A 56,917-nucleotide genomic window follows, 5' to 3' on the forward strand; every position below is an offset into this window, starting at 1 on the left:
GTCGCCGCGTTCACGCACGGCGGGGTGATCGGCGAGGTGTTCCGCCAGGCCGCCAAGTCCGAGCCGTTCGCGTTCCTCGGCGCGGACAACGGGTCGATCTCACATCTGGTGGTGCTCGGGGACCTCTGGACCATCCGGCGGTTCAACGACACCGGGCATCTGCTGGCACCCCTGGGCTAGCCGGGATAAAGCCCGCTTTATCCCGGCTCCGCAGTGGTCAGCGCGCGCAGGTCACCGGCTGATCGCCGATGCTCTCACTCTCGCTGACGACCTGGTTGTCGACGAGGATGCGGCACCGCAGTTTGCCATTTTTCTTACCCTGCGCGGAAACGCTGTAGAACTCGGAGCCACCTTCGACCCCGGTGCGCTGGAACTTCTTCGACCACGGCGTCGCCGCTTCGCGCTCCTGCGCGATGGCGGCGCCCTGCGCGACGTAGGTGATGTTGCGCGCGCCGTGCTCACCGAAGAGCTCGTAGCTGACCGAGTGCGTGACGCTGCGCGCGACCGCGACCATCGGCTCGACCGCGGGCGGCTGCGGAGCCGGCCCGGCGTTGTGCCTGCCGTCCGGCATGAACTGCGCGGCCACCGCGATGGTCGCGGCGACGACGCCCAGCACCACCAGTGCGCTGCCGAGCGGCTTCAGGGAACCACGTTGTTCCGGCGCCAGTGCCGGAGGTGACGCGGCAGGACCACCCATCCTGTGCTCTTCTCCCGCTAGAGCGTGCTTCCGCTGAGCACGTCGCCTACTTTCTCGCGAAGACGTCACTCGGCGTTAGCCGCAATCGATAGAAATTTCAACATTCACCCTTTCGGGCAGCCGTGAGGGTCACCCATAGTAGTGAACCGGTAACCTTCTCTCTCTACTGCCCCGGATACCGGCCAGTGAAACATTCACCCTGCCGAGTTTTGCCGCTCAGCGAGAAAGTGCGCCACACCCACCGTGGATGAATACAGCGCGCGGTAGTGCGGATAGAAGTCGTCGTACACCGCACGGCGTTCCGCGTCGGGCTCGACCGTGGACCGCACCGGGTTCCACGCGGCGATGTCCGGCTCCAGCCCGACCGCCACCGCGGCGAGCAGCGCGTCGCCGAGCGCGGCGCCGATCGTCTCGACCGGCACCTGCTGGTCCATGCCCGTCACGTCGCTGACGATCTGTGTCCACAACCCGCCCTGCGTGCCGCCGCCGACCGCGACGAGCCGCCCGGCCCGCCCGCCGGAGGCGTCCATCGCCTCGAGGTTGTGCCGCACGCCGTACGCGATCCCTTCCAGCGCCGCGCGATACAGCTCCGCCCGCCCGTGCCCGAGGGTGAGCCCGGCGATGATGCCGCGCGCGTCTGGATCGAACAAGGGCGTCCGCTCCCCCGCGAAGTACGGCAGCGTCAGCAATCCGCGGCTGCCCGCGGGCACCCCGGCGGCCTCGCCGACGAGCGCGGCGTAGTCGGAGCCGACCAGCTTGCGCAGCCAGTCGGTGATCGATCCGGACGTCGCCATCCCCGCTGCCAGCGAGTACGTGCCGGGGAACGCGCCCTGCGTGGTCCAGAGCCCGGTGTGCGGCCGGGGATCGGCCAGCACCTGGATCAGGAACATCGTGGTGCCGTACATGACCATCGTGTCGCCGGGGTCGCGCACGCCGACCGAAGCCGCCTCGGCCCAGGCGTCGACGGTTCCCGCGGTGACCGGAAGCCCCTGGGGCAAACCGGTTTCCGAAGCGGCGGCCGCGCTGACCGTGCCGACCACCTCGGTCGGCCAGGCGAGCCGGGGCAGCTCGATGCCGGGCGCGACGCGCTCGGCCCAGTCATGGGCCCAGTCACCGGCACGCAGGTCGTACATCGGATCGCATTGGCTGGCGGAGTGATGATCGAGCACGTATTCCCCGGTCAGCCGGTGCACCAAGTACGAACTCGCCATCAGAAACAGTGATGTGCGGTCGAAAACGCCGGGTTCGTGCCGTGCGAGCCACCGCCACTTCGGCCCGACCGCCTGCGAGGACAGCGCCGTGCCCGCTCGGTCCACAATGGACTCCGCGCCGAATTCCGCGGTGAGCTCCGCGATTTCCCGGCCTGCCCGCGTGTCGACGCCGTAGAGGATCGCGGGCCGCAACGGCCTGCCGTCCGCGTCGGCGGGCAGCAGCACCGGCCCGATCCCGCTCACCGCGACACCGGCGAGCTTCCTGCCGTCGGCCGCGGCGACGAGTTCCCTGCTCAGCGCCAGGAAATCCGCCCACCACACGCGTTCGGCGTCGTGTTCGAACCACCCGGGACGTGGTGAGGAAGTCTCATGCGGCACGCTCGCGCGCGCCAGGATTTTGCCGCCGGCGTCGGCAAGAACGCCCTTGGAGCTGGAAGTCCCGATGTCGATGCCCAGCACCAGGCCCGGTTCAGCCACTCGACTTCTCCCCCGCCGGTCGTCTTGATCACATCGTAGTCACAGGGACACGAATCGGTGAATAAGCCGCATGGGTGGCCGGGTTATTCTCTCGCCGACGGCCCCGCGCGGGGCGAGGATGGGAGGTCGCGGTGGCGACCATCAGTGACGTGGCGGCGAGGGCGGGTGTGTCCACGGCCACCGTGTCCAGAGCGCTGAACGGGAAGTCCACTGTGGATCCCGAGCTCGCGGCCAGGGTCCAGGCCGCCGCGACGGAACTCGGCTACCACCCGAACAGCCTGGCCCGCAATCTGCGCCGCCAGGAGACGGCCGTGCTCGCGCTCATCATCGCGGACGTGGAGAACCCGTTCTTCACCGCGATCGCGCGCGGCTTCGAGGACATCGCGCAGACCGCGGGCTACTCGGTGGTGCTGTGCAACACCGACGAGAACGAAGAGAAGGAACGCCGCTATATCAACGTCGCGCTGCAGGAACGCGTCGCCGGTGTCGTGCTTTCGCCGAGCGGCCCGTCGACCGACGTCAAGTCACTGCGCGAACGCGGCACCCCGATCGTCGCGGTGGACCGGCCGCTGCCGGACGGCACCGGTGACCAGGTGCTCGTCGACAGCCGCCGCGCCGCGCACACCGCGGCCAAGCACCTGCTGGACAACGGCTACCGCCGCATCGCCTGCGTGACCGGCCCGCCCGGGATCCGCACGGCCGACGAGCGGCTCGCGGGCTACCAGGACGCGCTGCGCGAGGCCGGGCTGAGCAACGATCTGTTCCGCCGCGCCGAATACCGCGCGGGCGGCGCGCGCCAGCCCGCGCTCGAGCTGCTCGACGACCCGCGGCCGCCGGACGCGCTCATCGCGGCCAACAGCATGATCGCGCTCGACGTGCTGCAGGCGCTCGCCGAGCGGAAGCTGCGGCCGGGGCGCGACATCGGCGTGGTGACGTTCGATGATCCGACGTGGGCCAAGCTCATCGACCCGCCGCTGACCGTGATGGCCCAGCCCGCCTACGACATCGGCGCGATCGCCGCGCGGATGCTGCTGGACCGCATCGCCGACACCAGCCTGGCGCCCGCGTCGAGGATGCTGGAGGCCTCGCTGGTGCAGCGCGCGAGCTCCCGGCGGACGTGATCACTCGTCCGGGTGTCGTGGGAAAGCAACGCACTCCCAGCCCTGGACAACGTCTCGCGATGAGGTCAAACTGACTCATCTTCCCTACCCCGCGTGTTTGATTATGTGCTCTCTGTGTCGATCTCTGGTGAATTCACCCACAGATGGGGCACGAAACCGCACGAACCCGCACAACGGGGTTAGAGTGGATGGATGTCAGTCGCGCTCGAGAACGTACTCGCCAAGGCCGGTCTCAAAGTGGACGCAACCGAGTTCCTCACGCTCGTAGAGGACGCCGCCCGGAAACTGTCCCCGCCGAATCCCGACCCTTCGCGCTACTTCTCCGCCGACCAGCGTGCCGCACTGACCGACGTCGGCCTCGACCTCTCCCCCGCCGGCGAGAACGAGCCGGACGCCCGCGCCAAGACCGTCGCCGCGCACGCCGTGCTCGCCGAGTCCGCGCTCACCGTCCTCGAAGCCGCCCGCGCGCTGGGCGTCGACGACAGCCGGATCCGCCACCGCCTCAAGGAAGGCAGGCTCACCGGCTGGAAGGACCAGGGCTGGCGCCTGCCGTCCTGGCAGTTCACCGGCTCCGGCGTGCTGCCGGGCCTCGAAGTCGTGCTCGCGGCGCTACCCGAGGACCAGCCCGCCCTGGTCGTGGCCGCTTTCATGAGCACACCCCAGTCCGACCTGGTGATCAACTCCCAGCCGGCTACTCCGCGTCAATGGCTCCTTTCCGGTGGTGACCCTGAAGCGGTCGCGCGCCTGATCGCTACGCTCGGCACGCCCTTCTAGGCTGTAGCCCGAGCAAGATCACCGAGACAAGGACGGACGAACCCAAGCGAATGGCCCGGCTTCCCCTGCCGCCTGCGCGCGCTGTCCTGGTCAACGAGCTGCACCGCACCCAGGACGTGGTGCAGGTGCACCCGCAGACCAGGATGGTCAGGATCTTCACCGCGAACGGGCGTCACCCCCAGCAGTGGAACACGTTCCGCTACACCGGCCCGCTCCCCCACGGCCGGTTCGACCAGCAGCGCCCCGGCCGTGACGGCGGTCCCGTCACCGACCCCGGCAACGGCGTGCTGTACTTCGGGCTCTCCGTGCGCACCGCGATCGCCGAGGTCTTCCAGACCACGTCCACGGTCGACCGCAAGAGCCGGGGCCCCCGCCTGGTCATCGTCCGCCCGACCCGCACCCTCAACCTGCTCGACCTCTCCGGCCTCTGGCCGACCCGAGTCGGCGCCTCCCAGGAGATCTCCAGCGGCCCGAAGAAGATCACCCAAGCCTGGGCCCGCGCGATCCGCACGGCCTTCGGCGACCTCGACGGCCTCTGGTACCGCTCGTCCATGGACTCCGGCGACCCGGCCATGTGCCTCTGGGACCCGCCGGGCGGCGCGGCCCTGCCCGCGGCGCCGGACATCCTGCTCCCGCTGGACCACCCCGGGCTCGACGTCCCGCTCGGCCGCGTCTGCCAAGAGCTGAACTACACCCTGCTGAACTAAAGGGCGTCCGTTCGGGCGCATTCACGTCACCCCGGTAACGCAACCAAGACCACCCACGCTCTAGCTGAGGGACTGGCGGGCGGAGGGGCGGCAGTGGATCCGATCACGATCTTGACGGGGTTGGTCGCGGCGGGCGCCGCCGTCTCCAGGGAAATCCGGGAATGGATGGGCGGCACGCGCGACCGCATCGAAGTCGCGGCCAACAAGCAGGGCACCGTGCAACCGCTGAGGCACGACGGCACCGCGCTGAGGGCGCCCCAGATCACCACTTACGCGACCTACGCCATGCTCGTCGGCACCTTCCAGCCCGCCGACATCGTCGCGGCACGCAGGCTGAGCGACTTCGACCAGGCGCTGGTGCTGATTTGGCCGTCCGGCACCGACCCGGCGTACACCAGCATCGTGTTCACCTGCGACCTCAACGGCGTCTTCCAGGTGGAACTCGAAGGCGGCACCTACGAGGTGGCCGCCTACGTACTCGACCAAGACCGCGACGAGTTCCGCGGTACCGCGGCGATCAGCTACCTGAACCTGCCCTGGTCCTCACAGGTGGACCTGACCCTCGCCGTCGCGGCGAGCGAGACCGAGCACATTTCCCTGCTGTTGACGGACCAATTCGGTGAAACGGCGGCCGAACTCGTCCTGCCGGACGGCGTGTGTTTCCCGCTGGGGGACTACACGTTGATCGGCGCCGGCGAGAACTGCACCCTGGTCCTGCCCGATCCGTACATCGACGTGGGCCATGCCCAGATCCGGTTCGTCAACGGGTACTACTACGTCGAGGATTTGGGCTCGGTCAACGGAACGGCGGTCAACGGCCAGTTCGTGCACTCGCAGGCGCTCTACCACGGCGACTGGATCAAGCTGGTCGACTGGTACCTCCAGTTCCGCCTGCGCTGAACCTGTGGGGTCGTGAGTGACGCGGCCGGTTCTAACCGGCCTAAACACTCACGACCCCCAATCCTCACCCGAGATGCCGAGCCCACCACTCGAGCACGGCGTGGAACCGCTCCACCCGATGCCGAGGGTTCCCCGACCGCGTCAGCTCATGCCCCTCACCCGGGAACAGCAGCATCTCCGTCTCCACGCCCCGCGACTTCAGCGCGACGAACATCCGCTGCCCCTGCTCGAGCGGGCAGCGCCAGTCGTGCTCCGAGTGCACCACGCAGAACGGGATGTCGATCTGGTCCGCGTACGTCAGCGGACTGCGGGCGCGCTGGACCTCGGGGTCGGAGCCGACGTAGGCCTCGGCGAAGAACCAGCCGATGTCCGAGCTGCCGACGAAGGAGTCCCAGGCGTTGACCGCGCGCTCACTCCAGGCGGCGCGGAAGCGGGAGCCGTGGTGGGCGGCGAGCCAGCCGGTCATGTAGCCGCCGTAGGAACCGCCCATCACGCCGACGCGGGAGGCGTCGAGGTCCGGTGAGGCCAAGGCCGCGTCCAGGAAGGCCAGTAGATCGTCGGCGTCGACCGTGCCCATGGCGTGGACGATGGATTGGCCGTGGCTCTGGCCGTAGCTGGCCGAACCGCGCGGGTTCGCCAGCAGGACGGCGTAACCCGCGGCGGCGCAGACCTGGGCCTCGTCGAACAGGGACCATTCGTACGGGGCGAACGGTCCACCGTGGATCATCAGGATCACCGGGTGCGGGCCGTCGCCCTCCGGCTTGACGACCCAGCCGTGGACCGGGTAGCCGTCCGGTGCCACCGCGGTCAGCTCCTCCAGCGGACGTATGCCCTTGTCCCGCAGCGGTTTCGCGTAGTCGGTGAGCACACGGGGCGCTCCACCATCGAGTAGTACGACCTCACCGTAAGTGGAGGGTGTCGAGATCACGGCGGCCACTGTGGACCCGTCGACGGCGAAACCGCGGACGGCCGCGCGCTCGCCCGCGAGCACGCGGAGTTTCTCCGGCGGGGCCTCGGACGCGTCGCGCGGGACCGCCACGAGCTGGGCTTCGCCCCTGGTGCGGATGACGAAGTAGACCTCGTCGCCGACGATGACGGGCGGGCCTGCCGCCACGTCGCAGTCGACCGTCTCGATCTCGGTCACCAGGCGGGGTTCGGCGCCTTCGGCCTGCTGCACCCAGAGCGCGTCGTTGCGGGCGACGTCGTGGTTGCCGGGGAATTCGGCGCCGTAGAACCAGATCGCGCCGTCCGGGGCGACGGTGGGTTTCATCGCCGTCCCGGCGCTGCGCACCACCAAGCGCGGCTCGCCGCCGGAAGCGGGGATCGCGTACAGGTCGAGGCGTGCGGTGTCGACCTGACCCCAGTCGCGGGGCGCCGAGACGATCAGCGAAGTGCCGTCGGGGGTCCAGGCGGGGTCGTCGACGTCGACGGCTCCGTCGGTCAGTGTCGCCAGGTCACCGGAGACGGTGTCCACAACGAACAGTCTTTGTGGACGGTCGCGCAGGAAGCCGGTGTCGTCGAGCCGGTAGTGCAGGCTGGTGATCCGGCGGGGTGACTCGGCCTCGGCCTTCTCACCGTCGGCACGGGGAACCCCGTAGCGGCCCAGCTCGGGGACCCTTGCGGTGAAAGCGATCCGGCGGGAATCCGGGGCCCACACCGGCGCGCCCGCGCCGAGTGCGAGTGCGGTGACGCGCCGGGATTCGCCTCCGGCCGAAGGCATGACGTGGACCTGGGGCCGAGCGTCCGATCCGGACTCGGTGCGCAGGAACGCGACCCAGCGCCCATCCGGCGAAATGGCCGGGGCGGAGTCGCGTTCGCCCTGTGTCCACGCGCTTTCCGAGCCGTCGAGCCCGATGCGGCGGATACCGCCGCGATAACCGTCACTCTTCAGGTCCGGCCGGGAAACCGCGGTCAGCAGCAGGTCACCGCGCAGCGCGGGGGCGCCGGGGACCGTCAGGTATTGGATGTCTTCAGGACGCACAACGCCGACGGTACCCGATAGTTAGCGCTTCTAACTACCGAACGCCCACGCCGTTCTCTTCGGACCGCTCGTCACGCTTGGCCTTCGCCAGGCTGGCCACCGTGGTCACGGTCAACACGACGACGATCACGCCGAGGGAGACCCAGTTGTTGATGTCCAGCCAGTCCGGGACCACGTGGTACTCGTGCAGCGCGTGCAGGAACAGCTTCGCGCCGATGAAACCGAGGATGACCGCGAGCCCGTAGGACAGGTAGACCAGCTTGGTGACCAGACCGCCGAGCAGGAAGTACAGCTGGCGCAAGCCCATCAGCGCGAACGCGTTGGCGGTGAACACCAGGAAGGCCTCCTGGGTGATGCCGAAGATCGCCGGGATCGAGTCGACCGCGAAGAGCAGGTCCGCGCTGCCGATGGCGACGATGACCACGAACATCGGGGTGATGTAGCGCTTGCCTTCCTTCTTCACGAAGGACTTGTGGCCGTGGTAGTCGTCGGTCACCGGGAAGAGCTTGCGCACCCAGCGGGTGAGCGCGTTCTCGTGGTACTCCTCTTCCTCGTCCTTGCTGCGGACCATGCTGACGGCCGTCCACACGAGCACCGCGCCGAAGAGGAAGAACACCCAGACGAACTGCGCGATCAGCGCGGCGCCGATGGCGATGAAGGCGCTGCGCATGACGAGCGCGAGCAGTATCCCGATCAGCAGCACGCGGTGCTGGTGGATGACGGGCACCTTGAACGACGCCATGATGATCATGAAGATGAACAGGTTGTCCACGCTCAGCGAGTACTCCGTGATGTACCCGGTGATGAACTCGATCGCGGGCTGATGCCCGGCGAAGAACCAGAGCCCGGCGAAGAAGAGCAGCGCGCAGGAGATGTAGAAGACGACCCACTTGGCCGCTTCCTTGGTCGTCACCTCGTGTGGTTTGCGATCGACGATCACCAGGTCGACCGCGATGAGAGCCAGCAGCCCGACGACGGTGACGATCCATAGCCACAGGGGAACGAACATGAAACCCAACCTCCGGATAGCGCGCAGCAGCAACTAACCGGAGGTCTCTTCCGCCGGTGGAACACCGGCCGACGGTGCCGGGGGCCCGCGGGCGCACCGTGCTGACGACACCGCCGCGAAGGAATACTCCCCTCACAGCAGATCTATCTTGACTGATCGGTCGTATTAACGCCAGTCAAGGTAGCCCGCGTCACCGTTACGGGCGCGTAATGACCGTCACCGTGCACAGCGGGCCATCGAATATGTCGGATTCGTGTGAGTTCGGGAAGACACTCTCAGGAAACTTCACCTACCGTCACTGTCGTGCCCCGCATCCCGATCCCACGCACGCGAGCAGGCCGCTGGACCTCGCTCGCGCTGGCCGTCGCCGTGCTCGCCGCGGCCGGTCTGCTCTGGGCCACCAGTGGCCCGCCGCCGTCCAAGGTCGTCACGACCGACGCCATGATCCCGGTACCCGCCGCCCCGAACTCGCCGGACCGGATCTCGATCGACACCACTCTTTACCAGCCGGAGAACACCCCGGCGCCCGCTGTGCTCCTCGCGCACGGGTTCGGCGGGGACAAGAACAGCGTCGCCGCCGACGCGCGGGAACTGGCCGACCGCGGGTTCGTCGTGCTGACCTGGTCGGCGCGCGGGTTCGGCCGCTCCGGCGGCAAGATCACCCTCAACGACCCCGGCTACGAGGTCGCCGACGCGAGCAGGCTGATCGACTTCCTCGCGACGCGGCCCGAGGTGCAGAACGTCAACGGGGACCCGAAGGTCGCCGCGACCGGCGCGTCCTACGGCGGCGCGCTCTCGCTGCTGCTCGCGGGCACCGACAAGCGCGTCGACGCGATCGCCCCGGTGATCACCTACAACGACCTCGCGCAGGGCCTCGTCCCGAACGCGGCGACCACCGGCGCCGCCGCGGGCACCCCGGCCGCAGGCGCGTTCGCCGCGGGCGGCGTCTTCAAGAAGACGTGGGCCGGCATCTTCTTCTCGGCCGGTTCCGGGGCCGCGGCCTCGGGCAACCCCGGCGCCGACGCGCCCGAATCCGGCCAGCGGACCATGGAATCGGGCCAGGCCATCGGCGCCGCTCCCCCGTCCGTGCCCCAGCCGGGCGGCGGCCCCCGGCCGTCCGCCGATCCCTGCGGCCTGTTCACCTCGCAGGTCTGCCAGGCGTACACCGAACTCGCGACCACCGGCAAAGCCAGCCAGCAGACGCTCGACCTGCTGCGCCGCGTCTCGCCAGCCTCGGTGACGAACAAGATCACCGTGCCGACGCTGCTCGTCCAGGGTGAGAGCGACACGTTGTTCGGGCTCGACCAGTCCGACGCCACCGCGCGGCAGATCACCGCGGCGGGCGGCAAGGTCAAGACCATCTGGTACACCGGCGGGCACGACGGCGGCAAGCCCGGCCCGCAGCTGCGCGGCAAGATCGCCGACTTCCTCAAGTTCCATCTGACCGGCGAGGGCGCCGACCCCGGCACCAATTTCAGCTACGACGTCCAAGGCACCTTGCGCGCCAACGGAACCCCGTCGGTCCGCACGGTGGTCGCGCCGGCCTACCCGGCGACGGCCGAGCGCAGGCAGATCGCGCTCACCGGCCCGGAGCAGCCGATCGTGCACCCGGCTGGCGGCAACCCCGCGTCGGTCAGCGGGCTACCGGGGTTGAACAGCCTGTCGAGCAGTTCTTCCCGCGTGGCCGGGATGTTCGGCATCGACCCGCCGGGGCAGGCGGCGCAGTTCACGTCGGCGCCGATGGAGTCGCAGCTGCTCATCACGGGCGGTTCGACCGTCAAGCTCCGCGTCAACGGCCCGCCCGGCGAGGCCGTGCTGTTCGCCAAGCTGTACGACGTCACGGCGGACGGCCAGCGGACCTTGCCAGCCAACGCGATCTCCGCGTTCCGCGTGCCGTCACTGCCCGGCGAGGTGACCGTGACGCTGCCCGGCATCGTCCGGCCGATCGAGCCGGGGCACACCCTGCGGCTGGTCGTCAGCACCACCGACCAGGCGTATCTGTCCCCCGACGCGCCGTCCGTGTACCAGGTTTCGCTGGCGCCGGGCTCGACGCTGGGCGTGCCGGTCGTGCCGGGCACGCAGCTCGGCACCGGCTGGCCGACCGGGCAGCTGATCGGCATCGGCTCGACGGTGCTCGCGGCCATCGTCATCGCGGTCATCGCGGCGATCCGGCGCAAGCGCTCGCACGACATCGACCCCGAGCTGGCCACGACACCGCTGGTCATCGAGGGACTGACGAAGTCCTACCCCGGCGGGCTGACCGCGGTGAAGGATCTCTCGTTCCGCGTCGAGCCCGGCATGGTGCTCGGCCTGCTGGGGCCGAACGGCGCTGGCAAGACCACCACGCTGCGGATGCTGATGGGCCTGATCACCCCGACCGAGGGCTCGATCAGGGTGTTCGGTCACAAGATCGCGCCCGGCGCGCCGGTGCTGTCCCGCATCGGGTCCTTTGTGGAGGGTTCCGGCTTCCTGCCACACCTGTCCGGGCACTCGAACCTGGAGCTGTACTGGGCGGCCACCGGCCGTCCGCCGGAGAAGGCGCACTTCACCGAGGCGCTGGAGATCGCCGGGCTGGGCAGCGCCGTGCACCGCAAGGTCCGCACGTACAGCCAGGGCATGCGGCAGCGGCTCGCCATCGCGCAGGCGATGCTCGGCCTGCCGGAGCTCATGGTGCTCGACGAACCGACCAACGGGCTCGACCCGCCACAGATCCACCAGATGCGCGAGGTGCTGCAGCGCTACGCCGCGACCGGGCGCACCGTGGTGGTCTCGAGCCACCTGCTGGCCGAGGTCGAGCAGACCTGTTCGCACGTGGTCGTCATGCACCGCGGGCAGCTGGTCGCCTCCGGCGAGGTCGGCGACATCACCGCGGCGGGCGGCGAGGCCAGTTTCCGCGTCGACAAGCCGGAAACCGCGATGGAGGTACTGCGCGCCGCCGAAGGTGTCACCGACGTCGACGCCGAGGGTCAGGTCGTGCACGCCAACCTCGACGGCATGCCGCGCGCCGACGCGGTCGCCGCGCTGGTGCGTGCCGGGGTCGCGGTCGAGCAGGCCGGGCCGCGGCGCCGACTCGAAGACGCGTTCCTTCAGCTGGTGGGAGACAGCCAGTGAGCAACAACAACGGTGTCCACACCGACCCCGCCGCGCTGACCGAGCTGAGCGATGTCGCTTCGCACGAGCACGCGGAGGTCGGCCCGGACGGCGCCGTCGCGGGCTACCGCGCGGACCGGACGCTTCGCCTGGGTGTCGAGCTCAAGCGGCAGCTGAAACGGCGGCGCACCCAGCTGCTGCTGGGTTTCGTCGCGCTGCTGCCGTTCATACTGGTGATCGCGTTCGAGATCGGCTCGGCCAACCCGAACCGGCGCAGCGGCGGGTTCGTCGACCTGGCCACGGCCAGCGCGCCGAACTTCGTGGTGCTCGCGTTGTTCGTGGCGGGCGGGTTCCTGCTGCCGATGATCGTGGCGTTGTTCTTCGGCGACACGATCGCTTCGGAGTCCTCGTGGTCTTCGCTGAAGTACCTGCTGGCGATGCCGGTGCCCCGGCATCGGCTGCTGCGGCAGAAGGCGATCGTCTCGGGGCTGCTGTCGATCGCGGCGCTGGTGCTGCTGCCGCTGGTTTCGCTGGCCGTCGGCGTGATCTGGTACGGCGCAGGCGACGCGATCAGCCCGACCGGTGACTCGGTGACGTTCTCGCAGAGCCTGCTGGCGATGGTGTTCGCGACGCTGTACATCATCATCCAGCTGGCCTGGGTGGCCGGGCTGGCGCTGTTCCTGAGCGTTTCCACGGACGCGCCGCTGGGCGCGGTCGGTGGCGCGGTGATCGTCGCGATCGTTTCGCAGATCCTCGACCAGATCACCGCGCTGGAAGGATTGCGCGATTATTTGCCGACGCATTTCGGGTACGCGTGGATCGATTTGATCTCGACCGATATCGACTGGACGCAAATGGTCAACGGGATATTGTCGGCGGTCATCTACGGGACCGTGTTCTTCCTGCTGGCCGCGCGCCGCTTCGCCACCAAGGACGTGACGAGCTGAACCCCGGTGCGGCCGCGGGGTTTTCTCGCGGCCGCACCGGGAAATCACTTAGCCGGCATCGCAGAGCTGCCCGATGTACCAGGCGTTGATGGCGAGCGGCTTGAGCTTGTGGTCACCTGGCCGGACACACATCCGGTAGTCGCCCACGAGGTACTGGTGGACATTGATGACCACATCGGTGCGCGGCGGCGCATCGCAGTGGCCGTACCACGGGCCGTCGGCTTCCATGTGGAAACCGCAAATGAGCTGATTCGTGCTCGCCGACGCGGCAGAACCGGCTCCGACCATCGCCGTGGCCGCGATCGCGCCCACCATCAATCCACGGAACAATTTCATTGCTACTACCCCCAGTAGTAAGCACGCCGTTCCTGGCGTGACATATCCAGGTTAGAACCGTCCGCGAACTGATCGCCATGGTCCGATCGGGTCACGCTTGTCAAATCGGCGTCAAGCCGATCCCGGCCGCACGGCGTAATCTGAGCCGGTGATCCATACCGAAATCACCGGCGAGGTGGCGGTACTGCGCCTGCGGCACGGCAAGGCGAACACCATCGACACCGAGCTCTGCCGCGAGCTGGCCGACACGCTGGCCGAGGTCGAGCGGGGTGGTCAGCGCGCGGTCGTGCTGACCGGCGCCGGCGAGATGTTCTCGGCGGGCGTCGACCTGCTGCGCCTGCACGACGGCGGGCCGCGCTACATCACGGAGTTTCTCCCCGCGTTGTCGGACGCGTTCCTCGCGCTGTACGGGTTCCCACGCCCGGTGATCGCGGCCGTCAACGGGCACGCCATCGCGGGCGGCGCGGTGCTGGCCGCGGCCTGCGACCGGCGCGTGCTCAACGCCGCGCACGGCCGGATCGGGGTCACCGAGCTGCTCGTCGGCGTGCCGTTCCCGTTGTCGGCCATGGAGATCCTGCGCAGCGCGTTCGGCACGAGCGCGCTGTCCGAGCTGACATTGCTCGGCGAGACCTACGGGGGCGAGCACGCGCTGGCACGCGGGCTGGCCGACGAACTCGCCGAACCCGAGGAAGTCCTGCCGCGCGCGCTCGAACTGGCACATCAGCTCGCCACCATCCCGCCGAAGACGTTCGCGCACACCAAAGCGCAGATCCACCGGCCGTTCCACGAACGCATCGCCGAACACCGCACCGGCGACGACGCGCATGTCGAACAGCTGTGGTCGTCGCCGGAGTCACTGACGGCGATCAAGTCCTATGTAGACAAAGTGCTACGGCATTAGCTCCAACGCGCGGCCCAGTGTGGTGATGCGGTCTTCGAGCGTTTCGCCAGCCGGATACAGCCGGACGGTATTGACACCGGCATCCTGCCAGGCACGCAAACGCTTCCGTACCATGGTTTCGGTGCCGATCAACGTCGTCGCGAGCACCATCTCGTCCGGCACCGCGGCGGCGGCCTCGTCGCGGCGGCCGTCGACCCAGAGCTGTCGCACGCGGTCGGCGACCTCCGCGAAACCGAGCCTGGCGTAGGCGTCGTTGTAGAAGTTCTTGCCGGCGGAACCCATGCCGCCCAAGCTGAACGCGAGCCCCGGCTTGCGCTGGGCGACCATTTCTTCGACGTTGTCCCCGAACGCGACTTCGGCGCCCTGGCAGATGTCGATGCCGCTCATCTCGCGGCCCGCGCTCGCGGCGCCCTCCGCGAGAGGGTCGAGATACGCGCTAGCCGCCTCGGGCACGAAGCTGGTGCCGAGCCAGCCGTCGGCGACGGCGCCGGTCAGCTTGAGCATCGCGGGCGAAAGCGTCGCGAGGTAGATCGGGATGTCCGGGTTCGGCGGCTGGTTGAGCCGGATCGCCTTGCCGTCACCGCCGGGCAGCGGCAGCTCGAAATGCTTGCCCGCGTACGTGACGCGGCCGTCGGCGAAGACCTGCCGGATGATCTCGACCGTCTCGCGCGTGCGGCCGAGCGGATGCGCGAACGGCGTGCCGTGCAGGCCTTCGATCACCTGCGGGCCGGACGCGCCGAGGCCGAGCAGGAACCGGCCCTCGGTCATCCTGGCGAGGGTGAGCGCGGTCATCGCGACGAGCACCGGCGAGCGGCTGCCGATCTGGAGCACGCCGGAGCCGAGCAGCATCCGCTCGGTCTTCGCGGCGAGATAGCCGAGCGGGGACGCCGCGTCGCAGCCCCACGCCTCGGCCACCCAGCAGAGGTCGACGCCCATGCGCTCGGCCTCGACCACGTAGTCGACCAACTCTCGCCAGGGCGCGGCTTCGGCGCTGAGCTGGATGGCGACGCGCATCAGCCTTCCGCCAGCTTCTTGATGCCCTCGACGGTCGCGAGCATGTTGCCGCGGAACTCCTCGAGCCGTTTCGCCACGATCCGTTCTTCCTTGTCCGGCATCGCATCGATGGCGAAGCTGAGTCCCGACCGGGCGGGGCCCATCCGCGCCCATTGTTTGAGCAGCGTGCCTTCCCCATCGGGCGCGAGCTCGAAGCGCCACGACGAGGACGGCTGCTCGCCGATCCGGACATCCCACGCGAACAGCCGCTCCGGCTCGTAGGCGACGACCACGCAGGGCGTTTCCCACTGGCCGATCGCCGGATGCTCGTTGCGGCCGACGAATTTCGCGCCGAGCGCCGGGCCGCCATCGACCCAGCTCGCGCCCTGGAACTCCTTGGAGAACCTGGCGGGAAGGTCGATGTCGGTCAGCCAGCGCCAGACCTCCGCCGGTGGTGCGGCGACGTGAATTTCCACCTCGACGGTGGGACAGTCCGCGTACTTCATAGCCCCGAACGTACCGCGTGCCGGTCATCGGGAAGGGCCCTTTGTTCGCGTCTTTAGGCGGTTGTCGAGCCGAAGTGGGTCTGTGAATATCCGACGGATGCCCACGATCGGGTGATCTCGCAAAGGAGTGATGGTGGTCAAGAAACTCACGACGCTGCTCGCCGCATTGGCGGCAGCGGTCACCCTCGCGCCGGCGGCGACCGCCGCGCCCGCGCCGGGTGACATCGCGGAGGCACTCAAGCACATCCCGGGATTGACCGTCGTGTCGGAGGACCCCGCACCCGCCGGCTTCCGGTTCTTCCATCTGACCTTCACGCAGCCCGCGGACCACCGCGACCCGCGTGCGGGCACCTTCGAGCAGCGGTACACGCTGCTGCACCGCGACTTCGCCGCGCCGACCGTCGCGTACACCTCCGGCTACAACATGAACGACAGGGCGTCGCGTTCCGAGGTGACGCAGATCGTCAACGGCAACCAGCTTTCCATGGAGTACCGGTACTTCTCGCCGTCACGCCCGGCCAAGACGGATTGGGCGAAGCAGCTCACGATCTGGCAGGCGGCGGCCGACGAGCACCGCGCCGTCCAGGCGCTGAAGGCCATCTACCCCGGCAAATGGCTCGCGACCGGCGCCAGCAAGGGTGGCATGACCGCCACCTACTATCGCCGCTTCTTCCCGCACGACGTCGACGGCACGGTTCCTTACGTCGCACCGAACGACGTGATCAACGAGCACGACTCCTACAACAGGTTCCTGGCCCGCGTCGGCAACGACCCCGCCTGCCGCGCGGCGTTGAAGGCCGTCCAGCGCGACGTGCTCAAGCGCCGCGACGAGTTCGGCGCGCTCGCCGCCCGCGAAGCCGCGGAGAAGAAGTACACCTTCACCACGGTCGGCTCGATCGACATCGCGATCGAGCTGACGGTCATCGACTCGTACTGGGCGTTCTGGCAGTACCAAAAGCAGGCCGACTGCGCGACGGTCCCGGCGGCGGGCTCCCCCGCCCAGGTGATCTACGACTGGTACGACCGCGTGGAAAGCCTCGTCACGTACGCCGACCAGGCGCTCGAGGGCTACGTGCCGTACTACTACCAGGCCTCCGTCCAGCTCGGCAGTCCCGAGTCGTACGACAGTTACCTGCAGGACCTGATCCGCTACCCCGGCAAGAACGTCTCGTCGACCTTCGTGCCGAAGTCGATCAAAATGCCACCGTTCGACCACTTCGCCATGCCGGACATCGACTTCTGGGTCCGCACCCAGGGCGACCAGCTGCTCTACATCTACGGCGAGAACGACCCTTGGGGCGCCGAGCGTTTCGCGCCGTCACGTCACCGCGACACGGCCCTGTACACGGTCCCCGGCGGCAACCACGGCGCCAAGATCGCGCAACTCCCCGCAGCCCAGGCAGCCGACGCGACCGCCATGGTCCGCCGCTGGGCCGGGCTCCCGCCGGTCGCGGGCGCGCTGACCCAGGCGTCGCCGCCGGCCGGTTTCCCCGATTTCGACGCGGACCCGTTGGTGGTCCAGAAGCCCCGCCTCTGACCTTCGCGGCCGTGCTCTTCGCGGCGTAGGCTGCTCGGCGCCTTGAACCGAAAGGAGCCGAGCATGCCTCGCCCCGTCCACTTCGAAATCCACGCGACCGATCCCGAGCGTGCGGTCGAGTTCTACACCGCGGTGTTCGGCTGGAAGTTCGAGCGCTGGGGTGACGTGCCGTACTGGGTCATCGACACCGGCGAGGGCACCGGCATCAACGGCGGCCTCGTCCCCCGCCAAGGCCCGCCCCCGGCGGCCGACGCGCCCGTCCACGGCATGGTGAACACCATCGCCGTCGACGACCTCGACGCCGTCATCGCCACGGCCGAGTCCGCGGGCGGCACCGTGGCACTGCCCAAGCAGTACATGCCCACGGTCGGTCACCTCGCGTACTACAAGGACCCCGACGGCAACATCTTCGGCATCCTCCAGCCCGACCCGCCCGCTGACGCCTAACCAGGTCGTGAGTGTTTTCGCCGGTTAGAACCGGCCGGAACACTCACGACCCCTTACTTGAGGCCCGCGGCGTCCATCCCGCGCAGCTCCTTCTTCAGGTCCGAGACCTCGTCACGCAGCCTGGCCGCCAGTTCGAACTGCAGGTCGCGCGCGGCCTGCATCATCTGATCGGTCATCTGCTGGATGAGGTCGGCGAGTTCGGCGCGCGGCATGCCCGCCACGTCCTTGTCGACGAGCATGCCCGAGCTGCGGACGCGGTCGCCCTGCTCCGGCTTCTTGCCACGGGAGGTGTTCCGGCCCGAGCCGCCGACCGCGACCGTCTCGGTGTCCTCGGCTTCGAGGTACACGCGGTCGAGGATGTCGGCGATCTTCTTCCGCAGCGGCTGCGGGTCGACGCCGCGCTCGGTGTTGTACGCGACCTGCTTGGCACGACGCCGATCCGTCTCTTCGATGGCGTGGGCCATCGAGTCGGTGATCTTGTCGGCGTACATGTGCACTTCGCCGGACACGTTACGGGCGGCGCGGCCGATCGTCTGGATCAGCGAGGTGCCGCTGCGCAGGAAGCCTTCCTTGTCCGCGTCGAGGATCGCGACCAGCGACACCTCGGGCAGGTCGAGACCTTCACGCAGCAGGTTGATGCCGATGAGCACGTCGAAGTCACCCGCCCGTAGCTGCCGCAGCAGCTCGATGCGGCGCAGCGTGTCGACCTCCGAGTGCAGGTAGCGCACCCGGATGCCCAGCTCCAGCAGGTAGTCGGTGAGGTCCTCGGACATCTTCTTGGTCAGCGTGGTGACCAAGACGCGCTCGTCACGCTCCGCGCGCTCGCGGATCTCGTGCACCAGGTCGTCGATCTGGCCTTCGGTCGGCTTCACGACCACCTTGGGGTCGACCAGGCCGGTCGGGCGGATGACCTGTTCGACGAACTCGCCGCCCGCCTGCCCCATCTCGTACGGGCCGGGGGTGGCCGAGAGGTACACCGTCTGGCCGATGCGGTCGGAGAACTCCTCCCAGGTCAGCGGCCGGTTGTCCATCGCGCTCGGCAGCCGGAAGCCGAAGTCGACCAGGTTCCGCTTGCGGGACATGTCGCCCTCGAACATGGCGCCGATCTGCGGCACCGTCTGGTGCGACTCGTCGATGACCAGCAGGAAGTCGTCGGGGAAGTAGTCGATCAGGGTGGCGGGCGCGGTGCCGCCCTCGCGGCCGTCGATGTGCCGCGAGTAGTTCTCGATGCCCGAGCAGAACCCGACCTGGCGCATCATCTCGATGTCGTACGCGGTGCGCATGCGCAGCCGCTGCGCCTCCAGCAGCTTGCCCTGCTTCTCCAGCGTGGCCAGCCTTTCCTCCAGCTCGGCCTCGATGCCGCGGATGGCCTTCTCCATCCGCTCTGGGCCTGCGACGTAGTGCGTGGCCGGGAAGATCCGGACCTCGTCGACCTCCTTGACGATGTCGCCGGTCAGCGGGTGCAGGTAGTACAGCTTCTCGATCTCGTCGCCGAAGAACTCGACCCGGATCGCCAGCTCCTCGTACGCCGGGATGATCTCGACCGTGTCGCCGCGCGCGCGGAACGTGCCGCGCGCGAACGCGATGTCGTTACGCGTGTATTGGATGTCCACCAGCGCGCGCAGGAACACGTCCCTGTCCACCTGCGCGCCGACCGAGAGCCTGCTCGACCTGTCCAGATAGGACTGCGGCGTGCCGAGGCCGTAGATGCACGAGACACTCGCGACCACGATGACGTCGCGCCGGGACAGCAGGTTCATCGTCGCGGAGTGCCGCAGCCGCTCGACGTCGTCGTTGATCGACGAGTCCTTCTCGATGTACGTGTCCGTCTGCGCGATGTACGCCTCGGGCTGGTAGTAGTCGTAGTAGCTGACGAAGTACTCGACCGCGTTCTCCGGGAACAGCTCGCGCAGCTCGTTGGCCAGCTGGGCGGCCAGCGTCTTGTTCGGCGCCATCACCAGCGTCGGCCGCTGCAGCCGCTCGACCAGCCAGGCCGTGGTGGCCGACTTGCCCGTGCCGGTCGCGCCGAGCAGGACGACGTCCTTCTCGCCTGCCCTGATGCGCCGTTCGAGCTCGTCGATGGCCGCCGGCTGGTCACCGGCGGGCTGGTAGTCGCTCACGACCTTGAACCGGCCGCCCGAGCGCGGGATCTCGGAAACGGGCCGGTGCTCGGACTGGGCCAGTACTGGGTGTTCGGTTGCGAAAGCCACGAATCCAGACTACGACGCCCCACCGACAGTTTCAGTCCGCCTGCCGGTAGACGGCCACTTCCACCACGTTCTCGCCGTCGACCCGGAACACCAGCACGCCGTCGAGCGAGTCGTCGCCGAAGCACTCGACCAGCACTCGGTCGGGCCCGGTCGCGGTCGCCGAAACCCGGGTGACCTCGGTGAGCAAGGCCAGCACGTCGGGCTCTGCGTCCTCGGGCGGAGCGACGCAGTAGGCCAGCACGACCTCGCGCGGCGTGCGCGCGGGCGGTGACGCCAGCCCGGCATCCGCGAACAGGCGATTCAGCTGGTCAGCGGCCGAAACCGCACGCGGGAACCCGGCGAAGGCCGCGGTCTGCAGCACCACCTCGGTGACCTCGCCCGGCGCCAGGCCCGACGCGAGCCCGGTCTTGAGGTGCACGCTCAGCGGCGGCCCGGCCATGCCCGCCGCGACGATCGCGGCCAGCGTCGCGGCCTCGCGGATCCGCGGGTCGAGCCCTGGCCGCTCGTGGAGGTGGCCGTAGACCGTGCCGACGGCGAGCTCACCCAGCGCGGGGATCGTACGGAACAACGCGTCGAGCCGCTGCTCACCGCCTTCGACCAGCTCCGCGAAGTTGGCCCGGCCGCGCCGGTGCAGCTTCTCGACCTCGTCACCCATCGCTCCCCCTCAACAGGAACAGTCACACCCGGAACAGCAGTCACAGCCGTCGCAACAGGAACAGCAATCACAGTCACAGTTCGAACAGCAGTCGGAGCAGTCACATTTGTGGCAGAACCCCTCACGAGGCTGGCCTGTCCACGGGTCATGGAACTCCGACGCACAGCAATACTGACAGCTGCAGAACAACGCCGTCGCGACACCGCACCCGGCCAGCAGGCCGCGCTGAGGACCACGCGTCGGCTTCTTCGGCGAGTTCGGGTCGACCGGTGCCTGGTGGCCGTGCACGTCACCGAAGGCGTTCTGCACCGCGTGCTTCAACTCGTGCACGAGCAGCGCGTGGACCAGCGCCTGGTCCTCGAATTCCGCCTCCTTCAGCGCGAGGCGGACGCCCAGCACGGCGTCGTCGCACAGCCGTCGCGCTTCGGCCAGATCGGTGCCGGTGACCAAGAGCGGGTTCCAGGCGCCCGCTTCCTTGTCCTCATTCAGGTCTTGCACCGCGTCGAGCAGGTGCGCGGCGCGGCCGAACAGCTTGCCAGCCTCGGTCAGCGGCGCGATGTTGCCGGGCCTGCCCGCGAGCACCGCGGTCTGGGCGAACGCCGCGGCTGTCGCCAGCTCGGTCGGCTCGGTGGCGAGCAGCGCCGAATCGCCCAGGTGGACGGCTCGTTCGACCTCGTACTGGCGGTCGACGGCCTCGGTCAGCACCGCGGTGTCGAAGCCGATCCGGGAGCCGGTCCGGGTGCCCTGTTCGGCCCAGCGCTTCGCGACGCGCTTGCCCGCCTTGGCGACCGTGGCGCGGCGGAACATCCCGTCGCGGTCTTCGACGTGGTCACCGACCTTCGCCGACGCCAGCACCAGCGAAACCGCCGCGGCCAGCTGCGCGCCGGAGCCCTTCGCGACCGAGGTGGACCGCATGGCCCGCAACGGGCACGGACCGGCCTGGCGACGGCGGTCGAGCCGCACGGTCTGCGCCTCGACGAGCGCCGAGATCACCAGCCCGTCGTAGTTGGTGACGACCCTGGCCAGCTGGCCGTGCTCGTCGCGCAGCGCGAGGCAGAGCCCGCAAAGGTGCGCGAGCCAGTCCGAGTGCAGGCTGGCGGACAGGCGGTGACGGCAGGGTCTGATGATCCCGAACATTCGCGTGGTCCCCTCGTGAAGATCTGCGCGCACCTTATCCGTGTCAGCGCCGGAAAAGGTCACGTTCGTAGCAAAATGAGCGCATGCATCCGCCGAAGCTCGAGACCTTCGACCTCGCCGCCAAGACCAACGTCGATCCGAAGGGGATAGTGCGCGAGGTCGAGGAGTACCGGCTGACCGAGTCCGGTTTGTACATGGCCAGGCCGGTGCCCGGCAGGCCACAGTTCCACTACCTGGAATCGTGGATACTGCCCGGACTGTCGTTGCGGGTCAACGACTTCTGGTTCAGCCCCGGCCACGAGCGCGACCAGGACTTCTACCTCGACGTGGTGACCGTGACCGTCGACGGCGACGTCTGGCGGGTCAAGGACCTCTACATCGACCTGGTGCTGAAGGAAAAGCAGCGGCTCGACGTCATCGACACCGACGAGCTGATCGCCGCCGTGAAGCTCGGCCTGATCAGCGATGACGAGGCCGAGCACGCGCTCACCTCGACCTACGCCGCCGTCGATGGCCTGGCCGCCAACGGTTACGAGCTGGGCCGCTGGCTGTCCACTATGGAACTCAGCTGGCGCCGTCACTGAGGAAGGCCCTGATCCCGGCGAGCAGGATGGCGAGCCCGTCCTCGAACCGCGCGTCCGTGTCCATCTCCGGATAGCGCTCGTCCCGCTCGCCGGGCATCGGGTACACCGCCTGCTCCTCGATCGTGAACCCGATGACGTAGCTGTACAGCGTGAACAGCGCGCGCTCCGCCTTGCCCGCGTCGAACCCGGCTTCGGCGAACTGCTGGACGGGCGTAGCGTTTGGCAGCTGTTCCTCGGTGAAGAAGGTGCCTGAGAAGACCTTCGCGCCGTCGCGGTACTCGAGCATCATCTGGCGCAGCACATAGGACCGGGTGCGCAGGAACTCCTCCCAGTCCCCGTTCTCCATGCGCACCGGCCGGTCCGCGGTGTAGTCGCGGTACATCTGGGTGGCCATCTCGTCGAGCAGTTCCTGCTTGTTCTTCATATGCCAGTAGAGCGCCGGCGCCTTGACGCCCAGCTCCTGGCCGATCAGGCGCAGGGTGAGGCCGTTCAGCCCCACCTCGTTCAGCAGCTTCAGCCCGGCCCGCGCCAGATCCTGCCTCGTCAAACCCATGCTTGACACCTTAACACCATTAAGGGCATCATCGAATTTAACAACGTTAAGGAGCAAAGTCATGGGCACGGATGTGATCGTGGCGGGGGCCGGCCCCGCGGGACTGATGCTGGCGGCCGAACTGACGCTGGCGGGCGCCGAAGTAGTGGTGGTGGACCGCGCGCCCGAGCGGAGCGGGCAGTCGCGGGCCTTGAACCTGCAACCGCGCTCGGTGGAGGTCTTCGCGCTGCGTGGCCTGCTCGAGCCGGTGCTCGACCGGGCGCAGGCGAAGGTCAGGGACGGCCACTTCTTCGGGCAGACACTGAGTTACACCGAACTGGACACCGACCACCCGTACCAGCTCGTCATCCCGCAGGCGGACACCGAGCTGATCCTCGAGGCGCGGCTCGCCGAGCTGGGTGTGAAGGTGCGCTTCGGGCAGGAACTCACCGCGCTCGAGCAGGACGAGGACGGTGTCTCGGCCACGGTGAACGGCGAGGTCATCCGCGCCAAGTACCTGGTCGGCTGCGATGGCGGACGCAGCGCCGTCCGCAAGCTGGCCGGCATCGGCTTCCCCGGCACCGATGGGCATGGCTGGGGCGTCGTGGCCGACGTCGTGGTGGCCACCGGCGATCCCAGCGTCCGCTCGGACTGGAGCTCGATGCGTGACGTGCTGCCCAAGCGCTCCGCGAGCGAGAACGGCTTCGGCGGCATGATCCCGCTGGGCCGGCCTGGGCTGTACCGGCTGGTCTTCGGCGATCTGACCAGCCCGCTCCCCGACCGCGCCGCGCCGATCACCGACGAGGAGTTCCAGGCGGGCCTGCGCCGTTTCTATGGCTCGCTCGAGGTCTCGGAAGTCCGGTGGAGATCCCGTTTCACCGACGCCGCCCGGCAGGCCGAGCGCTATCGGGCCGGCCGGGTCCTGCTGGCCGGGGACGCCGCGCACATCCATTTCCCGGTCGGCGGCCAGGGCCTGAACCTCGGCATCCAGGACGCGATGAACCTCGGCTGGAAACTCGCGGCCGTCCTCAAGGGTCACAGCACGATCAGTCTGCTCGACACGTACGAGTCCGAGCGCCACCCGGTCGCCGCCCGCGTACTCGACACCACCCGGACCCACAGCCTGCTCGCCCAACCCGAAAACGCGGGCGCGCGGCGGCTCTTCGCCGACCTGGCCGTGCTGCCCGCAGCCAATCACCACCTGGCGAACATGGTGTCCGGTTTGGACATCCGGTACCCGATGACCGGGTCACCCCATCGGCTGCTGGGCACCCGCTTCCGCGGCCTGCGCCTACCCGAGGGACAAGGGCTCCTGCTCAGCGACGACCCCCGCAACCGCGACCTGGCCCGCCACTGGGAACCACGCCTCACGGTGGCACCCGACATCTCGACGCTCCCCTCCCCCTACGGCGCCGGGGTCCTCGTCCGCCCCGACGGCTACATCTGCTGGGTCGAAGGCGACGAGCCGCTCAAGCACGCCCTCCACACCTGGTTCGGCGCCCCCTGACACCCCGCCCGCCTCCCCCACGCCCCTGCCCTCGCTCAAGGGGAACGAGGTGCGGGGAGGTGGGACACGGGGTACGTGGGTGGGGGACACGACGTGCTCGGGTGGGGGACACGGGGTGTCTGAGCGTTCGACACGGCGAGTCGGCGAGGGCCCGAGCTTGCTCCGCCGTGTCCCCCACCCACGCACCCCGTGTCCCCCACCCGGGCACCTCGTGTCCCACGCCCGGGCATCGCGTGTCCCACGCCGTGGCGGGCGACGTGCCGACTCCCTGGGTACGCGTGTCGTCCACCCAGGCACGCGTGCCGTCCCGCTAGGTACGCGTGTCGTCCATCCATGAACGCGCGTCGTCCGGCTAGGTACGCGTGTCGTCCGCCCGGGTACGCGCGTCGTCCATCCAGGCACGCGCGTCGTCCATCCAGGCACGCGCGTCGTCCATCCAGGCACGCGCGTCGTCCATCCAGGCACGCGCGTCGTCCGGCTGGGTACGCGCGTCGTCCATCCAGGGACGGGTGGCGGCTGGGTGGTGGAGCTGGCGATGCGGGGGTGGGTGCAGGGGATGTGGTGGAGGGGTGGGTCCACCGATTGGTTGATCGGGGGTGCCGGGGTGGTGGAGGTGGAGTGTGGCCGGGGAGGCGATACGGGAGGGCGGTGATTCGCGCGAAGGTTGCGGGGTGCGAATGAAAGGGGGTCCTGGGGTGCCGGTCATTGAGGTGCGGGGGCTGCACAAGCGTTATGGGGACAAGGTCGCTGTCGAGGATGTTTCGTTCAGCGTTGAGCGAGGGGAGATTTTCGGGATTCTCGGTCCCAATGGGGCGGGGAAGACGACCACGGTCGAGTGTGTCGAGGGGTTGCGGAAGCCGGACCGGGGTGAGATTTCCGTGCTGGGGCTGGATCCTCAGCGGGACAAGGCCGAGTTGCGGCAGCGGGTCGGAGTGCAGCTTCAGGAGGGTCAACTGCCTGATCGGCTGAGGGTCTTCGAAGCGCTCGAGCTGTACGCCTCGTTCTATCGCAAGCCTGCTGACTTGGAGCAGCTGGTCTCCACGCTGGGCCTGACCGAGAAACGGGACACCGCCTACAAAAAGCTATCCGGCGGGCAGAAGCAACGGCTCTCCATCGCGCTGGCTTTGGTGGGGAGTCCTGAGATCGCCGTGCTGGATGAGCTCACCACGGGTCTTGATCCGCAGGCGAGGCGGGATACCTGGGATCTCATCGAGGCCGTGCGGGCTAGTGGGGTGACCATCCTGCTCGTCACGCACTTCATGGAGGAAGCGGAACGGCTTTGTGACCGGCTTGCCGTTATCGATGGTGGACGGGTTGTCGCCGTTGACACGCCGGGTGGGCTGGTGGCCGGGGTCAATGATGAGCAGCGGATTCGGTTCCGGCCGTCGCGACCTGTTTCGGAGGAGTTGTTCGCCGCGCTGCCGGAGGTTCGGAAGGTCGAGCGGCAAGGGGAGGTCCTGGTGGTGACCGGGAGCGGGAATGTGCTGCACGCCGTGACGTCCGTGCTGGCTCGGCACCAGGTGATCGCTGGGGAGTTGCGGGTTGAGCACGCGAATCTCGACGATGCGTTCGTCGCGCTCACCGGCCGGAAACTGGACTAGGGGGAACGATATGTCCGCGCTTGCGAAATTGACCGCCACCGAGGCGAAACTGCTGCTGCGGGATCCGGGTGGGCCGATCAGCATTCTGGGGATCCCGCTCGGGTTGCTCGTGGTTTTCGGGATCATGCCGGGGAACGACACGCCCAAACCCGAATACGGTGGCAGCTCGGCGCTTTCCGCTGTGATCGCGCCGATGGCCGTGGCGCTGCTGCTGGGGATGCTGGGGTTGATGTTCCTGCCGATGGCGATGGCGACGCATCGGGAAAAGGGGGTGCTCAAACGGCTTTCCGCGAGTCCGGTCGCGCCTAGCCGGCTGCTGGCCGCTCAACTGCTGGTCACCGTCGGGGCCGCGATCGCGGTGATCGTGATCGTGGTGGTGGTCGGGCGGATCGCGCTGGGGCTGGGGATGCCGTCGAGTCCGGTCAACGCGTTGATCAGCGTTGTGCTGGGAGGTGCGTCGCTGTTCTCGATCGGGCTCGTGGTCGCCGCGGTCGTGCCGACCGGGCGGGCCGGGGCCGGGATCGGGTATGCCACGTTCTTCCCGATGCTCGCGCTCGGCGGGGTCTGGGTTCCGAAGGACCAGCTGCCGGGCGCGCTGCAGACCGTGGCCGACATCCTGCCGCTCGGGGCCGCGCTGACGTCGCTGCGCGATGCCTGGACCGGGAATGGGCTGCACGTGCTTCCCCTCGTGTCGATGACCGTGATCACCGTGGTGTGCACGGCGCTCGCCGCCCGGTTGTTCCGATGGGAGTGACGCTGGAGCGCGCGGACACCAGGCTCGCCGTGGCGCCGGTGTTCACGATCGCCGGTGCCATGGGGGTGCTGCTGCTCGTCTTGTCCGGGCGCTATGGGTTCTTCGGTGACGAGCTCTACTTCCTCGCCGCCGGTCGGCATCTGGCCTGGGGGTACGCCGACCAGCCGCCACTGCTTCCGTTGCTCGCGCGGCTGCTGGACACCGGTTCGCCGGTCGTGCTGCGACTGCCCGCGACGCTGGCGATGGCGGCGGGCGTGGTGTTCGCCGCGCTCATCGCCCGTGAACTCGGGGGCGGGCGGAAAGCCCAAATACTGACCGCGGGCGCGTTCGCCGTCTGCACGCAGATGCTCGGCACCGGGCACTACCTGGCCACGTCGACCATCGACCCGTTCCTGTGGACGGTCATCCTCTGGCTGATCGTCCGCTGGATCCGGACGCGGGACGACAACCTGCTGCTATGGCTCGGCGTCGTCACCGGGCTCGCGCTGAACACGAAGTTCCTCATCGGCACGTTCTGGACGCTCGCGGTGGTCGCGCTGCTCGCCCTCGGGCCGCGGGACCTGCTCAAGCGGCCGAAACTGTGGGCCGGCGCGGGAATCGCGGCGGTCATGATCGCGCCGACACTGATCTGGCAGGCGGCCAACGGGTGGCCGCAGCTCGAGATGGGCGAGGCGATCTCGGCGGAGGTCGGCAGCCTTTGGGGCGGCAGGCTGGTGTTCCTGCCGTCGGCGCTCCTGCTCGCCGGGCTTCCGGTCGGCGCCGTGCTGCTGCTCTATGGACTGTGGCGGCTGCTGCGGTCGGCGCGGTGGCGTGAATACCGCTTCCTCGGCTGGACGACCGTGGGACTCGTCCTGCTGTTCTTCGCGGTCAACGGGCGTGCCTACTACGTCGCCGGGATGCTGCCGCTCTCCTGGGCGGTAGCGGCCGTGGAACTCGAAAGCGGCCGGGCGTCGCGATGGTGGCGCTGGATCGCGACGTGGCCGGTCTACGTACTCAGCTTCCTGGTCATGCTGCCCGGAGCGCTGCCGATCTGGCCGCAAAGCTGGCTGGCCGACCCGGACCTGCCGAGGCCGGTCTTTTCGTCCGCGGAAATCGGCTGGCCGGAGTTCACGGACTCGGTCGCGGCGACGTACCGGACGCTCCCGCCGGGCACCGCGATCGTCACCCGGTTCTACTGGTACTCGGCCGCGCTCGATTACTACGGCCGCGACCGGCTGCCCGAGCCGTCGAGCGGCAGCCGCGGGTACTGGACACTCACCAGCCCGCCGGACACGGCCGACACCGTGCTCTACGTCGGGGAACCCCAGGAGGCGCTCAGGCAGCACTTCACCGAGGTCAGGGCGCTCGGCCGGACCGGAGGCGCGCAGGACGAACCGATGTGGCTCGCCACCGGCAGGAAAGGGCCGTGGTCCGAGGTCTGGCCCGCGTTCCGTAACCTAGGGCTCTGACTGTGTCGGGCGCCACAGCGGGTAAACGCACCCGGTCGTGGTATGAGCCACGCCCGTAGGGTGCAGTGGGACGTCCTCGACCACGTACAGCTGGGAGTTTGCATGACCGCCGCCACCGCGGCCGCCGAATCCGAGGAGACCGAGACCGCCGAGTTCGCGAGGCGGCCGGTGTTCATCATGGCAGCCGCGACAGGACTGGTCCTGCTACTGGTCTCGGGCCGCTATGGCTACTTCGGCGACGAGCTGTACTTCTGGGCCGCGGGGAAACACCTCGACTGGGGTTACGCCGACCAGCCCCCGGTGCTGCCGCTCCTCGCGGCGCTGATGGACGCGATCGCACCGGGGTCGCTGGTGGTGTTCCGGCTGCCCGCCGTGCTCGCGGTCGCGGCCACCGTGGTGTTCACCGCGCTGATCGCCCGCGAGATGGGCGGCGGGCGCAAGGCCCAGCTGCTCGCGGGCGGGGCGGCCGCGATCTGCGGGCAGTTCGTCGGCAGTGGCCACTACCTGGCCACGTCGACGATCGACCCGTTCCTGTGGACGGTCATCCTCTGGCTGATCGTCCGCTGGATCCGGACCCGCGACGACAATCTGCTGATCTGGCTCGGCGTCGCCACCGCGGTGACGCTGAACGTCAAGTTCCTGATCGCCGGGTTCTGGGTGGTCGCGGGTGTCGCGGTGCTCGCGTTCGGCCCGCGCGAGATCTTCACCAGGCCGAAGCTGTGGATCGGTGGCGCGATCGCGGCGGTGTCGATCCTGCCGACGCTGCTCTGGCAGTCCGCGAACGACTGGCCGCAGCTCGGCATGAGCGAGGCGATCTCCAAGGAGGTCAACGGCGGCTGGGGCGGCCGTGCCGGGTTCATTCCCGGCGCGCTGACCGGCGCGGGCCTCGCGATCGGCGCGTTCCTGGTGCTGTTCGGGCTCGCGACGCTGCTGTTCACCCGTGAGCAGCGGCCGTACCGGTTCCTCGGCTGGACGGTCGTCGGCCTGACGATCGTGTTCATCGTGGCGAACGGCCGGTACTACTACATCTCCGGCATGTACCCGATCTGCTGGGCGGCCGCCGCGGTGTACATCGGCAAGCACCGCCCGGCGCTGTGGTGGCGCTGGATCCCGACCTGGCCGGTCTTCGTGCTTTCGGCGGTGTACACGCTGCCGTACGTCGTGCCGCTGCAGCCGATCCACTGGATCGCGGAAAACAGGAGCACGCTGCGTCCCGCGTACTCGCACGAGGAGATCGGCTGGCCGCAGATGGCCGACTCGGTTTCCCAGGCGTACCAAAGCCTTCCGCCGGATCTGCGCGCGCACACGTCGATCGTCACGACCGGCTATTGGCAGGCGGGCGCACTCAACCGCTACGGCCCCGAGCGCGGGCTACCGCCCGCCTACAGCGCGAGCCGTGGGTTCTGGTACTTCGGCGAGCCGCCGGAGACCGCCACCAACGTGCTCTTCGTCGGCTATGAGCCGCAACGGCTGGCCGCGCACTTCAAGGGCGCGAACATCGTGCTGCGGATCAACAACCACCTGGGCGTCAAGAACTCCAGCCAGAACATGCCGGTGTGGCTGCTCAACGACCGCACTCAGCCATGGTCGGTGATCTGGCCGCTGGTCAAGGACTTGAAGGCTTGATCATGGACCTGTGGCCGCCAGAGCGAGTGACCCATCTGTGGTGGCCATGGCGGACCAACATCGACCAGTTGCTGCCGTACATCCTGCTGGTCATCGCGACGGCCGTCAGCCTCAGCCGTCCGCACACCTGGCCGGGGCTGCCGGTCACCCTCACCCTGCTCGCGGCCACGGTGCTCTGGCTGACGCTGACCGTGACGTGGCCGCCGAAACGCCTGCGCGACAACGGTTTCGCCATCGCGGTGTCCTATGTGGGCACCCTGGTGCTGGCGACGCTGCTGATCACCAGGGAACCGCTGTTCCTCATCTTCATGATCAGTGGGTTCTTCCAGGCTCTCCGGCTGCGCCCGCTGCCGGTGGCCGTGGCGGGCATCTTCGCCACTTCGTTCCTGATCAACACGATGCCCGCGGGCGGGCCTGCCATCGCCCTCACGCAGGAACCGGCGTTGTGGATCCCGATCATCGTGGTCCAGACGGCCGCTGTCAGCGTCGGCACGCTCATCTCGGCCAAGATCTCCAAGCAGAACAGCCAGCTGCGCCAGACGAACGACGAACTCGAAGCCGCGCAGGAAGAGAACGCGGGCCTGCACCGGCAGCTGCTGAGCCAGGCGCGTGAAGCCGGGGTGCTCGACGAGCGCCAGCGGCTCAGCGAGGAAATCCACGACACGCTCGCGCAGGGGTTCACCGGCATCATCACCCAGCTCGAAGCCGCCAGGCAGGCGCGTGACAACGCGGCGGAATGGCAGCGGCACCTGGACAACGCGACCGCGCTCGCCAGGGAGAACCTCGCGGAAGCCCGGCGCACCGTGCACGCGCTGCGGCCACAGCAGCTGAACGAGGCCACGCTCCCCGAGGCGCTCGACCAGGTGTCGGCCCAATGGTCCGAGCGCGCATCGGTGCCGGTTCAGTTCACCACCACGGGCACCGCGCGGCCGTTGCATCCGGAGATCGAGGCGACCCTGCTGAGGATCACGCAGGAGGCGCTGACCAACGTCGCGAAGCATGCGAACGCCGGACGCGTTGGCGTCACCCTGTCCTATATGGAGGATCAGGTGACCCTCGACGTGCGTGACGACGGCGTCGGGTTCGCCGAGGTGACCTGGGGCTATGGCTTGACCGGGATGCGGCAACGCGCGCAACGGCTTTCGGGGACACTGGACATCGAGTCCGAACCAGGGGGCGGCACCGCCGTGTCCGCGACCGTGCCCGCGATCTCAGGAGCGTCGTGACCATCACCATCCTGATCACCGACGATCACCCGATCGTCCGCGACGGCCTGCGCGGCATCTTCACGGGTGAGCCGGACTTCGAGGTGCTCGGCGAGGCCGCGAACGGCCACGAGGCCGTGACGCTCGCCGAAAGCCTGCGTCCCGACGTGGTGCTGATGGACCTGCGCATGCCGGGCCACGACGGCGTGTCGGCCATCCGCGAGCTGACGAAACGCAAGAACCCGGCCCGAATCCTGGTGCTGACCACCTACGACACCGACTCCGACGTCCTGCCCGCGATCGAGGCGGGCGCGACCGGCTACCTGCTCAAGGACTCGCCGCGCGAGGAGCTCTTCCGTGGCGTTCGCGCGGCGGCACGCGGCGAGGCCGTGCTCTCCCCCGCGGTCGCCAGCCGCATCATGGGCCAGATGCGCGCGCCGGCGCAGGAACCGTTGAGCCAGCGCGAAATCGAGGTGCTGGCGTTGATCGCGCGCGGGTCGACCAACAAGGAAGCGGCCAAGAAGCTGTTCATCAGCGAGGCCACGGTGAAGACCCACCTGCTGCACGCCTACGCCAAGCTCGGCGTCAAAGACCGCGCCGCGGCCGTGGCGACGGCCTTCGAGCGCGGCCTCCTACGAGGATAAAGCGGGCTTTATCCCGGGTGCTTTTCCCGGGATAAAGCCCGCTTTATCCCGGTCCTAAAAAACCTGCACCCTGACCGGGCGCCCCGGGTCGGCGCTCAGGTGCACGCCGTTCTCGGCACGCGGGAATCCCGCGTCCGCAAACGCTTTCGTCACCTGATCATCCACAGTGGACAAGGTCAGCTCAAGGTCGATGACGTCGGGCGCCGACCGGCCGGGCACCGAAGTCGGGCCGACATGCTCGGCTTTCAAGAGCTTCTCCCCCGCCGCCAGCTTCAGCCGCGCGATCGCACGCGCCGCCTGGGCAGGCCAGGTTTCGTCGTACGGCACGGTCTTCGGCGAGTCGGCCTCGCGCGCCCGGTGCAGGCGCACATTCGCTTCGAACGGCACCAGCCGGTCGGCCCACAGCGCGTCGACGTCGGCGAGCACGATGTCCGACGCGCCGCCGTTGTCCAGCCAGACGTCGGCCGCCGCGCGGCGCTGCTCCGGGGTCGCCTGCGCGGCGATGCGGGCGCGCGCGTCGGACTCCGGCATGCCCCGCGACTCGATCAGCCTGCGCACCCGGGTCTCGACGGGCGCGTCGACCACGATGACCAGGTGATAGTTCGGCGCGAACCCGTTCTCGACCAGCAGCGGGATGTCGTGCACGACGATCGCGTCCGGCGCGGCGCCGGTCATCAGCTCCGCGGTGCGGGCGCCGACCCTCGGATGCACGATCGCGTTCAGCCGTTTGCGTGACTCGTCGTCGGCGAACGCCTTCGCCGCGAGCGCCGGCCGGTTGAGGCTGCCATCCTCCGAAAGCACCTCGGCACCGAATGCCGCGACGATCTCGGCGAGTCCTTCGGTGCCGGGTTCGACCACCTCGCGGGCCAGTTTGTCGGAGTCGATGATCACCGCCCCGTGCTCGGCCAGGCGCCCGGCGACCGTCGATTTACCTGCACCGATCCCGCCGGTGAGTCCCACGCGCAGCATGCGTCAGACCCTAATGCACGCTCCCCGCTGCACAGCGGCCGCCGTTAAGCAAGATCATCGGTCGGCGTGACAGAACTGATATGGGTGACACGCCGGTCGCGTTCCACGCTTGGATACTCGCTTTGCGTACGGTGCGAAGCGGAGTGGTCGCCCACACGGAGGAATGGATGGCAACCAGTAAGCACGTCGGGAGGCACCGGCTGGGCACGCCGGGGCTGGTGCACTGTGTCGCACACCGTGCGGTGTCACTGGCGCTGGAGGAGTATCGGCGCACCTGGTTCAGCGCCATGATGGTCCCCGCCAAGCACAGCCTCGCCGGGCTGCGCCGCAAGGCCCGCGAAGCCGCCCTCGAGCGCATCTGGATCCCCGCCACCACCTGAGGCTGGCGTCGCCTGTGGACGGTCGGGGATGAACCCGGCCGGTCAAACGCGTTCCCTTAACGGCCGCAATATCGTATCTTCTGTCGCAACACGGCGCCCGGAGGGGGATGCGGCAGATGGCGACCCGACATGGCACCGCCCGGCCCTCTCAGCAGGTCCACCGCGCGAAGTTCCTCGACGCGGCGCTGAAACTCCTCGTCGAGAACGGGGTCGCCGGGCTGACCGTCCGCGCGGTCGCGGAGCTCGCCGGCTCCACCACTATCGCCGTCTACACGCGGTTCGGCGGCCGGGCCGGCGTGCTCGACGCCCTGTACGAGCGCGTGTTCGAGCTGCTTTCCGAAGCACTCGACGCCATTCCGCCACCCACGGACGACCCCCGCGAGGACCTGATGGTCTGCGCGCTGGCGTATCGCGACTTCGGGCTGGAGAGCCCGGCACGCTACGCGTTCATGTTCGAACGCCCGGTTCCGGATTTCGATCCCGACCCGGCACTGCGCGTGACCGTGCTGCGCGAATCGTTCAGCGTCCTGCTCAAGCGCGTCGAACGCGCCTGCCCGCCGGGCGCCGACGCGGTGCGCCTCGCGTATCTGCTGTGGACGACCATGCACGGCCTGGTCAGCGTCGAACTCGTGCAGCAGCTGCGCGGCCCGCTGCCCGGCTGGTTCCTGCAGCCGACCCCGGAAGCCAACGAGCCCGTCTACCGCGAGGGCATCCTCGCCATGATCAACGGTCTCGGCCTGTAGCCAAAGAAAAACGGCCCCGAGTCCGATGTGGACTCGGGGCCGTTTCGCTAGCTACCTAGCGGTGAAGCTCACGCACCACCGGAGAGCTTCTCGCGGAGCGCCGCGAGCTGCTCGTCGGAGGCGAGGGTGCCGCCGCTCTTCGCCTCGGCCGGGGCCGAGGTGTAGGACTGCTCGCCACCGTCGCCGGAGGTGACACCGGTCGCCGCGTCGGCAGCGGCCTCCGCGTCGGCCTCGGCGGCCTTGACGACCTGCTTCATGTGGGCCTCGTAGCGGGTGTGGGCCTCGGCGTACTGACGCTCCCACTCCTCACGCTGCTTGTCGAAGCCTTCCTGCCACTCCTGGGTGTCCGGGTCGAAGCCTTCGGGGTAGATGTAGTTGCCCTCGGCGTCGTACTCGGCGGCCATGCCGTACTGGGTCGGGTCGAACTCGGCGTCCGGCGTGACACCCTCGTTGGCCTGCTTCAGCGACAGCGAGATGCGACGACGCTCGAGGTCGATGTCGATGACCTTGACCATGACGTCGCCGTTGACCTGGACGACCTGCTCCGGGATCTCGACGTGGCGCTCGGCCAGCTCGGAGATGTGGACCAGGCCCTCGATGCCCTCTTCGACGCGGACGAACGCACCGAACGGAACCAGCTTGGTGACCTTGCCCGGCACGATCTGGCCGATCGCGTGGGTGCGGGCGAACTGACGCCACGGGTCTTCCTGGGTCGCCTTCAGCGACAGGGAGACGCGCTCGCGGTCCATGTCGACGTCGAGGACCTCGACCGTGACCTCCTGGCCGACCTCGACGACCTCGGACGGGTGGTCGATGTGCTTCCAGGACAGCTCGGAGACGTGCACCAGGCCGTCGACGCCACCCAGGTCCACGAAGGCACCGAAGTTGACGATCGAGGAGACGACACCCTTGCGGACCTGGCCCTTGGCGAGCGCGTTGAGGAACTCGCTGCGGACCTCGGACTGGGTCTGCTCCAGGTAGGCGCGGCGGGACAGGACCACGTTGTTGCGGTTCTTGTCCAGCTCGATGATCTTCGCTTCGAGCTCGCGGCCGACGTACGGCTGCAGGTCGCGGACACGGCGCATCTCGACCAGCGAGGCCGGGAGGAAGCCGCGGAGGCCGATGTCCAGGATGAGACCACCCTTGACGACCTCGATGACGGTGCCCTTGACGGGCTCGTCCTTCTCCTTGAGCTCTTCGATCGTGCCCCAGGCGCGCTCGTACTGCGCACGCTTCTTGGACAGGATCAGGCGCCCTTCCTTGTCCTCCTTCTGGAGAACGAGGGCTTCCACCTCGTCACCGACCTTGACCACTTCGGCCGGGTCGACATCGTGCTTGATGGACAGTTCGCGCGAGGGGATGACGCCCTCGGTCTTGTAGCCGATGTCGAGCAGCACCTCGTCGCGATCGACCTTGACGATGGTGCCCTCAACGATGTCGCCATCGTTGAAGTACTTGATCGTCTTGTCGATGGCGGCGAGGAAGTCTTCCTCCGACCCGATGTCGTTCACGGCGACCTGAGGGGTACCGGACGAAGTCGGGGCAGTGGCGGTGTCGATGGTCATTAGGCGGGTTGCTCCGGTGATGGATGGATTAGTGGGTGTGCAGTTGTTGGGCACGGCGGGAACCGGCATAGGCGACTGCGAACGACCTCGAAAAGACCGCGAACATCACCGCAAACGGTGCGCGGCCCGAACCCGATCAACGAAACACGTCTGAGGGATAGGCAGCGCGAACCCACTGCGCTAACAGATATCCTACGCGGCCCCCTGTAGGGGACACAATCAGGGTCCGCTCGCGGGATCTTGACCGCCGCTAGGCTCCGCGTATAGGCCCCGACCTGCGAGAAGGATATCCCGTTGAGCGTCTCACCCGCCCCAGCCCCCGACGACCGCCACGCGCGCGCGGAAGAGCGTCTCGGCACCATGGGCACCTCGTACCGCGCGGTCGGCACCCGCGAGGCGACCGCGGCGAACCTCGCCTGGTGGGACGCGGACGCCGACGACTACCAGGCCACCCACGGCGAGTTCCTCGGCGACGCCGAGTTCGTCTGGTGCCCGGAGGGTGTCCGCGAGGCTGACGCCGGACTGCTCGGCCCGGTCGCGGACAAGCGGGTGCTCGAGGTCGGCTGCGGGCAGGCGGCGTGCGCGCGCTGGCTGGCCCAGCAGGGCGCGCGGGTCGTCGGGATGGACCTGTCCGGCGGCATGCTGCGCCACGCCCGCGAGGGCAACCGGCGCACCGGCCTCGACGTGCCGCTGCTGCAGGCGACCGCCGAGCGGCTGCCGATCGCGACGGCGAGCATGGACCTGGCCTGTTCGGCGTTCGGCGCGGTGCCATTCGTGACTTCGATCGACGCGGTGTTCACCGAGGTTTCGCGCGTTCTTCGCCCAGGCGGGGCCTGGGTCTTCTCGGTGACGCACCCGATGCGCTGGATCTTCCCTGACGATCCCGGGCCGACCGGGCTGACCGCGACGCAGCCGTATTTCGACCGCACGCCTTACGTTGAGGTCGGCGAGGACGGCGAGGCGACCTACGTCGAGTATCACCGGACGCTCGGCGACTACGTCCGCGCGCTGGCGGGCGCCGGGCTGACGCTGGAAGACCTGATCGAACCGGAATGGCCGGAGGGTCACACGCGGACCTGGGGACAGTGGAGTCCGTTGCGGGGCAAGCTTTTCCCCGGCACCGCGATCTTCCGCACGCGCAAGCCGTGAGCCACGAAGAGCGGCTGGGCGAAGCCGTGCTCCGCAGGCACGACTACGGCCCAGGCTCGGTCGAGCGGCTGTGGTCGGCCGCCGAGGTCTGGCAGTTGTTCCCGCCGGACAAGACCACCGACATGGACGCGCACCTGCGCGCGTGGTGCGACCGTATGGCGAAACTGGCGCCGCCCGCCGACTCCGCGTGCATGGTCAACTGGCCGAGCCACGACGCGCACGCCATCCGCGCCTTCCTCGACCACGGTTTCGTGCCGATCTCGATCCTCGCGACGCGCACCTCACCGCCCGGCGAGGTCGTCACGGTCGACGGCGTCACGATCCGCCGGGCACGCGAAGCGGATTTCGAGGCCGTGCTCGGCATGGCGATCTCCACGTTCGACTACACCGGGCTGGTGTCCTCGCCGAAGCGCCCGGAGACCGAGGAACTGCTCCGCCCGCAGCTGAAGCGTCAATTCGAGGGCGATCAGCTCGTCTGGATCGCCGAGCGCGGCGGCGAGGTGATCGCCGCGGCGGAATGCGGCTGGGTCGAGTCCGAACCGGATTCGTGGGCGGCGGAACTGCTGCCACACGGCCGCTGGGGCTATGTGAACAACGTCGTGACCGCGCCCGGCGCGCGCGGCGGCGGGCTCGGGCAGGCGCTGATGTCCTTGGTGCACAACGAGTTCCACCACGCGGGCGCCGTCGGGACCTACCTGTACTACAACCCGCCGAACCCGCTCGCGTCCGTTTTCTGGCCGCGGCAGGGTTACCGTCCCCTGTGGACGATTTGGGAGGTCCGTCCCGCGTCGGCGATTCGGTGACCCGGAAGTGTGACGCGCACCCCCTCGGCTTGATCAACCCCCAGCACAGGGCTACCTTTTGAACTGACCAGTCAGTTTAAATACGGGAGTCACCGTGCAGGTTCGAGCCGACCGGGTGTCCGTCGAAGGACCCCACGGCACGCTGTTACCACCCACCTCGCTGACCGTCTCGGACGGCGAACTCGCCCTCGTGCACGGCGAACCCGGGGTGGGCGTGACCGCGTTCGGCCTCGCGCTCGCGGGCCGGATCAAGCCCGCCACCGGGACCGTCACCGTCGACGAGCCCGCCAAGCTTCAGGACCTGGTCGCGATCGTCGACGCGCCGGGCGTCACCGAGCCCGACGACGCGCTGCCGTTGCGGGTCGTCGTCGGCGAGGAGCTCGCGCTCGCGCACAAGCCGGCGGGCAAGGCCGATGTGCTGGCCTGGCTGACCGAGCACGACGTCGCCCCGCTGGCGAACGTGCGCTTCGAGAACATCGAGCCCGCCACGCGGACCCGGCTGCTGACCACGCTGGCCGCGAGCCGCCGCGGGATCCGCATGCTGGTGCTCGACCAGCCCGAGCGCCACACCTCCGACCTCGGCGCGTGGATGGCGCTGGCGCGGGAGAACGCCGCCGCCGGCCTCGCCGTGGTCGTGCTGACCACCACTCCCCTGATCGCGCTGGGCGTCGAGCCCGCGCGTGTCGGGCAACTGGACCAACCCTCGCCGCAGGTGTGCCGCGAGGTCGAAGGAGAGCAGGAATGACCGCCATCCGGATCGCGCTGAACGAGCTTCGCAGGCTCTCCGCCGGGAAGCTGCCGAAGCTCGCGATGCTCGCGCTCGTGCTGGTCCCGCTGCTGTACGCGTCCTTCTACCTGTACGCGAACTTCGACCCGTACTCGCGGCTGGACAAGCTGCCCGCCGCGGTCGTGGTCAACGACCAGGGCTCCGACGGCCGCAACGTCGGCCGCGAGGTGGCCGACGAGCTGCTCAAGTCGGGCACGTTCCAGTGGCACGAGGTGTCGGCCGACGAGGCCAAGGCCGGCGTGCGCGATGACAAGTACTCGTTCGCGATCGGCATCCCGGCCGGGTTCTCGCAGGCGCTGCTCGGCGTCGGGACGTTCCAGCCACAGCAGGCGACGGTCACGCTGACCACCAACGACGCCAACAACTATCTGTCCGGCACGATCGCCAAGCAGGTCGCCGAGCAGGTACGCAAGACGATCGCGGAGAAGGTCGGCAGCGAGGCGGCCGACCGGTTCCTGGTCGGGTTCTCCACCATCTACGGCAAGATCGCCGAAGCCGCTTCGGGCGCGAACAAGCTCGCCGACGGGCTCGGCCAGCTGAAATCCGGCCAGGCACAGCTTTCCGACGGCGCCAACCAGCTCGCGTCCGGGTTGGGTCAGCTTTCGCCGGGCCTGAACACGTTGCGGGACAAGACAAAGGACCTGCCTTCGCAGGCGAGCAAGCTCGCCGACGGCGCGTCGCAGGTCGCCGCGGGCAACGCGAAGATCGCGTCGACCGCCTCCGCGGTGGCGAGTGCTTCGGCCGATCTGCAGAGCAACCTCAACAGCGTCAACGGCTCGCTCGCGCAGAAGCTGCGCGCCGACGGGCTGCCCGAGGCGCAGGTGCAGCAGGTGCTGTCCGCGCTGGGCACGCTGCGCGCGCCGCTCGACTCCGCGAACACCAAGATCCAGGACGCCAACTCCCAGGTCTCCCAGCTCGCCAGCGGGTCCAAGCAGGTCGCCGACGGCGCCGCGCAGCTGTCCGCCGCCTCGCCGCAGCTCGCCTCCGGTATCGCCCAAGCCGCCGACGCGGGCAACCAGCTGAGCGCAGGCGCGACCAAGCTGGCGGACGGCGAGAAGACGGCGGTCACCGCGACCAACCAGCTCGCGGACGGGTCGGCTCAGCTGCGCGACGGTCTCAACGAGGGCCTCAAGCAGATCCCCAACCCCGACGACCCGACCCGCAGCGCGACCGCCAACACGATCGCCGACCCGGTCGCGATCAACTCGGCCTCGGCGGCCTCGGCCGGGACGTACGGCGCCGGGCTGGCCCCGTTCTTCATCTCGCTGGCGACCTGGATCGGCGCGTTCGTGCTGTTCCTGCTGCTCCGCCCGCTCGCCACGCGGGCGCTGACCGCGGGAGCGTCACCGTTCCGCGTCGCGCTGGGCGGCTGGCTGTCCTCGGCCGTGCTCGGCATCGCGCAGGTGATCGTCCTGTTCGGCGCGGTGACCTGGCTGGTCGGCATCCACATCGCGCACCCGCTCGGCGCGATCGGGTTCGCCATCCTGGTGTCGCTGACGTTCACCGCCGTGGTGCACGCGCTCAACGCGTTCTTCGGCGCGGTCGGCAAGTTCCTCGGCCTGGTGCTGCTGGTTCTCCAGCTGGTCAGCGCGGGCGGCACGTTCCCGTGGCAGACCATCCCCGACGCGCTGTACCCGCTGCACATCGTGCTGCCGATGGGCTACGCGATCGACGGCTTCCGCCACCTGATGTACACCGGCGCGTCGACCAAGATCCTCGGTGACATCGCGGTGCTGCTGACCTACCTGGTCGGCGCGCTGCTGGTGTCGACGCTCGCGGCCCGCAAGCGTCGCGTGTGGACGGTGTCGGCGCTGAAACCGGAGCTGTCGCTGTGAGTCCGCGCCGGGAGGCCACGAAGCAGAAGCTTTTCGAAGCCACGCTCCGCTTGGCCTCCACCCGCGGACTGGTCGGCCTGACGGTCGACGACATCGCCGCCGAAGCCGGAGTCGCCAAGGGCACGGTGTACTACAACTTCGGCAGCAAGGACGGGCTGGTCGACGCCCTGCTCAGGTACGGCGTCGGCCTGCTGTCGGACCGGCTGCGCGCGGCCGTTTCCGACGACGACCCGCTCGAGGTCCTCGAGTCCCAGGTCGACGCGGCGCTGGAGTTCATCGCCGAGTACCCGGGTTTCTCGCAGATCCTGGTCTCGGAGATGTGGCGGACGCCCGGCCAGTGGCACGAAACCCTGACGCTCCTGCGCGAGGAGATCATCTCGATCGTGAAGGAGCAGCTCCAGCGCATCGACGACGCGGGCAGGCTGCCGCCCGGGGTCCGCATCCCGACGGCGGCCGCCGGGCTGTTCGGCACGATGCTCGTGGTCGCGCTGGACTGGCAGGTGTTCCAGCCGCAGCGCACGCGCGCGGACGTGCGCGACTCCGTGATGATCCTCGTGCGCGGTATGGGGTCGTGAGTGGCGCGGCCGGTTCTAACCGGCCGTACCACTCACGAGGCCTCAGTTCTGGAGATACTTGGCGATCATTTCGGCGGTAGCCGCCATACCATTCTTCGTCGGGTAGAAGGCCTTCGCGTCTTGTGGCCTGTCGTCCTTGCCGTTGACCCACGCCGCGTCGCCGGGCGCGCACACCGAATGGCCTTGTGACTGGCCGGCGATGTCCACGAAAGACGCGTCGCCATTGGCGGCAGCGTCCTTGAGCGCTTCGTTCAGCTGCTGCATGACCAGGCGCATCCAGACGTAGTCGCCGTCGGCGAACGGCAGGATTTCCGGGCAGGTCCGGTTCGCGGGGAAGATCCGGGGATAGCCGACGACCACCACGTGGGCGCCCGACGAGCGTTCATGGATGCCGCCCAGCACGGTCTCGACGCGGGGCTCGATCTGCGCGATCGCCGCCAGCGCGGTGTCAACACCACCGTTCTGGTGCTTCTTCTCGCAAGGATTGCCGGTCGGATCCTGCGCGCGCAGCTTCGGGCAATCCGTGAACAGGCTGCTCATCAGGCCGTAGTCGATACCGCCGATGCTGAGCGTCACCAGGTCGGTGGCGGGCTTCAGCGCATCGAACTGTGGGTTGTTGGTCCCGTCGAACGGCACGCTCTGTGGCCGGGTCATATACGTGGTGTCCGCGTACAGGCAGCTCACATCGGTGAACGAGGCCACTCCCAGCTTCTTCGCCAGTAGCGACGGATAGTTCGCGTTCGACCGGCCGCAGCCCGTCGGATTGTCCAACTGGACTGGGATGAATGGCCCGGACGCGTAGCCGTCACCGAGTGCCACGTAGTTGTGGAACTCCGGAGCGCCCGACGCGGTGGCCGACGACGCGAGCAAAACGCCCACGATCAGCACAGGCGGTAGTAGCCGTCTTATGCGCATTGTTCTTCACCCTCCCCGGATAGACCGTTTTTGAACCCTTCCGACGTTAGTCAGGACGAATCCACCCGAGCGATTTTTCACTCAGTTGTGGGACGAGGCCTGCGCCGAAAGTCCACCCCCGCCTCCACCTTCGGGAGGACCCCGCCCCGGATTCCAGCCGCTAGCGTCGCCTCCATCGCCACAAGGGAGGGACTTCGCATGGGGGCCAGGGGAATCGGGCTGCTGACCGGGGTGCTGCTGCTGTGCGGCGCACCGGCCGTGGTGGCCGCCGGCGCGCCGTTGAGCGGGGACGTGGTCTTCCTGCCCAACCTCGACGACGACCAGCACCGCTGCCAGGTCGACCCGGCCGATCTCGACCGGCCCGGCCCCGAAGCGGACGTCCGGCTCGCGGCCTGCAACGACGCCGCCGACGACCAGGTCAACGGCGCGCGCGACGAACTGGATCTGGCCAGGGTGCAGGTAGGCCGGGTCGGCGGCACGGCCGGTCAGGTCACTGTGGACGGTCAGGCGCGGGTGTTCGTCAAGCGGAATGGGGGATTTTCACCGGACACGCGGTTGTCCGGCGCGGAGCTGCGCCACGGCGTGGAACTGGGGGTGGAGGGGCGCGACATCGTGCGTGATCCAGCGCGCTGGGACGGCTGGGTGACCGTCAAGCTGACCGTGGACGGAAAGCTCAAGGCCAGTCACCGCATGCGTGTCGCGCCCCTTCTGTTACAGAACGATCTGCAGCGGGCGACCACCGTGTTCGCCGCCCGTCCGGGGCAGGGACCGGGCTGGCCGGACGCCGTCCCGTTGCCGCAGGGCTTCCCCGAAGGCTGGGACGAGTTCAGCACTCCCCTGCGCGAGGAAGCCAAGACGAAGTTCATCACCGGCACCGCCCAGTGGTGGAAAGACGTGTGGTGGCAAGACCTTTTCGAACCGGCGAGCGCGAGTATGCCGACACGGCACGGAACGCAGACCATGCGGGTGGCGATCCGCTCGGCGAACGTGTTCGACATGGGGTCCGGCCCCACGCCGCGACCGGCGGGCAGGCTGCTGTTCCGGGACTTCCGAGGGCCGGACGTGGCGGTCGTGCAGGAGTACACAGTGGAGAGTCGTTACTTCGGCAAGGATCTGATCAACGCGACCGGCAACATCGAAACCGTGCCGCCCTACCCTGGCTTCCCGCAAGGTCGTCTCGTCTATGGCAGCGGCGCCTCTCGCCAGCCCGACCCGGCGTTCATCAAGATGCTGACCGCGCAAGGCAGGCAGCCGCCGATCGTGCTCGACACGACGTGGCTGGCCGTCGGTCACGTCGACGAACCCCTGCACGTGGTGCGCGCGAACAACTCCCGCGGCTGGACACTGGTCGTCGCCGACCCCCGGCTCGCCGTCGGCCTGCTGAAGCAGGTCCCACCGCCGACGAAGCTGCTGGAGAACACGGCCGCCGGGCACAAGCCGACCGCCGCCGAGCTGCTCGCCGACCAGAAGTTCCTGACCGGCAACGAAACCGCCGCCCGTCACATCGACGACATGGTCCGCGTCATGCTCACCGAGACCGGGCTGCGGCCGGACGAGCTGCTCCACGTGCCCGTGCTTTTCCAGGAGCTGCAGACCTTTCCCTTGTTCGTCGCCTTCACGCCCGGCATCCCGAACGGCCTCTCGGTGAACGAGCACCTGTTCCTGCCGCCCGACCCGCACGGCCCGGTCGTGCGCGGCAGGGACGTGTTCAAGGAAGTGACCGAGCGGGCGCTGGCCGCGAACCAGGTCCGGGTGCGCTGGGTCGACGACTTCAGCTGGGCACATCAGGGCGGCGGCGAGGTCCACTGCACCACCAATGCCTGGCGCGACGTCGGCTGATCGGTGGTCGTGGACCTAGTGGAACCACGCGCCGAACATCGAGCTGCGCGTGGTTCCATTCATGCGTTCGCCGAGATCGATTGCTTGTCCTTCGGTCAGCAGGCAGATGTAGTCGGCGACCGCTCGCGCACAACAGGTCTCATCACCGTTCTCCCTGGCGTCCTGGTACAGCTCGCGCAGCATCACCGGCACTTTGTGACTGTGAGGATCGCGGTCAAGGCAGTCATAAAGCTCATCGAAAAGATTACCGATCACCTTCTTCTGGCCTTCTTGCACCATGGCCAACGCGGGCCTGTCGATCACGTAGAACCAGGTGAGTTCTTTGAGGGCCTCGACGAGGTACTGCGCACTCCTGTCAACCACGACATACGGTGGCTGCTCGTCGTACTGCGCCGCGTCGACCAACTCTGTGAGGTTCGCGGATGTGACTCCGTTGAGCCAGGCCCGGTTCTCGCGGGTTTCCCAGAATCGGGTTCGGTCTTGCCCGTTGAGTCCTGTCAGAACGGCATTCAACGCTTCGCCGAAGGCATCCTTTGAGAAACCGTGGTGATTCTTGGCCAGCCTCTCCGCGCCGTGCTCACGCAACGCATCGGCGTCTCGCGCGAGGTCATGCAGTGGTATCAGCCCCGCGCGAAAATAGTCCTCGATGTCATGGGTGGCATACGTGATGTCATCCGCCCAGTCCATGAGCACCGCGTTCGCGCAGCGCACATGCGGGTTCTTTCCTTGCCGGGCCCAGGCGAAGTCTTTGGCTTCGCTCTCGTACGAACCCCACTTCGCACCGCGGGAACGATCCGTCCAGTAAGGCTCGTCTCGTGGCTTGTCAGCCCTCGTCCGTGGGTATTTGAGGATCGCGCTCAAACTCGCCCGAGTCAAATTCAACCCTGGGTGCTCCTTACGCCGCCGAGCTAGCTTGGTCACAAGGCGGAACGACTGCGCATTTCCCTCGAACCCCTCTGGCACCCCTGCTTTGCCCAGCCTCTTGTCGAGGACGTCCTCCGCGATGTGGCCAAAGGGCGGGTGCCCGATGTCGTGAGCAAGCCCGGCCGTCTCGACCACGTCAGGGTGGACACCGTGGGCCTTGGCCTTCTTCCGCGAGAGGACCACGAGATGCTGCGCGATCCGGCGTCCCAGTTGCGCGACTTTGAGGCTGTGCGTGAGCCGGTTGTGCAGCACTCGCTGCTCACTGACCGCCGCAACCTGAGTCACTCCAGCCAGCCGACGAAATGCGGACGAGTAGAGCACGCGGTCACGATCACGTTCGAACGGGCCGCGAAAGTCCTCTTTGGCGTCATCGCCGTAATATCGCTCTTTCCGGCTTTTCGAACCCATGGTCATCCCCTCCGGCTGGTATCAGGCCTAGTCGCCCGAGGTTGGTCGACCGTTAAAGCGTTGAACACCGTTCATCCGAATGGCTCAAGGCGCTTAACCACAACGCCTGAAGGACGTTAGTAAGCCGAGACATTCAGCAGGGTCTGTTGCGATCTGATTTCTCCTGTGCTCTCGGCTGCCGTCTAAGCTGAGCACCGTGGACGAGGCGGCAGTTTCCCTTGAGCGGCTGCTCACCGTGCTCGGCGGCGGAGTGTTGGAGGCGTACAGCCTGCCCAAGGGCTTGGCCGTGCGGGTCACTGGCGTGCAGGTCTACGACCCTGCGGACCAGCAAACTTGGCGTGGTCAGCTGGTCCTCGGAGTCGGGGTTGGACCTCAGGACGCCGGCGACCTGATCCGCCAGGCAGGCGCGGCAATGGCCGCAGGAGTTGTGCTGCGCGGCGGGGACGCCTCACTGCGCGAGGTCGCGGCGGAGGCGGGGGTCGCCGTGCTGGTCAGGACGGCGTGGGTCACCTGGTCGCAGTTGGTCGGGCTGATCAGGGCCGGGCTCGCGAGCGCGGGGCTCCAGGTCGACGACGAGCTGGAGAGTGTGCCGCTCGGGGATCTGACCGCGTTCGCCAACGCGGTGGGGAACGCGGCGGGCGGGGCGGTGACGATCGAGGACATGCAGTCGCGGGTGCTCGCGTTCTCGCGGACCGATGAGTCGGTCGATGAGATCCGGCGGCAGACGATTCTCGGGCAGCGTATGTCGCCGGAACGGGTGGAAGCGTTGCGGGAGAACGGGTTCTTCCGGGCGCTGTGGACCTCGGGTGACGTCGTGCACCGGCAAGCCGTAGGAGACTCGCCCGAGCGGCTGGCGATCGCGATCAAGGCCGGTGGTGAGATCTTCGGGTCGATCTGGGTCGCCGCGGCCGGGCGGGACCTGCCCGCGAGCGTGCCCGACACACTGCGCGCGGCGGCCAGGGCCGCCGTGCCACACATGATCCATCGCCAGACTCGTGAGGGCGGCGAGCCGTTCTTGATCGAGGAGTCCGCTCGGGCGTTGTTGAACGGGCACGTGTCAGCCGAGGTGTTCGCGTTACGGTCGTCGCTGAGACTGGACACACGCTGTGCCGTACTGCTCTTCTACCAACCGGAAGCGATACCGGCACGCGGGTTGCTGAACCTGATCAGCCTGGAGTGCGCCGCGTTCCGGCGGCCGTCGGTCGCGTTCGCGGAGGGACGGCGGATCTACGTGCTGCTCGCCGAGCTGGCAAGCGACGACGAAGCGATGCGCATCGCACGGCGGCTGTCCGAGCAGCTCGAGGTGAAGATCGGGGTCGGCGACGTCGTCGACGGGCTCGCCGAGGCGCCGGCGTCGCGTGACGCCGCTTCGCTGGCGCATCGGGTGCTGCTCGGGCGCGAAGAATCCGTCGCCCGGCTGCGGGACGTCGCCAGCGCCGCGACCTTGGCGCTGATGCTCGACGAGATCGGCAGCAGGGAGTACGTCGTGCTGACGCCCGTCGCGCTGCTCGCCGGATACGACTCCGAGCACGACAGTGACCTGCTCGGCAGCCTGCGCGCGTACCTCGATCACTTCGGTGACGTGCCCGCAGCCGCGAAGGCGCTGGGCCTGCACGCGAACAGCCTCCGGTACCGGATTCGCCGGATCGAGGAGGTCTCCGGGCTCGACATCCACGACCCCGAACAGCGACTGGTGGCGGAGCTGCAACTTCGGTTGTGGACGTAAAGCCCGGCAAGGATTGGCCGAATGCAACACCATCGCGTAAATTTGCTGTCGCTTTCGCACAGAGACGGCACCACCCGTCACCCGCGATCCTGCTAGTCGACGGGTCTGACGGAGAGGGAGACAGCGGGTGTCGCAGGGGAAAGTGCCGGCCATTTGTGCGCCGAGACCACAGGAGTCCGCCGACGTTGTACTCGCGCACTAATGGGTCGAGCACCACGGCGGCGAGTTGGCCATCTCTACCTCGCCACGCCGGATTCCTTTGCCCTCACGACGAAGACCGCACCGGCGGCGAGCCACGATGCTTCTCGGGTCGGAATCGCTGAGAGGAGCACGCGGGTGCAGCGAGTCGAGCGCCGGAACCTGGCCGTTCAAGCAGCGGTGAAGCAAGGACTACTGGACCAGGACGACGCGCCGCTGGCCGCGTTCGTCGACCTCGCCGGGATCGCGGAGAGCGTCTCGGCGCTACGGTCGGCGTGGCCCGACGAGCTCCAGGTGCGGCACGCGTTCGCGGCCAAGGCCAATCCGATCGTGCCGGTGCTGCGTGAGCTGCGCAAGCTCGGGATGAGCTGCGAGGTCGCGAGCGCGGGCGAGCTGGCGCAAGCGCGCGCGGCCGGGTTCCGCGGCGCGGAGCTGGTCTTCGACTCCCCCGCCAAGTCGCGGCGTGAGCTGGAGCAAGCGCTTGCGGAAGGCGTCGCGATCAACATCGACAACTTCCAGGAGCTGGCGCGGGTCGACGACATCCTGAGCCTGCGATCGTCCACTTCGGACATCGGCATCCGGATCAACCCGCAGACCGGCAGCGGCTCGATCGAGGCGCTCAGCACGGCTTCGCGCACGTCGAAGTTCGGGATCGCGCTGGACGACGAGGGCAACCGCACGACGCTGCTCGAGGCCTACCTCGCGCGGCCGTGGCTGCGCTGGATGCACGTCCACGTCGGCTCGCAGGGCGTGCCGCTGCGGCTGACCGCGCGGGGTGTCGCGCGGGTGGTGGAGTTCGCCGAGGAGATCAACGCGCGGGCAGGCGTCCGGCAGGTGACCGGGATCGACGTCGGCGGCGGGCTCTCGGTGAACTTCGGCGGTGACGACGACTCGCCGCGCTTCCACGACCACGTCGCCGAGCTGATGGCCGCCGCGCCCGCGCTGTTCCGCGGCGGGTATCAGGTGGTCACGGAGTTCGGCAGGTCGCTGCTGGCGAAAAACGGGTTCATCGCCGCGCGCGTCGAGTACACCAAGTCCGCTGGCGGACGGCGGATCGCGATCACGCATGCCGGTTCGCAGGTGGCCATGCGGACGACCATGGTGCCCGAGCAGTGGCCGCTGCGGGTGGCCGCGTACGACCAGCTCGGCAGGCCGAGGCTGGGCACGCCGGTCAAGCAGGACATCGCCGGTCCGTGCTGTTTCGCGGGCGACCTCGTCGCCGGCGGCCGGGGGCTGCCGCTGCTGGAGCAGGGCGACATTGTGACGTTGCTCGATACCGGCGCGTATTACTTCTCCGCGCCCTACCGTTACAACAGCCTGCCCGAGCCCGCCGTCCACGGTTTCGACCTGACCGAGGACGGTGACGTGGCGTTCACGCTGCTCCGGCGGGCGGAGACGGTCGAGGAACTGATCGGCCGCTGACCGGGGAGAGGTTCGCGGATGCGGGGCTGGAACATCGGGCTGATCGTGCTCGGGCAGAGCAGCCAGTCGCTGGTGTTCGGCGGGATCTCGCTGTTCCTGCCCCTGATCAGGGCCGACCTCGGGCTGACGTTCAGCCAGGCAGGCAACCTCGCCGCCGTGTCGATGCTGGTCTACGCGCTGATGCAGGTGCCGTCGGGCTGGCTGACCGACCGGTTCGACCCGAAACGGCTGTTCTGTGCCGGGCTACTCGGCACGAACGCGATGTCGCTGTTGTTCTCGGTGATCGGGTCTTACGGCTGGCTGCTGGTCGTCCAGGTGCTGTCGGGGTTCTTCCGCGCGCTGATCTTCGCGCCGGGCATGGTGCTGATCCGCGACCAGTTCCCGCCGAACCGCCGCGCGACCGCGATGGGGCTGTACGTCGCGGGCGGGTTCTCGTCGAGTGTGCTGCTCAACGCGCTGGGCCCGCTGCTCGTCGGGCCGCTCGGCTGGCAGGGGCTGTTCGTGCTGTTCGGCGGTATCGGGCTGGCGTGCGTCGCGCTGTACTCCCGCGTCGGCGTGTCACCGCATCGGGAGCCGGGCGCGCATCCGCGGGCGGCGGAGATCCGGCGGCTGTTCCGGCATCCGGCGCTGTGGCTGGTCGGGGTGATCCAGTTCGTCCGGCTTTCGCTGGTGCAGGGCTTCACGTTCTGGCTGCCGAGTTATCTGGTCTCGGAGAAGGGCCAGACGCTGGCGTTCGCGGGCGCCGTCGCGGCGGCGGGCGCGTTGCTGACGGCGCCGTCGAACCTGCTCGGCGGCTGGCTTTCGGATCGGCTGCACCGGCCGCTCGCGGTGATCGCGGTTTCGCTGACGATGCTCGGGCTGTCGCTGGCGATGCTGCCGCTGGTCGACGGGCTTGTGCCGCTGGTGTTGCTGGTGGGGGTGAACGCGTTGTTCATCCAGCTGTACTTCGGGCCGCTGTTCAGCGTCGGGCTGACGTATCTGGGGCAGCGGACGGCCGGGTTCAGCTCGGGGTTCGGGAACTCGTGCGCGAACCTGGGCGGGTTCGCGTTCACCGCGGTGCTCGGCGGGCTGAAGGACTCGACGGGCTCGTTCACGACCGGGTTCTCGATCCTGGCCGGGCTGGCGGCCGTGGCGCTGGTGGCCGTCTTCCTGCTCAGGAAGACAACGCCGCTGGAAGAGGTTGTCTTGGAAACGGGATAAAGCGGGCTTTATATCGGGGAAAAGCACCCCGATATAAAGCCCGCTTTATCCCGTTTGGACTCAGTGGGCGGCCGAGTTCCAGGAGTGGCCGAAGCCGACGCTCACCTCGAGCGGGACCGCGAGTTCGTAGGCTGAGCCCATTTCCTTGCGTACCAGTGCTTCGGCGGCTTCGCGCTCGCCATCGGCGACCTCGAGGACGAGTTCGTCGTGGACCTGGAGCATGACGCGGGTGCGCAGGTCCGACGCGGCCAAGGCCTTGTGGACGTTGAGCATGGCGACCTTGATGATGTCGGCCGCGCTGCCCTGGATCGGGGCGTTGAGCGCCATCCGCTCGGCCATCTCGCGGCGCTGGCGGTTGTCGGAGTTGAGGTCCGGCAGGTACCGGCGGCGGCCGAAGATGGTCTCGGTGTAGCCGACCTTGGCCGCGTCGATGACCACGGACTGGAGGTAGTCGCGCACGCCGCCGAAGCGAGCGAAGTACGCCTCCATCTGCTCCTTGGCCTCGTCGTTCGAGATCTTGAGCTGCTGCGCGAGGCCGTACGCCGAGAGCCCGTACGCCAAGCCGTACGACATGGCCTTGACCCGGTACCGCAGCTCGGGCGTGACCTCCTCCGGCGGCAGCGAGAACGCGCGCGACGCGACGAAGGTGTGCAGGTCCTCGCCGGTGTTGAAGGCCTCGATCAGGCCCTCGTCCTTGGACAGGTGCGCCATGATCCGCATTTCGATCTGGCTGTAGTCGGCGGTCATCAGCTCGGTGAAACCGTCGCCGACCACGAACGCCTCGCGGATGCGGCGGCCTTCCTCGGTGCGGACCGGGATGTTCTGCAGGTTCGGGTCCACAGAGGACAGACGACCGGTCGCGGCGATGGTCTGCTGCAGCGTGGTGTGGATGCGGCCGTCGTCGCCGACGGCCTTGAGCAGGCCCTCGACCGTGACGCGCAGCCTGGTGGCGTCCCGGTGCTCCAGCAGGAACTCCAGGAACGGGTGCCCGGTCTTCTCGAACAGGCCCTGCAACGCGTCCGCGTCCGTGGTGTAGCCGGTCTTGGTGCGCTTGGTCTTCGGCATGTCGAGCTCGTCGAACAGCACGACCTGCAGCTGCTTCGGCGAGCCGAGGTTGATCTGCTTGCCGATGACCTTGTACGCCTCGTCCGCCGCCTGGCGGACCCGGTTCGCGTAGTGCTCCTCCAGCTCGGTGAGCTGCTCGACGTTCACCGCGATGCCCGCGGCCTCGAGGTCGGTGATGACCTCCAGCAGCGGCAGTTCGATGTCGGCGAGCAGCTCGCGGCCGCCGATGTCGTCGAGCTCCTTGCGCAGCGCGGCCGACAGCTCGGCGATCGCGCGCGCCCTGACCAGCTCGGCGTCGACGAGCTTGGCGTCCGCGTCCTCGGCGCCGCCGTCGAGCAGCGAGAGCTGGCCGTCGCCACCGTCGGATTCCGCGCGCAGCTCACGCTGCAGGTAGCGGAGCACCAGGTCGTCCAGCTCGAACGAGCGCTGGCCGGGGCGCACCAGGTACGCGGCCAGCTCGGTGTCCATGCTCAGGCCCGCGAACTTCCAGCCGCGCGCGAGCATCCCGTGCAGCGCGACCTTCATCGAGTGGCCGACCTTCGGCACGGCCGGGTTCGCCAGCCAGTCGGCCAGCGCCTTGTCGTCCGCGGCGTCCATTGTGGACACCGTGAGGTGCGCGCCCTGGCCGTCCGGCGCGGCGAACGCGATCGCCTGGACGTCCGAGAGCACCGAGGCGCCGGTGGTGCGGAACGCGAGGCCGACCGGGTCACCGCCGGCGGCGTGCTTGGCCAGCCAGCCCGCGAGCGCGCCGGGCGCCAGCGCGGCGCCCGCGACGTCGAAACCTTCCTCCGCCTCGGGTTCCGCGCTCGACAGCGTGGCGAACAGCCTGTCCCGCAGCACGCGGAACTCGAGCTCGTCGAACAGCCGGTGCACCGCGTCGCGGTCCCACGGACGCAGCTCCAGCTCCTGCGGCGTGAGCTCCAGCTCGACGTCGCGGATCAGCTCGGTGAGCTGGCGGTTCAGCTGCACGCTCGACAGGTGCTCGCGCAGCGCGTCGCCGACCTTGCCCTTGACCTCGTCGACCCGGTCGATCAGGTCACCGAGCGAGCCGAACTGCTTGATCCACTTGGCCGCGGTCTTCTCCCCCACCCCGGGGATGCCGGGCAGGTTGTCCGACGGGTCGCCACGCAGCGCCGCGAAGTCGGGGTACTGCGCCGGGGTGAGGCCGTACTTCTCCTCGACGGTCACGGGGTCGTAGCGCGTCATCTCCGACACGCCCTTCTTCGGGTACAGCACGGTGACCTGGTCGTTGACCAGCTGCAGCGCGTCACGGTCGCCGGTACAGATGAGCACGCTGTAGTCGTCCGCGACCGCCTGCGTGGTCAGCGTGGCGATGACATCGTCGGCCTCGAAGTTCTCCTTGGTCAGCGCCGGGATGCCGAGCACCGCCAGCACGTCCTGGATCAGCGCGACCTGGCCCTTGAAGTCGTCGGGCGTGGCGGACCGGCCCGCCTTGTATTCGGCGTACGTCTCCGACCGGAAGGTCTTGCGCGAGAGGTCGAACGCGACCGCGAGGTGCGTCGGCTGCTCGTCGCGCAGCAGGTTGATGAGCATGGAGGTGAACCCGAAGACCGCGTTCGTGACCTGGCCGGTCGAGGTGCGGAAGCGGTCGGCGGGCACCGCGAAGAACGCGCGGTAGGCCATCGAATGACCGTCGATGAGCAGCAGCTTCGGCCGCTCAAGGGTGTCCGCGCCGGATGTGACACTGGCAACTGATTGGGTTTCACTCGGGCTCACGAGGCCGAGTCTAGAGTCAGGGTCCGACACTCTTACGTGTCGCATCGGTAAGGAGTCAACGCGTGACGGAACAAATCGACCTGGCGAAGCTGGAACGGATGTCCGGGATCGATCCCGCGGTCGCCGGCCAGCAGCTGAACGAGAAGGTCGGGATGAAGCTGGTGGAGGCCTCGCCCGCGCGCGTCGTCGGCACCATGCCGGTCGAAGGCAACCTCCAGCCGTACGGGCTGCTGCACGGCGGCGCCAACGCGGTGCTCGCGGAGGCGCTCGGCTCGACGCTGGCCGCGATCAACGCCGGTGAGGGCCGCGCCGCGATGGGGCTCGAGCTGTCCTGCACGCACCACCGCGCCGTGCGCTCCGGCGTCGTCACCGGTGTCGCGACGCCGCTGCACGTCGGCAGGGGCACGATCACCACGGACATCGTCATCACCGACGACCAGGGCCGCCGCACCTGCACCGCCCGCCTGACCTGCGTCGTCAGGGACAAGCCGCCGGGCGCCTGATGGATCTCGACCTGGCGCAGGTGCGCGCCTTCCTGGTCACCGCGGACCAGCGGCATTTCAGCCGCGCCGCGGAGGCGCTGTTCCTCACCCAGCAGGCGCTGTCCAAGCGGATCCGCAAGCTGGAGGACGCGCTGGCCGTCTCGCTCTTCCTGCGCACCAACCGCACGGTCGAGCTGACCGAGGACGGCGCACGGTTCCTCCCGCACGCGCGTGAGCTGATCCGGGTCGCCGACGCCGCGGTCGCCGCGATGGGCTCCGAGGAACAGCCGGTCCGCCTCGACATCATCGACAACCGCCTGTCGCCGATGTTCATGCTGCGCCGCTTCGCCGAGCAGGAGCCGGGGCTGCGCATCGAGCGCAGCACCAGGCAGGGCCTCGAGCATTCACTCGATCCGCTGATCCGCGGCGAGATCGACCTCGCGTTCGGCCGGGTGCACGACCTCGGCCGCCCGCTGCCGGACGAGCTGGAGCATCGGCTCGTCCGGCTGGAACCGCTGGTCGCGCTGCTCGCGCCCGAGCACCCGCTCGCGGGCAACGACGTGCTGAAACTGACCGATCTGCGCGAGGACGGCATCTGGCTGCCGGGGCTCAAGGGCCCGGTCGAGTGGATGTCCTATCTACGGCGTCTCTGCGACGAGTTCGGGGTGCCGATCGACGATTCGGGCGTGAGCTTCGACCTGCGGCACACGCTGGAGCAGACGCGTTATGGCAAGCAACGCGTCACGCTCGCGGGCGCCGACATGGAGCTCGCGCCCGACCTCAACCTGCGGGTGCTGCCGTTCGAGCCGTCCCCACTGTTCCCGTGGTCTTTGTTGTGGCGTAAGGAAAAGCCACCTCCCGCGCTACGCAAACTGCTGGCGATCGCCGGGCGCACCAGCCGCGCGGAAGGCTGGTGCGACCACGATCCCGCGCGCAGCTGGCTGCCTAAAGGTGACGCTGGAACCACTCGGTGAGCAGCTTGTCGACGGCGCCGGCGGACGCCGTGGGAGCACCGGCCTCGTCGTAGACCTCGTGCGCCAAACCCGGTACGAGCACCAGCTCGGCGTCGGTGAGCGCGCTGTGCAGCGCGGCCGCCGGTTCGGTGATGGAGATGTCGTCGTCCTCGCCGATGACCAGCAGCAGGTCGTGCTTGAACTCCCCCGCGCGCCGGACGAAGTCGTACCGGTCGGCGACCGCGCGTGAGGCCTCCGTCCAGGTGTACGTGACCTCGAACCGCCGCTCGTTCGCGGCGACCACCGGCGGCAGCTGGGTGACCGGGTTGACCAGCGCGCCCGCCGCGATGTCGACCTCGGCCCGCGTGAGCACCTCGTACGCGACCGCGCCGCCCGCCGAGCCGCCGACCACACCGACCGGACCGTCCGAGATGGACAGTCGCTTACGCAGTTCTTCCACTGCCGCAGGGAATTCCGCGGCTGCCTGCTCGGTGACCGGCTCGACGACATTGAGCACGTTGTCCTCGCTCGCGAGCCGGAAGAACTCGGCGAAACCGCCTTCGAGCTGACGCTTGCCGAACATCGGCAGATCGAAGTGCACCTTCCACGCGTGCAGCTCCCCCATCGGCAGCGCGGACGCCATTTGCTCGGCACTGCCCGGCATCAGGTGCCAGGTGACGACCAGTGGCGCCGCACCCTCCGCCGGGCCCAGAGCCACGAACGGGACGCCTGCCGCGGTGCCTTCGATGCGCTTGTCCATGGGAACTCCCCATCTCCGTGGGGCTCCCGATATGCCGGAACCCCGTCTGAGACAAGCAAACCGCTCAGACGGGGTTCCGGTCCAACAGCCTTTCAGGCGCCGATGACAACCAGTGGTTGTGATGGCACCTTCGCACTGGGGTCGCGCGGTGATTTAGCCGACGCCCAGGTAGGCCTCCTTGATGCTGTTGTCGGCCAGCAGCTCCTTGCCGGTGCCGGACTTCGTGATCTGCCCGGTCTCCAGCACGTACGCGCGGTGCGCGCGCGAGAGCGCCTGCTGCGCGTTCTGCTCCACCAGCAGCACCGTGGTGCCCTGCTTGTTGATCTCCGTGATGATCCGGAAGATCTGCTGGATGAACTGCGGCGCGAGGCCCATTGACGGCTCGTCGAGCAGCAGCAGCTTCGGCTTGGCCATCAGCGCGCGGCCGATCGCCAGCATCTGCTGCTCACCACCGGACATGGTGCCGCCGAACTGGTCCTTGCGCTCGGCCAAGCGCGGGAACAGCTCGAAGACACGGTCCAGGTCGGGCCCGAGGTTGTTCCTGTCCTTGCGGGCGTACGCCCCCATGTCCAGGTTCTCCATGACCGTCATGCCGGGGAAGATCCCCCGGCCTTCCGGCGCCTGCGAGATGCCGCGCACCACCCGGAGGTCGGCGCGCAGCTTCGTGATGTCCTCGCCGGCGAAGGTGATCTTGCCGTTCGACACCGGGCGGATGCCGGAGATGGCCCGCATGGTGGTCGACTTGCCTGCGCCGTTCGCGCCGATCAGCGTGACGATCTCGCCCTCGTTGACCGTGATCGTCAGCCCGGACACGGCCTGGATCCGTCCATAGTGGACGGAAACATCCTGTAACTCAAGCAACGTCATCGTCGGGCACTCCCAAATATGCGGCGATCACAGCGGGGTTCTCCCTGATCTCGGCCGGCACTCCTTCGGCGATCTTCTTGCCGAACTCCAACACCACGATACGGTCCGTCACGCCCATGACGAGCTTCATGTCGTGTTCGATCAGCAGGACGGTGTACCCGTCGTCGCGGATCGTCCTGATCAACCCCATGAGCTCTTCCTTCTCGGCGGGGTTGAAGCCGGCGGCAGGCTCGTCGAGGCAGAGGAGCTTGGGCTCGGTCGCCAGCGCGCGGGCGATCTCCAGGCGGCGCTGGTAGCCGTAGGGAAGGTTCTTCGCCTTCTCCGCGGCGCGGTCGGCGATGCCGACGAACTCCAGCAGCGCCATCGCCCTGTCGACGGCTTCCTTCTCCTCTTTGTGATGCTTCGGCAGGCGCAGCAGCGCGCCGACCACACTCGTGCTGTGCCGCGCGTCCGCGCCGACCACCACGTTCTCCAGCGCGGTCATCTCCGCGAAGAGCCGGATGTTCTGGAACGTGCGCGCGATGCCGAGCTGGGTGATCTTGTGCCGCGCGGCCTTGCCGAGCGGCTTGTCCTCCAGCAGCACCCGGCCCGACGTGGGCCGGTAGACACCGGTCATCGCGTTGAAGCAGGTCGTCTTGCCGGCGCCGTTCGGGCCGATCAGGCCGAGGATCTCGCCCCGCTTGATCGAGAACGACACGTGGTCGAGCGCGACCAGGCCGCCGAACTGGACGGTCAGCTCGTCCAGCTCCAGCAGCGTCTGGCCCATGTCGACCGAGATCTCACGGTCGGGTGCGACGACCTCGGCGACTTCGGCGAAGTGCTCGGCTCGCTCTTCCGCGGACATCTGCTCGACTTCGGCCACCAGGCCGCCTTCGATCGGCGCGTCGGCGCCACCAGGCTGCGTCATACCGTGCCCTTCGCAGTCGGTTCCGGGGTGAGCGCACTGTCACCGCTGATCTGTTCACCCTTGCCGAGCAGGCGCTGGTACGCCTGACGGCCCCTCGCCAGCAGCCGCTGGCGAGCACCGAGGAGACCCTGGGGCCGAAAGATCATCAGCACGATGAGCGCGATACCGAAGATCAGGTAGTTGTACTCGGCGATCTGAACGAACCGCAGCGGCATGTACGCCACCACGACCGCGCCGAGCAGCACACCGACCTTGTTGCCCGCGCCGCCGAGCACGACGGCCGCGAGGAACAGCATCGACGTCACGACGTCGAACGACTGGTTGTTCACGAAGCCCAGCTTGCCCGCGTACAACGCGCCGGAGAGCCCGCCGATCGCGGCGCCGATGACGAACGCCCAGATCTTGAACTTGTAGGTGGCCACACCCATGATCTCCGCGGCGTCCTCGTCCTCGCGGATGGCCACCCAGGCGCGGCCGACGCGGCTGCGCTCCAGGTTCCCGACGAACAGGAGCACCACGATGATCAGGGTCACCGTGAGCACGTACCACCAGCTCGCGGTCGGCAGGAACGACTTGCCAGCCGCGTCCGTGGCGACCCGCTCGAAGCCGGACTGGCCACGCAGCGGCGTGACGTTGTCGGCGATCAGGCGGATCATCTCGCCGAAACCGAGGGTCACGATGGCGAGATAGTCGCCTCGCAGTCTCAGTGTCGGTGTGCCGAGGATGATGCCGAAGATCATGGTGATCACCATGGCCAGCGGCAGCGTCCACAGGTACGGCAGCTTGGTCAGCGTCGAGTTCGGGCTGGTGAACAGCGCCGCGACGTAGGCGCCGACGGCGAAGAAGCCGACGTAACCGAGGTCGAGCAGACCGGCCTGGCCGACCACGACGTTCAGGCCGACCGCCACCAGCGCGTAGCGGGCGACGTCGAACATGGCCGTCGGGAAGTCCGTGCCGGTGGTCGCGATCAGCGGCGGGTTGAGCCACGGCAACGCGTAGACGAAGAGCACCAGCGGAATCAGGCACGCCCATTGAGCGGGACGGCTCAGGTTGTTCCAGCGCTCGCGAATCGACGGCTTCGCGGGAATCGTTTGAGTACTCACACCCGCGCCTTTCCTAAAGACTCACCGAGAATACCGGTCGGCCGGAGCATGAGGACCAGGATGAGCAC

At 68.5% G+C, this 56,917-nt stretch carries 52 protein-coding genes and 1 pseudogene (2 of these 53 running past the window's edge); 31 read left to right on the forward strand and 22 right to left on the reverse strand.

What is annotated here, in order from left to right:
* Positions 1-180, forward strand: the 3' portion of a protein-coding gene (locus BLV57_RS38360; protein WP_091298424.1) for a histidine phosphatase family protein. Its footprint begins 495 nt before the window's first position; the window shows 180 of its 675 coding nt (coding positions 496-675); its start codon lies off the left edge, out of view; it ends in the stop codon at positions 178-180.
* A 37-nt stretch (positions 181-217) separates the two neighbouring features.
* On the opposite strand, the gene BLV57_RS38365 is transcribed toward BLV57_RS38360, so the two are convergent.
* Together BLV57_RS38365 and BLV57_RS38370 are read right to left on the reverse strand one after the other, a co-directional pair.
* Positions 218-697, reverse strand: a complete 480-nt coding sequence (locus tag BLV57_RS38365; RefSeq protein WP_091298426.1) for an MmpS family transport accessory protein — start codon at positions 695-697, stop codon at positions 218-220.
* Between the two features lie 194 nt (positions 698-891).
* A complete protein-coding gene (locus tag BLV57_RS38370) occupies positions 892-2,385 on the reverse strand; it encodes an FGGY-family carbohydrate kinase (RefSeq protein WP_091298429.1) in 1,494 nt (497 codons plus the stop codon).
* 131 nt (positions 2,386-2,516) lie between these two features.
* Here BLV57_RS38370 and BLV57_RS38375 point away from each other — a divergent pair, with 131 nt between their 5' ends.
* The 4 genes from BLV57_RS38375 (at position 2,517) to BLV57_RS38390 (ending at position 5,887) form a co-directional block, all read left to right on the forward strand.
* Positions 2,517-3,506, forward strand: coding sequence for a LacI family DNA-binding transcriptional regulator (locus BLV57_RS38375; RefSeq protein ID WP_091298430.1), 990 nt, complete (start codon positions 2,517-2,519; stop codon positions 3,504-3,506).
* Between the two features lie 192 nt (positions 3,507-3,698).
* Entirely contained in the window at positions 3,699-4,280 is a 582-nt protein-coding gene (locus BLV57_RS38380; RefSeq protein ID WP_091298433.1) for a DNA-binding protein, read from the forward strand.
* 50 nt (positions 4,281-4,330) lie between these two features.
* Positions 4,331-4,987 (forward strand): RES family NAD+ phosphorylase, encoded by a 657-nt coding sequence (locus BLV57_RS38385; protein WP_091298437.1) that lies wholly within the window; start codon positions 4,331-4,333, stop codon positions 4,985-4,987.
* A gap of 93 nt (positions 4,988-5,080) precedes the next feature.
* Positions 5,081-5,887, forward strand: a complete 807-nt coding sequence (locus BLV57_RS38390; protein WP_091298440.1) for an FHA domain-containing protein — start codon at positions 5,081-5,083, stop codon at positions 5,885-5,887.
* A gap of 64 nt (positions 5,888-5,951) precedes the next feature.
* On the opposite strand, the gene BLV57_RS38395 is transcribed toward BLV57_RS38390, so the two are convergent.
* Complete coding sequence (locus tag BLV57_RS38395) at positions 5,952-7,868, reverse strand: S9 family peptidase (RefSeq protein WP_091298445.1); 1,917 nt, start codon at positions 7,866-7,868, stop codon at positions 5,952-5,954.
* Positions 7,869-7,902: 34 nt separating this feature from the next.
* On the reverse strand, positions 7,903-8,877 hold the full coding sequence (locus tag BLV57_RS38400; RefSeq protein WP_091298448.1) for a TerC family protein: 975 nt from the start codon (positions 8,875-8,877) through the stop codon (positions 7,903-7,905).
* Positions 8,878-9,180: 303 nt separating this feature from the next.
* Between BLV57_RS38400 and BLV57_RS38405 the strand changes: the two genes are divergently transcribed.
* Both BLV57_RS38405 and BLV57_RS38410 read left to right on the forward strand, forming a co-directional pair.
* Complete coding sequence (locus BLV57_RS38405) at positions 9,181-11,988, forward strand: alpha/beta fold hydrolase (RefSeq protein ID WP_091298451.1); 2,808 nt, start codon at positions 9,181-9,183, stop codon at positions 11,986-11,988.
* Positions 11,985-12,914, forward strand: coding sequence for an ABC transporter permease (locus tag BLV57_RS38410; protein ID WP_091298454.1), 930 nt, complete (start codon positions 11,985-11,987; stop codon positions 12,912-12,914). Before BLV57_RS38405 ends, BLV57_RS38410 begins: the two co-directional genes overlap by 4 nt.
* Positions 12,915-12,962: 48 nt before the next feature.
* Here the strand turns inward: BLV57_RS38410 and BLV57_RS38415 are convergent, their stop codons facing one another.
* Positions 12,963-13,250: a DUF6355 family natural product biosynthesis protein gene (locus BLV57_RS38415; protein WP_091298456.1), complete on the reverse strand. Its 288-nt coding sequence runs from the start codon at positions 13,248-13,250 to the stop codon at positions 12,963-12,965.
* A 148-nt stretch (positions 13,251-13,398) separates the two neighbouring features.
* On the opposite strand from BLV57_RS38415, the gene BLV57_RS38420 reads away from it, so the two are divergent.
* Positions 13,399-14,151, forward strand: coding sequence for an enoyl-CoA hydratase/isomerase family protein (locus BLV57_RS38420; RefSeq protein WP_091298458.1), 753 nt, complete (start codon positions 13,399-13,401; stop codon positions 14,149-14,151).
* On the opposite strand, the gene BLV57_RS38425 is transcribed toward BLV57_RS38420, so the two are convergent.
* Together BLV57_RS38425 and BLV57_RS38430 are read right to left on the reverse strand one after the other, a co-directional pair.
* Positions 14,140-15,165, reverse strand: coding sequence for an LLM class F420-dependent oxidoreductase (locus BLV57_RS38425; RefSeq protein WP_091298460.1), 1,026 nt, complete (start codon positions 15,163-15,165; stop codon positions 14,140-14,142). The genes BLV57_RS38420 and BLV57_RS38425 overlap by 12 nt on opposite strands.
* Positions 15,165-15,650, reverse strand: coding sequence for an SRPBCC family protein (locus BLV57_RS38430; RefSeq protein WP_091298462.1), 486 nt, complete (start codon positions 15,648-15,650; stop codon positions 15,165-15,167). The genes BLV57_RS38425 and BLV57_RS38430 overlap by 1 nt, the downstream gene beginning before the upstream one ends.
* Positions 15,651-15,780: 130 nt before the next feature.
* Between BLV57_RS38430 and BLV57_RS38435 the strand changes: the two genes are divergently transcribed.
* Positions 15,781-17,187 carry a S28 family serine protease gene (locus tag BLV57_RS38435; RefSeq protein WP_091298465.1) on the forward strand — a complete coding sequence of 469 codons (1,407 nt, stop codon included), beginning with the start codon at positions 15,781-15,783 and terminating at the stop codon, positions 17,185-17,187.
* 63 nt (positions 17,188-17,250) lie between these two features.
* Complete coding sequence (locus tag BLV57_RS38440) at positions 17,251-17,634, forward strand: VOC family protein (protein ID WP_091298467.1); 384 nt, start codon at positions 17,251-17,253, stop codon at positions 17,632-17,634.
* Between the two features lie 53 nt (positions 17,635-17,687).
* Here BLV57_RS38440 and uvrB read toward each other — a convergent pair whose 3' ends face one another.
* Genes uvrB through BLV57_RS38455 form a run of 3 tightly spaced genes read right to left on the reverse strand, consistent with a single transcriptional unit; the run spans position 17,688 to position 21,636 of the window.
* The gene (uvrB, locus tag BLV57_RS38445) at positions 17,688-19,844 is read right to left on the reverse strand and encodes an excinuclease ABC subunit UvrB (RefSeq protein ID WP_091298468.1); all 2,157 of its coding nucleotides are present in this window, start codon (positions 19,842-19,844) and stop codon (positions 17,688-17,690) included.
* A 31-nt stretch (positions 19,845-19,875) separates the two neighbouring features.
* Complete coding sequence (locus BLV57_RS38450; RefSeq protein ID WP_091298471.1) at positions 19,876-20,499, reverse strand: carboxymuconolactone decarboxylase family protein; 624 nt, start codon at positions 20,497-20,499, stop codon at positions 19,876-19,878.
* A gap of 9 nt (positions 20,500-20,508) precedes the next feature.
* Positions 20,509-21,636: a DUF5685 family protein gene (locus BLV57_RS38455; RefSeq protein WP_091298473.1), complete on the reverse strand. Its 1,128-nt coding sequence runs from the start codon at positions 21,634-21,636 to the stop codon at positions 20,509-20,511.
* 83 nt (positions 21,637-21,719) lie between these two features.
* Between BLV57_RS38455 and BLV57_RS38460 the strand changes: the two genes are divergently transcribed.
* A complete protein-coding gene (locus BLV57_RS38460; RefSeq protein ID WP_091298476.1) occupies positions 21,720-22,220 on the forward strand; it encodes a ribonuclease FAU-1 family protein in 501 nt (166 codons plus the stop codon).
* Here the strand turns inward: BLV57_RS38460 and BLV57_RS38465 are convergent.
* Positions 22,201-22,773, reverse strand: a complete 573-nt coding sequence (locus tag BLV57_RS38465) for a TetR/AcrR family transcriptional regulator C-terminal domain-containing protein (RefSeq protein WP_091298478.1) — start codon at positions 22,771-22,773, stop codon at positions 22,201-22,203. The two genes, BLV57_RS38460 and BLV57_RS38465, sit on opposite strands and share 20 nt — an antisense overlap.
* A gap of 61 nt (positions 22,774-22,834) precedes the next feature.
* Here BLV57_RS38465 and BLV57_RS38470 point away from each other — a divergent pair, with 61 nt between their 5' ends.
* Positions 22,835-24,259 carry an FAD-dependent monooxygenase gene (locus tag BLV57_RS38470; RefSeq protein ID WP_091298480.1) on the forward strand — a complete coding sequence of 475 codons (1,425 nt, stop codon included), beginning with the start codon at positions 22,835-22,837 and terminating at the stop codon, positions 24,257-24,259.
* 352 nt (positions 24,260-24,611) lie between these two features.
* Here BLV57_RS38470 and BLV57_RS43540 read toward each other — a convergent pair whose 3' ends face one another.
* The gene (locus BLV57_RS43540; RefSeq protein ID WP_176968997.1) at positions 24,612-24,758 is read right to left on the reverse strand and encodes a hypothetical protein; all 147 of its coding nucleotides are present in this window, start codon (positions 24,756-24,758) and stop codon (positions 24,612-24,614) included.
* Positions 24,759-24,954: 196 nt separating this feature from the next.
* Between BLV57_RS43540 and BLV57_RS38475 the strand changes: the two genes are divergently transcribed.
* From BLV57_RS38475 to BLV57_RS38500, 6 genes are all read left to right on the forward strand, one after another.
* On the forward strand, positions 24,955-25,860 hold the full coding sequence (locus BLV57_RS38475; RefSeq protein WP_091298483.1) for an ABC transporter ATP-binding protein: 906 nt from the start codon (positions 24,955-24,957) through the stop codon (positions 25,858-25,860).
* A gap of 10 nt (positions 25,861-25,870) precedes the next feature.
* Complete coding sequence (locus BLV57_RS38480) at positions 25,871-26,614, forward strand: ABC transporter permease (RefSeq protein ID WP_091298486.1); 744 nt, start codon at positions 25,871-25,873, stop codon at positions 26,612-26,614.
* Entirely contained in the window at positions 26,605-28,062 is a 1,458-nt protein-coding gene (locus BLV57_RS38485) for a glycosyltransferase family 39 protein (RefSeq protein ID WP_091298488.1), read from the forward strand. Before BLV57_RS38480 ends, BLV57_RS38485 begins: the two co-directional genes overlap by 10 nt.
* 102 nt (positions 28,063-28,164) lie before the next feature.
* The gene (locus BLV57_RS38490) at positions 28,165-29,688 is read left to right on the forward strand and encodes an ArnT family glycosyltransferase (RefSeq protein ID WP_091298490.1); all 1,524 of its coding nucleotides are present in this window, start codon (positions 28,165-28,167) and stop codon (positions 29,686-29,688) included.
* 2 nt (positions 29,689-29,690) lie between these two features.
* Positions 29,691-30,914 carry a sensor histidine kinase gene (locus tag BLV57_RS38495; protein WP_091298492.1) on the forward strand — a complete coding sequence of 408 codons (1,224 nt, stop codon included), beginning with the start codon at positions 29,691-29,693 and terminating at the stop codon, positions 30,912-30,914.
* Entirely contained in the window at positions 30,911-31,537 is a 627-nt protein-coding gene (locus BLV57_RS38500) for a response regulator (protein WP_091298494.1), read from the forward strand. The genes BLV57_RS38495 and BLV57_RS38500 overlap by 4 nt, the downstream gene beginning before the upstream one ends.
* A 60-nt stretch (positions 31,538-31,597) precedes the next feature.
* On the opposite strand, the pseudogene coaE reads toward BLV57_RS38500, so the two are convergent.
* Positions 31,598-32,506: pseudogene (coaE, locus tag BLV57_RS38505) on the reverse strand (dephospho-CoA kinase); the annotation flags it as partial.
* Positions 32,507-32,673: 167 nt separating this feature from the next.
* On the opposite strand from coaE, the gene BLV57_RS38510 reads away from it, so the two are divergent.
* Positions 32,674-32,886: a hypothetical protein gene (locus BLV57_RS38510; protein WP_091298498.1), complete on the forward strand. Its 213-nt coding sequence runs from the start codon at positions 32,674-32,676 to the stop codon at positions 32,884-32,886.
* A gap of 116 nt (positions 32,887-33,002) precedes the next feature.
* Positions 33,003-33,629: a TetR/AcrR family transcriptional regulator gene (locus BLV57_RS38515; RefSeq protein WP_091298671.1), complete on the forward strand. Its 627-nt coding sequence runs from the start codon at positions 33,003-33,005 to the stop codon at positions 33,627-33,629.
* A 68-nt stretch (positions 33,630-33,697) separates the two neighbouring features.
* Here the strand turns inward: BLV57_RS38515 and rpsA are convergent, their stop codons facing one another.
* Positions 33,698-35,194 (reverse strand): 30S ribosomal protein S1, encoded by a 1,497-nt coding sequence (gene rpsA / locus BLV57_RS38520; RefSeq protein ID WP_091298500.1) that lies wholly within the window; start codon positions 35,192-35,194, stop codon positions 33,698-33,700.
* Positions 35,195-35,554: 360 nt separating this feature from the next.
* Between rpsA and BLV57_RS38525 the strand changes: the two genes are divergently transcribed.
* From BLV57_RS38525 to BLV57_RS38545, 5 genes are all read left to right on the forward strand, one after another.
* Positions 35,555-36,343, forward strand: coding sequence for a class I SAM-dependent methyltransferase (locus BLV57_RS38525; RefSeq protein WP_176969004.1), 789 nt, complete (start codon positions 35,555-35,557; stop codon positions 36,341-36,343).
* A complete protein-coding gene (locus tag BLV57_RS38530) occupies positions 36,340-37,146 on the forward strand; it encodes a GNAT family N-acetyltransferase (RefSeq protein WP_245757689.1) in 807 nt (268 codons plus the stop codon). Before BLV57_RS38525 ends, BLV57_RS38530 begins: the two co-directional genes overlap by 4 nt.
* Positions 37,147-37,240: 94 nt before the next feature.
* Positions 37,241-37,891, forward strand: a complete 651-nt coding sequence (locus tag BLV57_RS38535) for an ABC transporter ATP-binding protein (RefSeq protein WP_091298506.1) — start codon at positions 37,241-37,243, stop codon at positions 37,889-37,891.
* On the forward strand, positions 37,888-39,768 hold the full coding sequence (locus BLV57_RS38540; protein WP_091298508.1) for a YhgE/Pip domain-containing protein: 1,881 nt from the start codon (positions 37,888-37,890) through the stop codon (positions 39,766-39,768). Before BLV57_RS38535 ends, BLV57_RS38540 begins: the two co-directional genes overlap by 4 nt.
* On the forward strand, positions 39,765-40,343 hold the full coding sequence (locus BLV57_RS38545; protein WP_091298510.1) for a TetR/AcrR family transcriptional regulator: 579 nt from the start codon (positions 39,765-39,767) through the stop codon (positions 40,341-40,343). The genes BLV57_RS38540 and BLV57_RS38545 overlap by 4 nt, the downstream gene beginning before the upstream one ends.
* 42 nt (positions 40,344-40,385) lie before the next feature.
* Here the strand turns inward: BLV57_RS38545 and BLV57_RS38550 are convergent, their stop codons facing one another.
* Positions 40,386-41,231, reverse strand: a complete 846-nt coding sequence (locus BLV57_RS38550; RefSeq protein WP_342741232.1) for an SGNH/GDSL hydrolase family protein — start codon at positions 41,229-41,231, stop codon at positions 40,386-40,388.
* A gap of 225 nt (positions 41,232-41,456) precedes the next feature.
* Between BLV57_RS38550 and BLV57_RS38555 the strand changes: the two genes are divergently transcribed.
* Entirely contained in the window at positions 41,457-43,097 is a 1,641-nt protein-coding gene (locus BLV57_RS38555) for a protein-arginine deiminase family protein (protein ID WP_091298515.1), read from the forward strand.
* A 15-nt stretch (positions 43,098-43,112) separates the two neighbouring features.
* Here BLV57_RS38555 and BLV57_RS38560 read toward each other — a convergent pair whose 3' ends face one another.
* Positions 43,113-44,429: a deoxyguanosinetriphosphate triphosphohydrolase family protein gene (locus BLV57_RS38560; protein WP_091298673.1), complete on the reverse strand. Its 1,317-nt coding sequence runs from the start codon at positions 44,427-44,429 to the stop codon at positions 43,113-43,115.
* Positions 44,430-44,625: 196 nt separating this feature from the next.
* On the opposite strand from BLV57_RS38560, the gene BLV57_RS38565 reads away from it, so the two are divergent.
* From BLV57_RS38565 to BLV57_RS38575, 3 genes are all read left to right on the forward strand, one after another.
* Positions 44,626-46,155, forward strand: coding sequence for a PucR family transcriptional regulator (locus BLV57_RS38565; protein WP_143047263.1), 1,530 nt, complete (start codon positions 44,626-44,628; stop codon positions 46,153-46,155).
* A gap of 336 nt (positions 46,156-46,491) precedes the next feature.
* Complete coding sequence (locus tag BLV57_RS38570; RefSeq protein ID WP_245757690.1) at positions 46,492-47,775, forward strand: type III PLP-dependent enzyme domain-containing protein; 1,284 nt, start codon at positions 46,492-46,494, stop codon at positions 47,773-47,775.
* Between the two features lie 18 nt (positions 47,776-47,793).
* Positions 47,794-48,975, forward strand: a complete 1,182-nt coding sequence (locus BLV57_RS38575) for an MFS transporter (protein WP_091298522.1) — start codon at positions 47,794-47,796, stop codon at positions 48,973-48,975.
* Positions 48,976-49,035: 60 nt separating this feature from the next.
* On the opposite strand, the gene polA is transcribed toward BLV57_RS38575, so the two are convergent.
* Positions 49,036-51,777, reverse strand: a complete 2,742-nt coding sequence (polA, locus tag BLV57_RS38580; protein WP_176968998.1) for a DNA polymerase I — start codon at positions 51,775-51,777, stop codon at positions 49,036-49,038.
* 98 nt (positions 51,778-51,875) lie between these two features.
* On the opposite strand from polA, the gene BLV57_RS38585 reads away from it, so the two are divergent.
* Complete coding sequence (locus tag BLV57_RS38585) at positions 51,876-52,280, forward strand: PaaI family thioesterase (RefSeq protein WP_091298676.1); 405 nt, start codon at positions 51,876-51,878, stop codon at positions 52,278-52,280.
* The gene (locus BLV57_RS38590; RefSeq protein ID WP_091298527.1) at positions 52,280-53,233 is read left to right on the forward strand and encodes a LysR family transcriptional regulator; all 954 of its coding nucleotides are present in this window, start codon (positions 52,280-52,282) and stop codon (positions 53,231-53,233) included. Before BLV57_RS38585 ends, BLV57_RS38590 begins: the two co-directional genes overlap by 1 nt.
* Here BLV57_RS38590 and BLV57_RS38595 read toward each other — a convergent pair.
* The 5 genes from BLV57_RS38595 to BLV57_RS38615 all read right to left on the reverse strand — a co-directional run.
* Complete coding sequence (locus tag BLV57_RS38595; protein WP_091298530.1) at positions 53,205-53,972, reverse strand: alpha/beta fold hydrolase; 768 nt, start codon at positions 53,970-53,972, stop codon at positions 53,205-53,207. The genes BLV57_RS38590 and BLV57_RS38595 overlap by 29 nt on opposite strands.
* 153 nt (positions 53,973-54,125) lie before the next feature.
* Entirely contained in the window at positions 54,126-54,839 is a 714-nt protein-coding gene (locus tag BLV57_RS38600; protein ID WP_091298532.1) for an ABC transporter ATP-binding protein, read from the reverse strand.
* A complete protein-coding gene (locus tag BLV57_RS38605) occupies positions 54,826-55,746 on the reverse strand; it encodes an ABC transporter ATP-binding protein (RefSeq protein ID WP_091298535.1) in 921 nt (306 codons plus the stop codon). Before BLV57_RS38605 ends, BLV57_RS38600 begins: the two co-directional genes overlap by 14 nt.
* Entirely contained in the window at positions 55,743-56,849 is a 1,107-nt protein-coding gene (locus tag BLV57_RS38610; protein ID WP_091298537.1) for a branched-chain amino acid ABC transporter permease, read from the reverse strand. Before BLV57_RS38610 ends, BLV57_RS38605 begins: the two co-directional genes overlap by 4 nt.
* Positions 56,846-56,917 carry the end of a branched-chain amino acid ABC transporter permease gene (locus tag BLV57_RS38615; RefSeq protein WP_245757691.1) on the reverse strand. It continues 936 nt past the right edge of the window, so the window shows 72 of its 1,008 coding nt (coding positions 937-1,008); its start codon lies off the right edge, out of view; its stop codon occupies positions 56,846-56,848. Before BLV57_RS38615 ends, BLV57_RS38610 begins: the two co-directional genes overlap by 4 nt.

This window comes from Amycolatopsis xylanica, from assembly GCF_900107045.1.
Taxonomy (GTDB): Bacteria; Actinomycetota; Actinomycetes; order Mycobacteriales; family Pseudonocardiaceae; genus Amycolatopsis; species Amycolatopsis xylanica.

What these genes read in the sequence shown, in the direction of transcription:
- BLV57_RS38365 (WP_091298426.1), bottom strand. Translation starts at nt 697, where the DNA reads ATGGGTGGTCCTGCCGCGTCACCTCCGGCACTGGCGCCGGAACAACGT.
- BLV57_RS38380 (WP_091298433.1), top strand. Translation starts at nt 3,699, where the DNA reads ATGTCAGTCGCGCTCGAGAACGTACTCGCCAAGGCCGGTCTCAAAGTG.
- BLV57_RS38385 (WP_091298437.1), top strand. Translation starts at nt 4,331, where the DNA reads ATGGCCCGGCTTCCCCTGCCGCCTGCGCGCGCTGTCCTGGTCAACGAG.
- BLV57_RS38400 (WP_091298448.1), bottom strand. Translation starts at nt 8,877, where the DNA reads ATGTTCGTTCCCCTGTGGCTATGGATCGTCACCGTCGTCGGGCTGCTG.
- BLV57_RS38415 (WP_091298456.1), bottom strand. Translation starts at nt 13,250, where the DNA reads ATGAAATTGTTCCGTGGATTGATGGTGGGCGCGATCGCGGCCACGGCG.
- BLV57_RS38425 (WP_091298460.1), bottom strand. Translation starts at nt 15,165, where the DNA reads ATGCGCGTCGCCATCCAGCTCAGCGCCGAAGCCGCGCCCTGGCGAGAG.
- BLV57_RS38430 (WP_091298462.1), bottom strand. Translation starts at nt 15,650, where the DNA reads ATGAAGTACGCGGACTGTCCCACCGTCGAGGTGGAAATTCACGTCGCC.
- BLV57_RS38435 (WP_091298465.1), top strand. Translation starts at nt 15,781, where the DNA reads ATGGTGGTCAAGAAACTCACGACGCTGCTCGCCGCATTGGCGGCAGCG.
- BLV57_RS38440 (WP_091298467.1), top strand. Translation starts at nt 17,251, where the DNA reads ATGCCTCGCCCCGTCCACTTCGAAATCCACGCGACCGATCCCGAGCGT.
- BLV57_RS38450 (WP_091298471.1), bottom strand. Translation starts at nt 20,499, where the DNA reads ATGGGTGACGAGGTCGAGAAGCTGCACCGGCGCGGCCGGGCCAACTTC.
- BLV57_RS38455 (WP_091298473.1), bottom strand. Translation starts at nt 21,636, where the DNA reads ATGTTCGGGATCATCAGACCCTGCCGTCACCGCCTGTCCGCCAGCCTG.
- BLV57_RS38460 (WP_091298476.1), top strand. Translation starts at nt 21,720, where the DNA reads ATGCATCCGCCGAAGCTCGAGACCTTCGACCTCGCCGCCAAGACCAAC.
- BLV57_RS38465 (WP_091298478.1), bottom strand. Translation starts at nt 22,773, where the DNA reads ATGGGTTTGACGAGGCAGGATCTGGCGCGGGCCGGGCTGAAGCTGCTG.
- BLV57_RS38470 (WP_091298480.1), top strand. Translation starts at nt 22,835, where the DNA reads ATGGGCACGGATGTGATCGTGGCGGGGGCCGGCCCCGCGGGACTGATG.
- BLV57_RS43540 (WP_176968997.1), bottom strand. Translation starts at nt 24,758, where the DNA reads ATGGACGACGCGCGTACCCAGCCGGACGACGCGCGTGCCTGGATGGAC.
- BLV57_RS38480 (WP_091298486.1), top strand. Translation starts at nt 25,871, where the DNA reads ATGTCCGCGCTTGCGAAATTGACCGCCACCGAGGCGAAACTGCTGCTG.
- BLV57_RS38485 (WP_091298488.1), top strand. Translation starts at nt 26,605, where the DNA reads ATGGGAGTGACGCTGGAGCGCGCGGACACCAGGCTCGCCGTGGCGCCG.
- BLV57_RS38490 (WP_091298490.1), top strand. Translation starts at nt 28,165, where the DNA reads ATGACCGCCGCCACCGCGGCCGCCGAATCCGAGGAGACCGAGACCGCC.
- BLV57_RS38495 (WP_091298492.1), top strand. Translation starts at nt 29,691, where the DNA reads ATGGACCTGTGGCCGCCAGAGCGAGTGACCCATCTGTGGTGGCCATGG.
- BLV57_RS38510 (WP_091298498.1), top strand. Translation starts at nt 32,674, where the DNA reads ATGGCAACCAGTAAGCACGTCGGGAGGCACCGGCTGGGCACGCCGGGG.
- BLV57_RS38515 (WP_091298671.1), top strand. Translation starts at nt 33,003, where the DNA reads ATGGCGACCCGACATGGCACCGCCCGGCCCTCTCAGCAGGTCCACCGC.
- rpsA (WP_091298500.1), bottom strand. Translation starts at nt 35,194, where the DNA reads ATGACCATCGACACCGCCACTGCCCCGACTTCGTCCGGTACCCCTCAG.
- BLV57_RS38525 (WP_176969004.1), top strand. Translation starts at nt 35,555, where the DNA reads ATGGGCACCTCGTACCGCGCGGTCGGCACCCGCGAGGCGACCGCGGCG.
- BLV57_RS38540 (WP_091298508.1), top strand. Translation starts at nt 37,888, where the DNA reads ATGACCGCCATCCGGATCGCGCTGAACGAGCTTCGCAGGCTCTCCGCC.
- BLV57_RS38555 (WP_091298515.1), top strand. Translation starts at nt 41,457, where the DNA reads ATGGGGGCCAGGGGAATCGGGCTGCTGACCGGGGTGCTGCTGCTGTGC.
- BLV57_RS38560 (WP_091298673.1), bottom strand. Translation starts at nt 44,429, where the DNA reads ATGGGTTCGAAAAGCCGGAAAGAGCGATATTACGGCGATGACGCCAAA.
- BLV57_RS38575 (WP_091298522.1), top strand. Translation starts at nt 47,794, where the DNA reads ATGCGGGGCTGGAACATCGGGCTGATCGTGCTCGGGCAGAGCAGCCAG.
- BLV57_RS38585 (WP_091298676.1), top strand. Translation starts at nt 51,876, where the DNA reads ATGTCCGGGATCGATCCCGCGGTCGCCGGCCAGCAGCTGAACGAGAAG.
- BLV57_RS38590 (WP_091298527.1), top strand. Translation starts at nt 52,280, where the DNA reads ATGGATCTCGACCTGGCGCAGGTGCGCGCCTTCCTGGTCACCGCGGAC.
- BLV57_RS38595 (WP_091298530.1), bottom strand. Translation starts at nt 53,972, where the DNA reads ATGGACAAGCGCATCGAAGGCACCGCGGCAGGCGTCCCGTTCGTGGCT.
- BLV57_RS38600 (WP_091298532.1), bottom strand. Translation starts at nt 54,839, where the DNA reads ATGACGTTGCTTGAGTTACAGGATGTTTCCGTCCACTATGGACGGATC.
- BLV57_RS38605 (WP_091298535.1), bottom strand. Translation starts at nt 55,746, where the DNA reads ATGACGCAGCCTGGTGGCGCCGACGCGCCGATCGAAGGCGGCCTGGTG.